This is a genomic window from Streptomyces sp. NPDC107538, from assembly GCF_055657445.1.
In genome coordinates this window covers 227,334-285,004 of sequence record NZ_JBVKAY010000009.1, presented here as the reverse complement: position 1 = coordinate 285,004, position 57,671 = coordinate 227,334, and the positions used below count along the sequence as shown (strand labels likewise).

General features: G+C 71.3%; 43 protein-coding genes and 1 pseudogene. 15 read left to right on the top strand and 29 right to left on the bottom strand.

Annotation, left to right across the window (positions count from 1 at the left end):
* The first annotated feature begins 3 nt into the window (after nucleotides 1-3).
* From mtrA to ACZ7MG_RS30305, 6 genes are all read left to right on the top strand, one after another.
* A complete protein-coding gene (mtrA, locus tag ACZ7MG_RS30330) occupies nucleotides 4-693 on the top strand; it encodes a two-component system response regulator MtrA (RefSeq protein ID WP_189823911.1) in 690 nt (229 codons plus the stop codon).
* A 1-nt stretch (nucleotide 694) separates the two neighbouring features.
* Entirely contained in the window at nucleotides 695-2,779 is a 2,085-nt protein-coding gene (mtrB, locus tag ACZ7MG_RS30325) for an MtrAB system histidine kinase MtrB (RefSeq protein WP_471392836.1), read from the top strand.
* Nucleotides 2,769-4,595: an LpqB family beta-propeller domain-containing protein gene (locus tag ACZ7MG_RS30320; protein ID WP_471392837.1), complete on the top strand. Its 1,827-nt coding sequence runs from the start codon at nucleotides 2,769-2,771 to the stop codon at nucleotides 4,593-4,595. The genes mtrB and ACZ7MG_RS30320 overlap by 11 nt, the downstream gene beginning before the upstream one ends.
* Nucleotides 4,596-4,793: 198 nt before the next feature.
* Nucleotides 4,794-5,585 (top strand): ComF family protein, encoded by a 792-nt coding sequence (locus tag ACZ7MG_RS30315; protein WP_471392840.1) that lies wholly within the window; start codon nucleotides 4,794-4,796, stop codon nucleotides 5,583-5,585.
* A 314-nt stretch (nucleotides 5,586-5,899) separates the two neighbouring features.
* On the top strand, nucleotides 5,900-6,592 hold the full coding sequence (hpf, locus tag ACZ7MG_RS30310; protein ID WP_404818913.1) for a ribosome hibernation-promoting factor, HPF/YfiA family: 693 nt from the start codon (nucleotides 5,900-5,902) through the stop codon (nucleotides 6,590-6,592).
* 204 nt (nucleotides 6,593-6,796) lie between these two features.
* Nucleotides 6,797-7,546: a response regulator gene (locus ACZ7MG_RS30305; protein ID WP_086762034.1), complete on the top strand. Its 750-nt coding sequence runs from the start codon at nucleotides 6,797-6,799 to the stop codon at nucleotides 7,544-7,546.
* Between the two features lie 23 nt (nucleotides 7,547-7,569).
* Here ACZ7MG_RS30305 and ACZ7MG_RS30300 read toward each other — a convergent pair whose 3' ends face one another.
* Both ACZ7MG_RS30300 and ACZ7MG_RS30295 read right to left on the bottom strand, forming a co-directional pair.
* Nucleotides 7,570-8,733, bottom strand: coding sequence for a winged helix-turn-helix domain-containing protein (locus ACZ7MG_RS30300; protein WP_471392843.1), 1,164 nt, complete (start codon nucleotides 8,731-8,733; stop codon nucleotides 7,570-7,572).
* Nucleotides 8,734-9,103: 370 nt separating this feature from the next.
* Nucleotides 9,104-9,676, bottom strand: coding sequence for a GNAT family N-acetyltransferase (locus tag ACZ7MG_RS30295; protein ID WP_471392846.1), 573 nt, complete (start codon nucleotides 9,674-9,676; stop codon nucleotides 9,104-9,106).
* Between the two features lie 299 nt (nucleotides 9,677-9,975).
* Here ACZ7MG_RS30295 and secA point away from each other — a divergent pair, with 299 nt between their 5' ends.
* A complete protein-coding gene (gene secA / locus ACZ7MG_RS30290) occupies nucleotides 9,976-12,822 on the top strand; it encodes a preprotein translocase subunit SecA (protein ID WP_471392849.1) in 2,847 nt (948 codons plus the stop codon).
* Nucleotides 12,823-12,910: 88 nt separating this feature from the next.
* Here secA and ACZ7MG_RS30285 read toward each other — a convergent pair whose 3' ends face one another.
* Nucleotides 12,911-13,435, bottom strand: a complete 525-nt coding sequence (locus ACZ7MG_RS30285) for an Rv3235 family protein (protein WP_471392852.1) — start codon at nucleotides 13,433-13,435, stop codon at nucleotides 12,911-12,913.
* Nucleotides 13,436-13,787: 352 nt separating this feature from the next.
* Between ACZ7MG_RS30285 and ACZ7MG_RS30280 the strand changes: the two genes are divergently transcribed.
* Both ACZ7MG_RS30280 and ACZ7MG_RS30275 read left to right on the top strand, forming a co-directional pair.
* Nucleotides 13,788-14,303 (top strand): DUF6912 family protein, encoded by a 516-nt coding sequence (locus ACZ7MG_RS30280; RefSeq protein ID WP_471392855.1) that lies wholly within the window; start codon nucleotides 13,788-13,790, stop codon nucleotides 14,301-14,303.
* 269 nt (nucleotides 14,304-14,572) lie between these two features.
* Complete coding sequence (locus ACZ7MG_RS30275) at nucleotides 14,573-15,244, top strand: HAD family hydrolase (RefSeq protein ID WP_471392858.1); 672 nt, start codon at nucleotides 14,573-14,575, stop codon at nucleotides 15,242-15,244.
* Nucleotides 15,245-15,272: 28 nt separating this feature from the next.
* Here the strand turns inward: ACZ7MG_RS30275 and ACZ7MG_RS30270 are convergent, their stop codons facing one another.
* A complete protein-coding gene (locus ACZ7MG_RS30270; protein WP_471392861.1) occupies nucleotides 15,273-15,839 on the bottom strand; it encodes a DJ-1/PfpI family protein in 567 nt (188 codons plus the stop codon).
* A 535-nt stretch (nucleotides 15,840-16,374) separates the two neighbouring features.
* On the opposite strand from ACZ7MG_RS30270, the gene ACZ7MG_RS30265 reads away from it, so the two are divergent.
* The gene (locus ACZ7MG_RS30265) at nucleotides 16,375-21,348 is read left to right on the top strand and encodes an NAD-glutamate dehydrogenase (protein ID WP_471392863.1); all 4,974 of its coding nucleotides are present in this window, start codon (nucleotides 16,375-16,377) and stop codon (nucleotides 21,346-21,348) included.
* 63 nt (nucleotides 21,349-21,411) lie between these two features.
* Here ACZ7MG_RS30265 and ACZ7MG_RS30260 read toward each other — a convergent pair whose 3' ends face one another.
* Together ACZ7MG_RS30260 and ACZ7MG_RS30255 are read right to left on the bottom strand one after the other, a co-directional pair.
* Complete coding sequence (locus ACZ7MG_RS30260; protein WP_471946237.1) at nucleotides 21,412-23,124, bottom strand: serine/threonine-protein kinase; 1,713 nt, start codon at nucleotides 23,122-23,124, stop codon at nucleotides 21,412-21,414.
* 380 nt (nucleotides 23,125-23,504) lie between these two features.
* The gene (locus ACZ7MG_RS30255) at nucleotides 23,505-24,527 is read right to left on the bottom strand and encodes a serine/threonine-protein kinase (RefSeq protein WP_471392869.1); all 1,023 of its coding nucleotides are present in this window, start codon (nucleotides 24,525-24,527) and stop codon (nucleotides 23,505-23,507) included.
* A gap of 203 nt (nucleotides 24,528-24,730) precedes the next feature.
* Here ACZ7MG_RS30255 and ACZ7MG_RS30250 point away from each other — a divergent pair, with 203 nt between their 5' ends.
* Together ACZ7MG_RS30250 and ACZ7MG_RS30245 are read left to right on the top strand one after the other, a co-directional pair.
* Nucleotides 24,731-27,598 carry a bifunctional glycosyltransferase/CDP-glycerol:glycerophosphate glycerophosphotransferase gene (locus tag ACZ7MG_RS30250; protein ID WP_471393368.1) on the top strand — a complete coding sequence of 956 codons (2,868 nt, stop codon included), beginning with the start codon at nucleotides 24,731-24,733 and terminating at the stop codon, nucleotides 27,596-27,598.
* Entirely contained in the window at nucleotides 27,595-28,689 is a 1,095-nt protein-coding gene (locus tag ACZ7MG_RS30245) for a glycosyltransferase (protein ID WP_471392872.1), read from the top strand. The genes ACZ7MG_RS30250 and ACZ7MG_RS30245 overlap by 4 nt, the downstream gene beginning before the upstream one ends.
* A gap of 93 nt (nucleotides 28,690-28,782) precedes the next feature.
* Here the strand turns inward: ACZ7MG_RS30245 and ACZ7MG_RS30240 are convergent, their stop codons facing one another.
* Together ACZ7MG_RS30240 and ACZ7MG_RS30235 are read right to left on the bottom strand one after the other, a co-directional pair.
* The gene (locus tag ACZ7MG_RS30240; RefSeq protein WP_471392874.1) at nucleotides 28,783-29,643 is read right to left on the bottom strand and encodes an ABC transporter ATP-binding protein; all 861 of its coding nucleotides are present in this window, start codon (nucleotides 29,641-29,643) and stop codon (nucleotides 28,783-28,785) included.
* Nucleotides 29,636-30,613 carry an ABC transporter permease gene (locus tag ACZ7MG_RS30235; protein WP_471392876.1) on the bottom strand — a complete coding sequence of 326 codons (978 nt, stop codon included), beginning with the start codon at nucleotides 30,611-30,613 and terminating at the stop codon, nucleotides 29,636-29,638. Before ACZ7MG_RS30235 ends, ACZ7MG_RS30240 begins: the two co-directional genes overlap by 8 nt.
* 195 nt (nucleotides 30,614-30,808) lie before the next feature.
* Here ACZ7MG_RS30235 and ACZ7MG_RS30230 point away from each other — a divergent pair, with 195 nt between their 5' ends.
* A complete protein-coding gene (locus ACZ7MG_RS30230) occupies nucleotides 30,809-31,435 on the top strand; it encodes a TetR/AcrR family transcriptional regulator (protein WP_471392879.1) in 627 nt (208 codons plus the stop codon).
* 12 nt (nucleotides 31,436-31,447) lie between these two features.
* On the opposite strand, the gene ACZ7MG_RS30225 is transcribed toward ACZ7MG_RS30230, so the two are convergent.
* Genes ACZ7MG_RS30225 through ACZ7MG_RS30205 form a run of 5 tightly spaced genes read right to left on the bottom strand, consistent with a single transcriptional unit; the run spans nucleotide 31,448 to nucleotide 33,999 of the window.
* Nucleotides 31,448-32,038 carry a TlpA family protein disulfide reductase gene (locus tag ACZ7MG_RS30225; protein WP_471392881.1) on the bottom strand — a complete coding sequence of 197 codons (591 nt, stop codon included), beginning with the start codon at nucleotides 32,036-32,038 and terminating at the stop codon, nucleotides 31,448-31,450.
* Nucleotides 32,035-32,556, bottom strand: a complete 522-nt coding sequence (locus tag ACZ7MG_RS30220; protein WP_471392884.1) for a DUF3515 family protein — start codon at nucleotides 32,554-32,556, stop codon at nucleotides 32,035-32,037. The genes ACZ7MG_RS30225 and ACZ7MG_RS30220 overlap by 4 nt, the downstream gene beginning before the upstream one ends.
* A 58-nt stretch (nucleotides 32,557-32,614) precedes the next feature.
* Nucleotides 32,615-33,550: an ADP-ribosylglycohydrolase family protein gene (locus ACZ7MG_RS30215; RefSeq protein WP_471392887.1), complete on the bottom strand. Its 936-nt coding sequence runs from the start codon at nucleotides 33,548-33,550 to the stop codon at nucleotides 32,615-32,617.
* The gene (locus tag ACZ7MG_RS30210) at nucleotides 33,537-33,743 is read right to left on the bottom strand and encodes a DUF397 domain-containing protein (RefSeq protein WP_471392890.1); all 207 of its coding nucleotides are present in this window, start codon (nucleotides 33,741-33,743) and stop codon (nucleotides 33,537-33,539) included. The genes ACZ7MG_RS30215 and ACZ7MG_RS30210 overlap by 14 nt, the downstream gene beginning before the upstream one ends.
* A gap of 10 nt (nucleotides 33,744-33,753) precedes the next feature.
* Complete coding sequence (locus ACZ7MG_RS30205) at nucleotides 33,754-33,999, bottom strand: Scr1 family TA system antitoxin-like transcriptional regulator (RefSeq protein ID WP_471392892.1); 246 nt, start codon at nucleotides 33,997-33,999, stop codon at nucleotides 33,754-33,756.
* A 128-nt stretch (nucleotides 34,000-34,127) separates the two neighbouring features.
* Here ACZ7MG_RS30205 and ACZ7MG_RS30200 point away from each other — a divergent pair, with 128 nt between their 5' ends.
* Entirely contained in the window at nucleotides 34,128-34,472 is a 345-nt protein-coding gene (locus tag ACZ7MG_RS30200) for an ATP-binding protein (RefSeq protein WP_471392895.1), read from the top strand.
* Between the two features lie 19 nt (nucleotides 34,473-34,491).
* Here ACZ7MG_RS30200 and ACZ7MG_RS30195 read toward each other — a convergent pair whose 3' ends face one another.
* The 8 genes from ACZ7MG_RS30195 to ACZ7MG_RS30160 form a co-directional block, all read right to left on the bottom strand.
* On the bottom strand, nucleotides 34,492-35,556 hold the full coding sequence (locus ACZ7MG_RS30195; RefSeq protein WP_471392897.1) for a hypothetical protein: 1,065 nt from the start codon (nucleotides 35,554-35,556) through the stop codon (nucleotides 34,492-34,494).
* 30 nt (nucleotides 35,557-35,586) lie between these two features.
* Nucleotides 35,587-35,886: a hypothetical protein gene (locus ACZ7MG_RS30190; RefSeq protein WP_471392898.1), complete on the bottom strand. Its 300-nt coding sequence runs from the start codon at nucleotides 35,884-35,886 to the stop codon at nucleotides 35,587-35,589.
* A gap of 48 nt (nucleotides 35,887-35,934) precedes the next feature.
* The gene (locus ACZ7MG_RS30185; RefSeq protein ID WP_471392900.1) at nucleotides 35,935-36,609 is read right to left on the bottom strand and encodes a pentapeptide repeat-containing protein; all 675 of its coding nucleotides are present in this window, start codon (nucleotides 36,607-36,609) and stop codon (nucleotides 35,935-35,937) included.
* A complete protein-coding gene (locus ACZ7MG_RS30180) occupies nucleotides 36,575-38,824 on the bottom strand; it encodes a hypothetical protein (protein WP_471392903.1) in 2,250 nt (749 codons plus the stop codon). The genes ACZ7MG_RS30185 and ACZ7MG_RS30180 overlap by 35 nt, the downstream gene beginning before the upstream one ends.
* Nucleotides 38,821-39,255 (bottom strand): DUF6507 family protein, encoded by a 435-nt coding sequence (locus ACZ7MG_RS30175; protein ID WP_351414619.1) that lies wholly within the window; start codon nucleotides 39,253-39,255, stop codon nucleotides 38,821-38,823. The genes ACZ7MG_RS30180 and ACZ7MG_RS30175 overlap by 4 nt, the downstream gene beginning before the upstream one ends.
* 205 nt (nucleotides 39,256-39,460) lie before the next feature.
* The gene (gene galE, locus ACZ7MG_RS30170) at nucleotides 39,461-40,423 is read right to left on the bottom strand and encodes a UDP-glucose 4-epimerase GalE (RefSeq protein WP_471392906.1); all 963 of its coding nucleotides are present in this window, start codon (nucleotides 40,421-40,423) and stop codon (nucleotides 39,461-39,463) included.
* A 73-nt stretch (nucleotides 40,424-40,496) separates the two neighbouring features.
* Nucleotides 40,497-42,089 (bottom strand): glycosyltransferase, encoded by a 1,593-nt coding sequence (locus ACZ7MG_RS30165; RefSeq protein ID WP_471392908.1) that lies wholly within the window; start codon nucleotides 42,087-42,089, stop codon nucleotides 40,497-40,499.
* 155 nt (nucleotides 42,090-42,244) lie between these two features.
* On the bottom strand, nucleotides 42,245-42,772 hold the full coding sequence (locus ACZ7MG_RS30160) for a MarR family winged helix-turn-helix transcriptional regulator (RefSeq protein ID WP_471392911.1): 528 nt from the start codon (nucleotides 42,770-42,772) through the stop codon (nucleotides 42,245-42,247).
* Between the two features lie 139 nt (nucleotides 42,773-42,911).
* On the opposite strand from ACZ7MG_RS30160, the gene ACZ7MG_RS30155 reads away from it, so the two are divergent.
* Nucleotides 42,912-43,325: an organic hydroperoxide resistance protein gene (locus tag ACZ7MG_RS30155; RefSeq protein ID WP_471392914.1), complete on the top strand. Its 414-nt coding sequence runs from the start codon at nucleotides 42,912-42,914 to the stop codon at nucleotides 43,323-43,325.
* Between the two features lie 45 nt (nucleotides 43,326-43,370).
* Here ACZ7MG_RS30155 and ACZ7MG_RS30150 read toward each other — a convergent pair whose 3' ends face one another.
* The 8 genes and pseudogenes from ACZ7MG_RS30150 to ACZ7MG_RS30115 all read right to left on the bottom strand — a co-directional run bounded on the left by ACZ7MG_RS30150 (nucleotide 43,371) and on the right by ACZ7MG_RS30115 (nucleotide 57,298).
* On the bottom strand, nucleotides 43,371-45,020 hold the full coding sequence (locus ACZ7MG_RS30150) for a hypothetical protein (protein ID WP_471392916.1): 1,650 nt from the start codon (nucleotides 45,018-45,020) through the stop codon (nucleotides 43,371-43,373).
* Between the two features lie 40 nt (nucleotides 45,021-45,060).
* Nucleotides 45,061-46,316, bottom strand: a pseudogene (locus ACZ7MG_RS30145) (hypothetical protein).
* 57 nt (nucleotides 46,317-46,373) lie between these two features.
* On the bottom strand, nucleotides 46,374-48,611 hold the full coding sequence (locus ACZ7MG_RS30140; RefSeq protein ID WP_471392919.1) for a bifunctional glycosyltransferase/CDP-glycerol:glycerophosphate glycerophosphotransferase: 2,238 nt from the start codon (nucleotides 48,609-48,611) through the stop codon (nucleotides 46,374-46,376).
* Nucleotides 48,612-48,616: 5 nt separating this feature from the next.
* Nucleotides 48,617-50,842: a CDP-glycerol:glycerophosphate glycerophosphotransferase gene (locus ACZ7MG_RS30135; protein ID WP_471392922.1), complete on the bottom strand. Its 2,226-nt coding sequence runs from the start codon at nucleotides 50,840-50,842 to the stop codon at nucleotides 48,617-48,619.
* Between the two features lie 171 nt (nucleotides 50,843-51,013).
* The gene (locus ACZ7MG_RS30130) at nucleotides 51,014-53,257 is read right to left on the bottom strand and encodes a bifunctional glycosyltransferase/CDP-glycerol:glycerophosphate glycerophosphotransferase (protein ID WP_471392924.1); all 2,244 of its coding nucleotides are present in this window, start codon (nucleotides 53,255-53,257) and stop codon (nucleotides 51,014-51,016) included.
* A 346-nt stretch (nucleotides 53,258-53,603) separates the two neighbouring features.
* Nucleotides 53,604-54,494 (bottom strand): carbohydrate ABC transporter permease, encoded by an 891-nt coding sequence (locus ACZ7MG_RS30125; protein WP_471393370.1) that lies wholly within the window; start codon nucleotides 54,492-54,494, stop codon nucleotides 53,604-53,606.
* A 20-nt stretch (nucleotides 54,495-54,514) separates the two neighbouring features.
* Nucleotides 54,515-55,876 (bottom strand): carbohydrate ABC transporter permease, encoded by a 1,362-nt coding sequence (locus tag ACZ7MG_RS30120; protein ID WP_471392927.1) that lies wholly within the window; start codon nucleotides 55,874-55,876, stop codon nucleotides 54,515-54,517.
* A gap of 9 nt (nucleotides 55,877-55,885) precedes the next feature.
* Nucleotides 55,886-57,298 carry an ABC transporter substrate-binding protein gene (locus ACZ7MG_RS30115; RefSeq protein ID WP_471392930.1) on the bottom strand — a complete coding sequence of 471 codons (1,413 nt, stop codon included), beginning with the start codon at nucleotides 57,296-57,298 and terminating at the stop codon, nucleotides 55,886-55,888.
* Nucleotides 57,299-57,671 lie beyond the last annotated feature (373 nt).

The following is a 57,671-nucleotide window of genomic DNA, read 5'->3' as shown; positions in this document are numbered from 1 at the left end:
GGGATGATGGCATTCATGAAGGGACGAGTCCTTGTCGTCGACGACGACACCGCACTGGCCGAGATGCTCGGCATTGTGTTGCGTGGTGAAGGTTTTGAGCCGTCTTTCGTAGCCGACGGCGACAAGGCGCTGGCCGCGTTCCGTGAGGCCAAACCGGATCTGGTGCTGCTGGATCTGATGCTGCCGGGCCGGGACGGGATCGAGGTGTGCCGTCTGATCAGGGCGGAGTCCGGGGTGCCGATCGTGATGCTCACGGCCAAGAGCGACACCGTCGATGTGGTGGTCGGCCTGGAGTCGGGCGCGGACGACTACATCGTGAAGCCGTTCAAGCCGAAGGAGCTGGTGGCCCGGATCCGGGCGCGGCTGCGGCGGTCGGAGGAGCCGGCGCCGGAGCAGCTCGCCATAGGTGACCTGGTCATCGATGTGGCCGGGCACTCGGTGAAGCGGGAGGGGCAGTCGATCGCGCTGACCCCGCTGGAGTTCGATCTGCTGGTCGCGCTGGCGCGCAAGCCGTGGCAGGTGTTCACTCGTGAGGTCCTGCTGGAGCAGGTCTGGGGGTATCGCCACGCGGCGGACACCCGTCTGGTGAACGTGCATGTGCAGCGGCTGCGTTCCAAGGTCGAGAAGGACCCGGAGCGGCCGGAGATCGTGGTGACCGTCCGTGGCGTCGGATACAAGGCAGGACCCAGCTGACATGTCCGGTGACAGTGCCGCTTCGGCGCCCGGCCAGCCGGGGACCCGCGCGGAGCGGCCTGTCGGCCGGAAGTCGTCGGGTTCCCGCTGGGGGCGTCTCCTCGAAGGCGGGTTGCTTCAGGGCGGAGTCCAGGGCAGCCCGGTCCTGAGGCTGTTCATGCGCTGGGTGCGCCGTCCGCTGCTGCCTGTGATGCGGCTGTGGCGGCGCAACATCCAGCTCAGGATCGTCGTGACGACCCTGCTGATGTCGCTCAGCGTCGTGCTGCTGCTGGGCTTCGTCGTCATCGGGCAGGTCCGCAACGGTCTGCTGGACGCCAAGGTCAAGGCTTCGCAGAGCCAGGCCACCGGCGGTTTCACGGCCGCCGAGCAGAAGGCGGACGACGAGGCGAGCGCGGCCGGGAACGACGCGGATCCGAACGGCGACCGGGTGCAGAACGTCGTCGAGTGGATGACGACCCTGGTGAACTCGCTGTCCAGCGGTGGCCAGGGCGCGTTCGACGTCGTGTCACTGAGCCCCGCCTCCGCCGACGGCGACACCGGGGGGCTCGGACCACGTGTCTCCGGGGGCGTGCAGTGGGACCTCAGCGTGCCCGTGGAGCTGCGTGAGCGCGTCGACGACGGCACCAGTGCCGTCCAGAGCTATACGCGTATCCACTACGACAACGGCCAGGAGTCCCAGCCGGGGCTGATCATCGGCAAGCAGGTCAACGACCCCAACAACAGGCCGTACCAGCTGTACTACCTCTTCCCGCTCACCCAGGAGGAGAAGTCGCTCAGCCTGGTCAAGGGGACGCTGGCGACGGCCGGGCTGTTCGTCGTCGTGCTGCTCGGGGCCATCGCCTGGCTGGTGGTGCGGCAGGTCGTCACGCCGGTGCGGATGGCGGCCGGGATCGCCGAGCGGCTGTCCGCCGGGCGGCTCCAGGAGCGGATGAAGGTCAGCGGCGAGGACGACATCGCGCGGCTCGGCGAGGCCTTCAACAAGATGGCGCAGAACCTGCAGCTGAAGATCCAGCAGCTGGAGGACCTGTCGCGGATGCAGCGACGGTTCGTCTCGGACGTGTCGCACGAGCTGCGGACGCCGCTGACGACCGTGCGGATGGCGGCGGACGTCATCCATGACGCGCGCGTGGACTTCGACCCGGTGACCGCGCGGTCGGCCGAGTTGCTCGCCGACCAGCTGGACCGGTTCGAGTCGCTGCTCGCGGATCTGCTGGAGATCAGCCGGTTCGACGCGGGCGCGGCGGCCCTGGAGGCCGAACCGATAGACCTGCGCGAGGTCGTGCGGAAGGTCGTCAGCGGGGCCGAGCCGCTCGCCGAGCGCAAGAGCACGCGGATACGGGTGGTGGGCGACCAGCAGCCCGTCGTGGCCGAGGCCGACGCCCGGCGGGTGGAGCGGGTGCTGCGCAACCTCGTGGTCAACGCCGTGGAGCACGGCGAGGGCAAGGACGTCGTGGTCAAGCTGGCGGCGGCGGGCGGCGCGGTCGCGGTCGCGGTGCGGGACTACGGGGTGGGACTCAAGCCGGGCGAGGCGACCCGTGTGTTCAGCCGCTTCTGGCGGGCCGACCCGGCACGCGCGCGTACGACCGGCGGTACGGGACTGGGGCTGTCCATCGCCCTGGAGGACGCCCGGCTGCATGGAGGCTGGCTGCAGGCGTGGGGGGAGCCGGGCGGCGGTTCGCAGTTCCGGCTCACTCTGCCGAGGACGGCGGACGAGCCGCTGCGGGGCTCCCCGATACCGCTGGAGCCGAAGGACTCGCGGCGCAACCGCGGACTCAACGACGCGGGACTGCCGCTCGGCGGCGGGGGCAAGCTCGCCACGGTGCCGGTGCAGGCCGGTGAGCACGGGGCCGCGCGGACGGCCATAGGGCCACGTCCGGGCGCCGGACCGGCTCCCACGGCCGATCCGACGGCGTTGCCGGGCAACGGCGCGCGTGTGGTGCCCCGGCCCGGTGTGCCGTCCGCGGCACCGCCCCAGGCTCCGCCGGCGCGGCGGTCCGACGAGAACGCGGGGCGGGCCGAGGAGCGGCCGGCCGACAGCGACGCGGAGCGGCAGCACGAGCAGGGGGAGGCATTCCGTGGGCGCTGACCGCGCGAAACGCGGCCGAGGGCGTCCGGTGCGGGCGACCGTGTACCTCGGCATCGGATCCGTCCTGCTGGCGGGGTGCGCCTCGATGCCGGACAGCGGGGACATGCGTGACGTCGAGTCCACGCCGAGGCAGGACGCGAAGGTGCGGGTCTTCGCGCTGCCGCCCGCGGAGGACGCCGAGCCGAAGGAGATCGTGCAGGGTTTCCTGGAGGCCCTGACCAGCGACGATCTGGACTACGAGACGGCGCGCAAGTACCTGACCGGCGACGCGCTCAAGACGTGGGAGCCGGGCGAGTCGACCACGGTCCTCGTGGCGTCGCCCATTCCCTACACCCATGTCACGGGGAAGCGGCCGGAGGCCGACGAGGCCCGGATCGAGCTGTCCGGTACCAAGGTCGCCCTGGTGGACGGGCAGCACGCGTACACGCCCGCCGGTGGGGAGTACAGCAAGACCGTGCACCTCACGCGCGTGAAGGACACCCAGCAGTGGCGTATCGACGCGCTGCCGCCGGGCGTGGTGCTCGGTCGGTCGGACTTCGAGCGCAACTACAAGTCCATCAACAAGTACTACTTCACCTCCGCCGCGCAGTCCGGGGAGCCGGGGACGGTCGCCGACCCGGTCTATGTGCGCAGCCAGGTCGACCCGGTGACCCAGGTGGTCCGGGACCTGCTGAAGGGCCCCACCAGCTGGCTCAACCCGGTCGCGAGGACGAGTTTCCCGTCGGGTACGGCCCTGTTGAAGGGCACCAAGGCGCTGACCCCCGACGACCAGAACAGGCTGGTCGTGCCGCTGAACAAGAAGGCCGACCGGGTCTCGGAGAGCCGGTGCAAGGAGATGGCCGCCCAACTCCTCTTCACGCTCCAGGACTACATGCCCACGGGTGTGGACACGGTGGAACTGCAGGGGTCGACCGGCACTCTGCTGTGCGAGGTCGGTGCGGGCGAGGCCAACCTCATCGCCTCGCACGGCTACGGCAAGAGCGCGGCGTACGAGTACTTCATCGACGGTGAGCACAGGCTCGTCCGGCTGCCCGAGGGGAAGTCGCTGACCACGCCGACGGCCGTTCCCGGTGCGCTCGGTGAGGGCGAGAAGCAGCTGCGGTCCGCCGCGGTGTCGCGGGACGAGGACCGGGCGGCCGGGGTGTCGGCCGACGGGAGCGAGCTGTACGTGTCGCCGCTGACGGCGGGGGGCGCGCTCGGCGAGCCGGTGCTGCGCAGCACCGGCGCCTCCGCGAAGGACCGGCTGACGACGCCCAGTTGGGACGGGCGGGGTGACCTGTGGGTGGCCGACCGGGACCCGAAGAAGCCCCGGCTGCTGGTTCTGGCGGACGGGATGGGGGAGCCGCTGGAGGTCAGGACGCCCAACCTCGACGGGCGGATCGAGGCGGTGCGGGTGGCCGCCGACGGGGTGCGGGTCGCGCTGATCCTGGAGCACGAGGGCAAGCGGGCGCTGTACATCGGGCGTATCGAGCGGGACGCCGACGCGGAGAGCACCACCGTCTCGATCGTCGAACTGCGGTCCGTGACACCGGATCTGGAGGACGTCACCGCCATGTCGTGGGCGGGCGACAGCCAACTGGTGGTCGTGGGCCGCGAATCCGGTGGTGTGCAGCAGGTGCGGTACGTCCGGGTCGACGGTTCCCCGATGCCGGACTCCGGGCCCTCCGCGCTCACGGGTGTGGAGGAGATCGCCGCGTCGGAGGACGAGAGCCAGCCGCTGGTCGCGCACTCGGCCGACGGGATCGTCCGGCTGTCGCCGGGCGAGCAGTGGCAGACGGTGGTCAAGGAAGGGTCGGCGCCGGTCTATCCGGGGTGAGGGCGGGGCGAGGCGGGGCCGTGTGTCCGGTGGCTGAATTCGGCGCCACCGGTTCGGTCATTTTGTGGTGGCACTCGGTCTTCTTCGGGCACCCGTCATTCGTGTGGGTGACAACGCCCTTGTGGTTGCGGTGAGTTGTCCACAGGCGGTTGTCCACAGGGGTGGCAGCGTCTCGCATGCGTTGGCACAGTGGTGGGCATGCGGGGGTGGTGGCAGGACCTCACGGATCTGGTGCTGCCGGCCGAGTGCGGAGGCTGTGGGAGGCCTCGCGCGGTGCTCTGCCCGGAGTGCCGCGCGGCTCTGACCGGGGCCGCACCGTGCCGGGTGCGACCGGTTCCGGAGCCGTCGGGGCTGCCTGTGGTGCACGCCGCGGCGCCGTACGAGGACGCGGTGCGGGCCACGCTCATCGCGCACAAGGAACGGGGTGCGCTGGCGCTCGCCGGACCGCTCGGCACGGCCTTGGCAGGGGCCGTACGGGTGGGTGGTGACGGGCCGGTGCTGCTGGTTCCGGTGCCGTCCGCGCGGCGGGCGGTGCGGGCGCGGGGGCACGACCCGGCTCGGCGGATCGCGCTCGCGGCGGCCGGGGAGCTGCGGCGTACCGGGACGCCGGCGCGGGTGGCCGGGGTGCTGCGGCAGCGACGGGCCGTGGCCGACCAGTCGGGGCTGGACTCCCGGCAGCGGCTGGACAACCTCGCGGGTGCGCTGGAGGTGGCCGCCGGGGGTACCCGGCTGCTGGGCGGTGGTGTGGTCGTGCTGGTGGACGACCTGATGACCACCGGTGCCTCGCTCGCCGAGGCGGCACGGGCGGTCCGGGCGGCCCGGGACGGGTGGGCGGCCGGGACTAGGGAGTTCGATCTGGAACGAAAGGCGGAGGACGGGGTGCGAACACGAGGGGTGACGGGAATGGCGGGTGCGGACGGAGCCGGAGACGGCATCAGAGCGGCGGTGGTCGCCGGGCCGCCCGACTCTTTCCAAATAAACCGGAACTGACAGAGATCTTGCATCGTTGCAGGTGGTAAGAGGGCCAATTCACCTGAACGGAGGTACGTCTCGGTAGAGGGTGACGACATCCGTCCGAGCGAGATATGTTCGGTTGTGAGGGAATGGCCCCGGCCGTTCACCACATATCCGAATGCTGTGCTGCGGGTTTTCCGAATCACCCCATGCAGGTGGGTGGAGATCTTGCCCACGGGGGAGGAGGAGGTGGAAGTCACCGAGTCCGCGGTTCCGGGAGTCACCGGAACCTGGTGCACAAGGGAGATGCTCCGCCAGTGGAGCGGAGCGATCCGGGAACGGAGTTCTGCGTGGACATCGTCGTCAAGGGCCGCAAGACCGAGGTGCCCGAGCGGTTCCGCAAGCACGTGGCCGAGAAGCTGAAGCTGGAGAAGATCCAGAAGCTCGACGGCAAGGTGATCAGCCTCGACGTCGAGGTGTCCAAGGAGCCCAACCCCCGACAGGCCGACCGCAGTGACCGGGTGGAGATCACGCTCCACTCCCGCGGACCGGTGATCCGGGCGGAGGCAGCGGCAAGCGATCCGTATGCGGCGCTCGACCTGGCGGCGGACAAGCTGGAAGCCCGGCTGCGTAAGCAGCACGACAAGCGCTACACGCGCCGAGGCGCGCGCAGGCTCACGGCCGCGGAGGTCGCCGACCACGTCCCGGGCGTGGCGACCCTCAACGGCAATGGATACGTCGCCGACGAGGAGCAGCCCGACGGCGTGCCCACCAAGCGGATCGGCTCGCTGGAGGTGAAGGGCGAAGGCCCCCTCATCGTCCGCGAGAAGACCCATGTGGCGTCCCCGATGACCCTCGACCAGGCTCTCTACGAGATGGAGCTGGTCGGGCACGACTTCTACCTTTTCGTCGACTCCGAGACCAAGGAACCCAGTGTCGTCTACCGGCGGCACGCCTACGACTACGGCGTGATCCACCTCAGTACGGACCCGATGGTCGCCCAGGCGCACGCGGACGCCGCGGGTGGCGCGCTCGGTGGCTGACCGCGCCGGGTGACAGCTGAGCCGGTGCCCCTGGAGCGTTCGTGCGCCCCCAGGGGCACCGGTGTGCGACCCCTTGCTGCCCGCTCTGTCACCGCAGGACGGGCCGGGCATGAAATCATGGCCGAACCGGCCCCAACCGGGGGGCCGTTGCCTTGGGTTGGCAATGGCACAGAAACACAGGCCACGGCCTCAGGGGGAGGAACGATGGCGGACAGCAGTTTCGGACCGATGCGTGACCAGGACGCCGACGACGGCGCCGGTGGCATGGGCTCCGCCGCGGGCTCCTCGCGAAAGGAGCCGATCCGGGTCCTTGTCGTCGACGACCACGCGCTCTTCCGCCGCGGTCTGGAGATCGTGCTCGCCGCCGAGGAGGACATCCAGGTCGTCGGCGAGGCCGGGGACGGGGCGGAGGCGGTCGACAAGGCCGCGGATCTGCTGCCGGACATCGTGCTGATGGACGTGCGGATGCCCAAGCGCGGTGGTATCGAGGCGTGCACCTCCATCAAGGAGGTGGCCCCCAGCGCGAAGATCATCATGCTGACGATCAGCGACGAGGAGGCCGACCTCTACGACGCGATCAAAGCGGGGGCGACGGGTTATCTCCTCAAGGAGATCTCCACGGACGAGGTGGCCACCGCCATTCGCGCGGTCGCCGACGGGCAGTCGCAGATCAGCCCCTCGATGGCGTCGAAATTGCTCACCGAGTTCAAGTCCATGATCCAGCGGACCGACGAACGGCGGCTCGTGCCGGCGCCGCGGCTGACGGACCGGGAACTGGAAGTGCTCAAGCTCGTGGCGACCGGGATGAACAACCGGGACATCGCCAAGGAACTGTTCATTTCCGAGAACACCGTGAAGAACCATGTGCGCAACATCCTGGAGAAGCTGCAGCTGCACTCCAGGATGGAGGCCGTGGTGTACGCGATGCGGGAGAAGATTCTCGAGATTCGCTAGATCCGTCGGATCCCTCAGATCCGTCAGGACAGGGCGCGCAGCAAGGGATCGCGTAGTTCCGGGGCGTCCGTCCGCTCCACGCGCACGTCCGTGCAGTCCACCCAGGTCGCCGCTTCCCGGAGGGCCTGTGCCACGGCCGGGACCGCCTTGGGGCCGTCGAGGGTGACCTGTTTGGCGACCAGGGTGCGGCCGTCGCGGGCGGGGTCGACACGGCCGACGAGTCGGCCGCCGGACAGGACCGGCATCGCGAAGTAGCCGTGCACGCGCTTCTGTTTGGGGACGTACGCCTCCAGGCGGTGGGTGAAGCCGAAGATCCGTTCTGTGCGGGCCCGTTCCCAGATCAGGGAGTCGAACGGGGACAGCAGCGTGGTGCGGTGGCGGCCGCGCGGCGGTGCGGCCAGGGCCGCCGGGTCGGCCCACGCGGGCTTCGCCCAGCCCTCCACCGTCACCGGGACCAGGCCCGAGTCGGCCACCACCGCGTCGAACTGCTCGCCTCTGAGACGGTGGTAGTCGGCGATGTCCGCGCGGGTCCCGACGCCGAGGGCCTCGCCGGCCAGGCGGACCAGGCGGCGTACGCACTCCGTGTCGTCCAGCTCGTCATGGAGGAGGTCCGCGGGGATCGCGCGCTCGGCGAGGTCGTACACGCGCTTCCAGCCGCGGCGTTCCACGCAGACCACCTCGCCGTACATCAGGGCGCGTTCCACGGCGACCTTCTCGCCGGACCAGTCCCACCACTCGCTGGTGCGCTTGGCTCCGCCCAGTTCCGTGGCCGTGAGGGGGCCCTCGGTGCGGAGCTGTTTGACGACGCGGTCGTAGGCGCCGTCCGGGAGTTGGTGGCCCCACTGGGGGCGGGCGCGGTAGGCGCGGCGGCGGAAGGCGAAGTGGGGCCACTCCTCGATGGGGAGGATGCAGGCGGCGTGGGACCAGTACTCGAAGGCGTGCGTGTCCGTCCAGTAGGCCTTGTCGACCGTGGTGCGGCCGACCGCGCCGAGGCGGGCGTACGGGATGAGTTCGTGGGAGCGGGCGAGGACCGAGATGGTGTCGAGCTGGACCGCGCCCAGGTGTCGCAGGACGCCGCGGACGCCGGATCTGCGGTCCGGGGCGCCGAGGAAGCCCTGCGCCCGTAGGGCGATGCGGCGGGCCTCGTCTGCGGTGAGTTCTGTGGTGGGGCGCGGGAGGGAGGTCATGCTCCGCAGGGTAGGGGAGGGGACTGACAGTGTGGGGGTGAGCTGCGGGGATGGGGGTGGGGGTGGGTGGGTGCAGGGGGTTGGGTCGGTGCGGGTGCCGAGTTTTTCGCCCCCGCCGCCCCTACCCGTCCCATCACCAGGGGCGCTGCCCCTTCGACCCCGGTCGCCCCTGGGGGCTGCGCCCCCAGACCCCCCTGTCGGCCTTCGGCCTCGTCCTCAAACGCCGGACGGGCTGGGTGGGATACGGGCTGGTCCTCGTCCGCCAGCGTCGGGTGGGGTGGGTGGGGCGTGGGCTTGTCCTCGGTCGTGAGGGGCGGGTGGGGTGGGTGGGTGGTGTGGGGTGGGTGGTGTGGGGTTTGGATTTGTTCGGTTACTTGGGGTGGGACGGTAGGTAGGGGGTGGGGGAGGGGAGGGAGAGGTCTGAGGGGAGTAGGGAGGCGAGCCAGCAGTCGCGGCGGGTGCCGTTGCTGGGGAGGGCGGATCTGAGGGTGCCTTCGAGGGTGAAGCCGGTGTGTTCGGCGACGGCGCGGGAGGCGGTGTTGCCCACCTCGGCCCGCCATTCGAGGCGGTCGAGGCCGAGGGTGGTGAAGGACCAGCGGGCGGCGGCGCGGGTGGCCTCGGCGATGTAGCCGTTGCGGCGGTGTTCCTTCGTGGCCCAGAAGCCGATCTCGCCGGTGCCCACGGAACGCATGGTGATGCCGAGCATGCCCGCCAGCTCGCCGCCGGGGAGGAAGAGGCCGAAGGTGAACATGGAGGCGTTGGCCCAGCCTTCGGGGACGGCGTGCTCGACGAAACTCTCCGCGTGCTCGCGCGAGTACGGTGAGGGGATCGTGGTCCAGCGCTGGATGTCCGGGTCCTGGGCGGCCGCGTACACCGTCTCGGTGTCGCGCCGGTCCACGGCGCGCAGCAGCAGGCGCTCGGTGGTCAGGGTGACGGGTTCCATCGGGCGATTCTGCTCGGTGGGGCCGGAGGGCGCCATCGTGTTTGAGGCCGTTCCGCGACCGGCGCGAGGACGACGGGCGAGCGGTGGGTGAGCGGGCGGTCACAATTCGCGCATTTCGTGGGCGGAACGCGGCACCATCCGCAACGCACACCCGTTGTCCTGGTAGCTGTCACTGCCAGACCTCCCGGCACGGCGGGGTCCTCGCTTACGATGGCCGTTGCTCAAGCTGTGATTTAAAACTGCCAAGTGTCATTTGAAACCGACCGTCCCAGGCCCGACCGGCAAGGAGACAAACCCCCGTGTCCGTCCTCTCGAAGATCATGCGTGCAGGCGAAGGCAAGATCCTGCGCAAACTGCACCGCATCGCGGACCAGGTCAACTCCATCGAAGAGGACTTCGTCGACCTCTCCGACGCCGAGCTGCGCGCCCTGACCGAGGAGTACAAGCAGCGGTACGCCGACGGTGAGACCCTCGACGACCTGCTCCCCGAGGCGTTCGCCACCGTCCGCGAGGGCGCCAAGCGCGCCCTCGGCCAGCGTCATTACGACGTGCAGATGATGGGCGGCGCCGCCCTGCACCTCGGCTATGTCGCCGAGATGAAGACCGGTGAGGGCAAGACCCTCGTCGGCACCCTGCCCGCGTATCTGAACGCGCTGTCCGGCAAGGGCGTCCACCTGATCACGGTCAACGACTACCTGGCCGAGCGCGACTCCGAGATGATGGGCCGCGTCCACAAGTTCCTGGGCCTGAGCGTCGGCTGCATCCTCGCCAACATGACGCCGGCCCAGCGCCGCGAGCAGTACGCGTGCGACATCACGTACGGCACGAACAACGAGTTCGGCTTCGACTACCTCCGCGACAACATGGCGTGGTCCAAGGACGAACTGGTCCAGCGCGGCCACAACTTCGCGATCGTCGACGAGGTCGACTCCATCCTCGTCGACGAGGCCCGTACGCCGCTGATCATCTCCGGCCCGGCCGACCAGGCCACCAAGTGGTACGGCGACTTCGCCAAGCTGGTCACGCGCCTGAAGAAGGGCGAGCCCGGCAACCAGCTCAAGGGCATCGAGGAGACCGGCGACTACGAGGTCGACGAGAAGAAGCGCACGGTCGCCATCCACGAGTCCGGTGTCGGCAAGGTCGAGGACTGGCTGGGCATCGACAACCTCTACGAGTCGGTCAACACCCCTCTGGTGGGCTACCTGAACAACGCCATCAAGGCGAAGGAGCTCTTCAAGAAGGACAAGGACTACGTCGTCATGGACGGCGAAGTCATGATCGTCGACGAGCACACCGGCCGTATCCTCGCCGGCCGCCGCTACAACGAGGGCATGCACCAGGCGATCGAGGCGAAGGAAGGGGTGGACATCAAGGACGAGAACCAGACGCTCGCCACGATCACCCTGCAGAACTTCTTCCGCCTCTACAAGCGCCACGACCACAACGGCAAGGAACAGCCCGGTCTGTCCGGCATGACCGGTACGGCGATGACCGAGGCCGCCGAGTTCCACCAGATCTACAAGCTCGGTGTCGTCCCGATCCCGACCAACCGGCCGATGGTCCGCAAGGACCAGTCCGACCTGATCTACCGCACCGAGGTCGCGAAGTTCGAGGCGGTCGTCGACGACATCGTCGAGAAGCACGAGAAGGGCCAGCCGATCCTCGTCGGTACGACGTCGGTCGAGAAGTCCGAGTACCTGTCGCAGCAGCTGAGCAAGCGCGGTGTCCAGCACGAGGTGCTCAACGCCAAGCAGCACGACCGGGAGGCGACGATCGTCGCCCAGGCCGGCCGCAGAGGCGCCGTGACCGTCGCGACGAACATGGCCGGCCGCGGTACGGACATCAAGCTCGGCGGCAACCCCGACGACCTCGCCGAGGCGGAGCTGCGGCAGCGCGGCCTCGACCCCGAGGAGCACATCGAGGAGTGGGCGCACGCCCTGCCCGAGGCGCTCGCGAAGGCCGAGGAGGCCGTCAAGGCGGAGTTCGAGGAGGTCAAGGACCTCGGCGGGCTGTACGTCCTCGGCACCGAGCGGCACGAGTCCCGCCGGATCGACAACCAGCTGCGCGGTCGTTCCGGCCGTCAGGGCGACCCGGGCGAGTCCCGCTTCTACCTGTCGCTGGGCGACGACCTGATGCGGCTCTTCAAGGCCCAGATGGTCGAGCGCGTGATGTCCATGGCGAACGTGCCGGACGACGTCCCGATCGAGAACAAGATGGTCACTCGCGCGATCGCCTCCGCCCAGTCGCAGGTCGAGCAGCAGAACTTCGAGACCCGGAAGAACGTCCTCAAGTACGACGAGGTCCTCAACCGGCAGCGCGAGGTCATCTACGGCGAGCGCCGGCGCGTCCTGGAGGGCGAGGACCTGCAGGAGCAGATCCAGCACTTCATGGACGACACCATCAACGCGTACATCACCGCCGAGACCGCCGAGGGCTTCGCCGAGGAGTGGGACCTCGACCGGCTGTGGGGCGCCTTCAAGCAGCTCTACCCGGTGAAGGTCACCGTCGAGGAGCTGGAGGAGGCCGCCGGGGACCGGGCCGGGCTGACCGCCGAGTTCATCGCCGAGTCCATCAAGGACGACATCACCGAGCAGTACGAGGCGCGTGAGGCGCAGCTCGGCCCCGAGATCATGCGGGAGCTGGAGCGGCGGGTCGTGCTGTCGGTGCTGGACCGCAAGTGGCGTGAGCACCTCTACGAGATGGACTACCTCCAGGAGGGCATCGGCCTGCGCGCGATGGCCCAGAAGGACCCGCTGGTCGAGTACCAGCGCGAGGGCTTCGACATGTTCACCGCCATGATGGAGGGCATCAAGGAGGAGTCCGTCGGCTATCTGTTCAACCTGGAGGTCCAGGTCGAGCAGCAGGTCGAGGAGGTTCCGGTCGAGGACAAGAAGCCGTCTCTGGAGAAGACCGACGCGGTGCCGGCCCAGGCGGGTGCGTCCCGGCCGGAGATCCGGGCGAAGGGTCTTGAGGCGCCGCAGCGTCGGGACCGTCTCCACTTCTCCGCGCCGACCGTCGACGGCGAGGGTGGCATCGTCGAGGGCGACCTGCCCGAGGACGAGCCCGTCCGCTCCGAGGCGGACGGCCTCACGCGGGCGGAGCGCCGCAAGCAGCAGGGGAAGACCAGCCGTCGCCGTAAGAAGTGAGCGGTAGGCCGTGAGGCTTTGAAGGGCTTTGAAGGGCCGGGCATCTTCGGGTGTCCGGCCCTTCGTCTGTCCGGCCCTTCGTGTGTGTTCAGTCGTCGGTCGGGTGGGGTGGCCTCGGGCCGCCGAGTTCGACGGCTGTGCAGCGCCAGCGGTGGTCGGGGCCGTGTTCCAGGCGGAAGGCCATGGCGCGGAGGCGGTCGCCGGCGCCGATGCGGGCGAACACCTCCAGGGCGCCGGGGGCGGCGACGTAGTAGCCGATGTCGCGGATGACGGGGTGGGCGCCGTACGGGGTGCTCAGGGGGCCTGCCTCGGCCAGGCGGGCCAGTTCGTCGTAGGCCCGTCCCGCGGTGTGGCGCAGCATGCTGTGGACCGGGCGGCGGCCGCTCAGTACGGCGAGGAGGAGGTCGGCGAAGCGGTCGGTGGGGCGGTCGGTGGGGCGGGGGTGGGAACTGGCGCCGGGCGGGGTGGGGGCTGGGGAGTGGGAGTGGGTCGGGGAGGGGCGGTTGGCTGCCGGGGTCGGGCGGGACGGGGTGCGGCCGGGGCGGCGGGGGTCGTGGCGGACGGGCGGGCGGGTGCCGGGGTGGCGCTTGGTCCTGGTCATGACCTTGTTCATCGGAGATCCCCGTTCGTCGGGTGTCGGTGAGGCCGCCGGGTACCGGTAAGTAACTTGGCGTTGGGGATCTTGTACGAGGCCGGAGGGGGACGTCGCAAGGGGCGGGCGGGGGCCGGCCGGGGGCGGGGGAAGTTCACCTATCAGGGGGATGGGGAGGGGGGTCGGGCCCGGTGGGGCGGGGGTGTGCCGGGTGAGCCGGCGGGCCTGGGGTGGACGCGTACGGAGGGGTGGGCGGGGGCTCGAAAGGGGACGTCCGCACGTATCCTGAAGGCGCTTCGGAGGCGTCGTGGGGCCGTCGGAATGCGCTCCGCTCCGAGGTGTTCCGAGATCACGACTACGAAAGCGGCCTGCCATGCGCGTCTACGTCCCCCTGACCCTTCCCGGGCTCGCCGAGGCGTACAAGACGGGGGAGCTGGGGGAGGGGGCGTTCGTCGCGTACGCCGTCACGCCGGCTCTGCGGGAGTGGTATCTGTCCGACGACATCGAGGAGTTGGAGTACGCGGCGTTGAATCGGGCGGCGCTCGCGTCGTTGCGGCTGGTGGCCGTGGATCCTGGGGCGGCTCGGCGGAGGGTGGTCGTGGCCGTGGATGTGGCGGACCGGGACGCGGTGGCCGATCCCGACCGGGGGCTTGATCCGGTGGCGCTCGGGGAGGTGCGGGTGGCTGGGCCGGTGTCGTTGGCGAAGGCGGCGGCTGTGCATGTCGATTCGCTGGAGGCGGAGGGGGAGGTGGGGGAGGCCGCGGATGCGTTGGGGGCGGCGGATCAGGGGGATGACGATGCGCAGTTCATCGTGGACGGGGCGGATGATCATGAGCTGCTCTGGTATGCGACGCAGGAGATTCCGAACCTTGTGGGGCTGGGGGGCTGAGCGGGGTTTTGGGGCCGGGGCGTGGCTGGGCGGGGGTGGTGTGCGGCGCCCCTCCCCGCGGGGGCTGGGCCGGGGCTGGTGTGCGGCGCCCTCTGCTGGGGCTGAGCCGGGGCGGGGTTTCGCTTGCCGGCGCTTGCCGGGTGCCGCTGCGCCCACCCGTGCCGCCCCTAGCGGCACGATTGCCCGCCACTGAGTGGGCCTGTGCCCGCCGCTAGGTGGGGCGGGGTGCTGGGGAATGCGTTGTCGGTGGTGGGGGGTACGTTTTGGGCATGGGGATGAATGGCGTCGGGGCGCATATCGTCTGGGACTGGAACGGGACCTTGTTGAATGACAACGAGGCGATCATCGGGGCGACGAACGCGGCGTTCGCGGAGCTGGGGATCGAGTCGATCACGCTGGAGCGGTACCGGGAGCTGTACTGCGTGCCGGTGCCGAAGTTCTATGAGCGGCTGATCGGGCGGCTGCCCACGGACGAGGAGTGGGAGGCCATGGACGTGGTCTTTCACCGGTACTACGCCGAGCACCGGGTCGCCTGTGGGCTGACCGAGGGGGTGCCCGGCCTCCTCGCCGGCTGGCTGTCCGGTGGGCGCAGTCAGTCGATTCTGAGCATGTATGTGCACGAGGAGCTGGTTCCGCTGGTGCGCGGGTTCGGGATCGAGCCGCACTTCGTCCGGGTCGACGGGCGCACCGGGCCCTCCGGCGGCAGCAAGACCGAGCACATGGTGCGGCATCTGCGGCGGCTCGTGGGTGTGGAGCCGAGACGGACCGTGGTGATCGGGGACGCCGCCGACGACGCCGTCGCCGCCCGGCACGTGGGCGCGCAGGCCGTGCTCTACACCGGCGGTTCCCACAGCCGGGCCAGCCTGGAAGTGGTGGAAGGGGTGCCCGTCGTGGACACCCTGGAGGAGGCCGTCGAGGAGGCCGAGCGGCTCGCCGCCTGACCCCCGCCCTCCGCCCCGTCGCTCTACGTCACGTCACCGGCGCCTTCGCCCGCAGCACCGTGAGGAATTCCCGCATCCAGCCGGGGTGGTCCGGCCAGGCGCGGGCGGAGACCAGGGTGCCGTCGACGACGGTCTCGGCGTCCTGGAAGGTCGCGCCGGCGGCCTGCATGTCGAGTTCGAGCGCGGGGTAGGCGGTGACCCGGCGGCCCGACAGCGCGTCCACGGCGGCCGTGAGCAGCGGGCCGTGGCAGATCTGGGCGACCGGCTTGTCGGTGTCGAAGAAGGACTTGAGGATCTTGCGCAGCTCGGGGTCGTTGCGGAGGTACTCCGGGGCCCGGCCGCCGGGGACGACGACGGCGACGTACTGACCGGGGTCGACCTCGGAGAAGGCCAGGTCGGCGGGCCAGGAGTAGCCGGGTTTCTCGGTGTAGGTGTCGTAGCCCGGTTCGAAGTCGTGGACCACGAAGCGGAGCTGTTTGCGGCTGGGGGCGGCGATATGGACCTCGTACCCCTCCTCGCGGAGGCGCTGGTAGGGGTAGAGGACCTCCAGCGACTCCGCCGCGTCGCCGGTCACGATCAGGATCTTGGCCGTCATGGTGGGCTCCCCTCGCTGCGGCAGGGCTCTTCTCGTCAGGCTATGGCTTCCCCGGAGGCGCGTATAGGCTCGGTTGCGCGGAGGTAAGCTCAAAAGTGCGCGAGGGGCACTGTGCAGAACGTCAAAGTTCGGGCCTGTGTTTTGTACACATACGGCTCATGACGTGCCCCCCGTCCGGAGGGATAGCCTTGTGGCGTGATCAGCGCGATAGCTCGCGGGGACGCGTTCGTCCCTGCCCTGCGCCCGGTGAACACGGACGACATCCGTGTCCGGGCGGCGGTCGCTGGTCCTCGCGGGCGGGAGGGAGCCACCAGGGCTCCCGGGACGCCGGGCACCCCCACCGGTCGGACGCCGCGGAGAGCAGCGTCACATCCCTGCCGGGTGCCGAGAATGGCTGATTACCCCCCGCTCGTCCCACCCCCCGGCATAGCGTCGAATCAGACCGGACACCCCGTGTCGTGGCGGCGCGTCGGAGGGGACGAGTTCGTACTTCCTTCTACGTCACGCAACGGCGCGCGACAGGAGCCAGAGGACAATGCAGACCAAGCTGGACGAAGCCAAGGCCGAGCTGCTCGAACGGGCCGCCCGGGTAGCTGAGAACAGCCCGGTCGGGGGGTATCTACCGACTGGGACGACGAGCGAGACCACGTCCGACATCCCGGACCACGACACCGTGCTCGCGTTCCTCCAGCGCTACTACCTGCACACCGCCCCGGAGGACCTGAGCGGCCGCGACCCGGTCGACGTCTTCGGAGCCGCCCACTCCCACTACCGACTGGCCGAGAACCGCCCCCAGGGCACGGCCAACGTACGGGTCCACACCCCGACCGTCGAGGAGAACGGCTGGACCTGCAGCCACTCCGTCGTCGAGGTCGTCACCGACGACATGCCCTTCCTCGTCGACTCCGTGACCAACGAGCTGTCACGGCAGGGGCGCGGCATCCATGTGGTCATCCACCCGCAGGTCGTCGTCCGCCGGGACGTCACCGGCAGACTCGTCGAGCTGATCAGCGAACCGGCCGCCGTCGCCGCGGCGTCCGCCGCCGTGGCCGCCGGTGGGACGCTGCCGCACGACGCGCACATCGAGTCCTGGATCCACGTCGAGATCGACCGCGAGACCGACCGCGCCGACCTCAAGCAGATCAACAACGACCTGCTGCGCGTCCTGTCCGACGTCCGCGAGGCCGTCGAGGACTGGGAGAAGATGCGGGAGGCGGCCGTCCGGATCGCCGACGGGCTGCCCGCCGAGCACACCGCCGACGACCTGCGCGGGGAGGAGGTCGAGGAGGCCCGCGAGCTGCTGCGCTGGCTCGCCGACGACCACTTCACCTTCCTGGGGTTCCGGGAGTACGAGCTGCGCGAGGACGACTCGCTCTCCGCCGTCGCCGGTACCGGCCTCGGCATCCTGCGCTCCGACCCGCACCACTCCGGGCCCGACCAGCACCCCGTCAGCTCCTCCTTCGAACGGCTGCCCGCCGACGCTCGCGCCAAGGCCCGGGAGCACAAGCTCCTCGTCCTGACGAAGGCCAACAGCCGGGCCACCGTCCACCGGCCGTCCTACCTCGACTACGTCGGCGTGAAGAAGTTCGACGCCGAGGGGAACGTGGTCGGTGAGCGGCGCTTCCTCGGACTGTTCTCCTCCGCCGCCTACACCGAGTCCGTGCGCCGGGTGCCCGTCGTCCGCCGCAAGGTCGACGAGGTGCTCATCGGCGCCGGGTTCTCGCCCAACAGCCACGACGGACGCGACTTGCTCCAGATCCTGGAGACCTACCCGCGCGACGAGCTGTTCCAGACCCCGGCCGACGAACTGCGGTCCATCGTCACCTCCGTGCTCTACCTCCAGGAGCGCCGCCGGCTGCGGCTCTACCTGCGCCAGGACGAGTACGGGCGCTACTACTCCGCGCTGGTCTACCTCCCGCGCGACCGCTATACCACCGGCGTACGCCTCAGGATCATCGACATCCTGAAGGAGGAACTGGGCGGCATCAGCGTCGACTTCACCGCCTGGAACACCGAATCGATCCTCTCCCGGCTGCACTTCGTGGTCCGTGTCCAGCCCGGCACCGAACTGCCGCACCTCAGCGACGCCGACAAGGACCGTCTGGAGGCCAAGCTCGTCGAGGCCGCCCGGTCCTGGTCGGACGGGTTCGCCGAGGCGCTCAACGCCGAGGTCGGCGAGGAGCGCGCCGCCGAACTGCTGCGCCGGTACGCGAACGCCATCCCCGAGGGGTACAAGGCCGACCACAACCCCCGCTCGGCCGTCGCGGACCTGGTCCGCCTCGAAGCGCTCGACCAGGACGAGGACTTCGAGCTGAGCCTGTACGAGCCGGTGGGCGCCGCGCCGGACGAGCGCCGCTTCAAGATCTACCGCCGGGGCGGCTCGGTCTCGCTCTCCGCGGTGCTGCCCGTCCTCAACCGTATCGGCGTCGAGGTCATCGACGAACGGCCGTACGAGCTGCGCTGTGCGGACCGGACGACCGCGTGGATCTACGACTTCGGGCTGCGGATGCCCAGGCCGCAGGCGGGCAGCGTGGACTACGCCGGGGACGACGCCCGGGAGCGGGTGCAGGAGGCCTTCGCCGCCACCTGGACCGGGCAGGCCGAGAACGACGGGTTCAACGCGCTGGTGCTGAGCGCCGGGCTCACCTGGCGGCAGGCCATGGTGCTGCGCGCGTACGCCAAGTACCTGCGGCAGGCCGGGTCGACCTTCAGCCAGGACTACATGGAGGACACCCTCCGCAACAACGTCCACACCACCCGGTTGCTCGTGTCGCTGTTCGAGGCGCGGATGTCGCCGGACCGGCAGCGGGCGGGCCGGGAGATCGTCGACGCGCTCCTCGAAGAGGTCGACGCGGCACTCGACCAGGTGGCTTCGCTCGACGAGGACCGGATTCTGCGGTCCTTCCTCACCGTCATCAAGGCGACGCTGCGGACGAACTTCTTCCAGGAGGCGGCCGGCGGCAAGCCGCACGACTACGTCTCCATGAAGTTCGACCCGCAGGCGATTCCCGATCTCCCGGCGCCGCGACCGGCGTTCGAGATCTGGGTGTACTCGCCGCGCGTCGAGGGTGTGCACCTGCGGTTCGGGAAGGTCGCCCGAGGCGGTCTGCGCTGGTCCGACCGGCGCGAGGACTTCCGGACCGAGATCCTGGGCCTGGTCAAGGCGCAGATGGTGAAGAACACCGTCATCGTGCCGGTCGGCGCCAAGGGCGGCTTCGTCGCCAAGCAGCTCCCCGACCCGTCGGTCGACCGGGACGCGTGGCTGGCCGAGGGCATCCGCAGCTACAAGACCTTCATCTCCGCGCTGCTCGACATCACCGACAACATGGTCGCGGGCGAGGTCGTCCCGCCGTCGGACGTGGTCCGGCACGACGAGGACGACACCTATCTCGTCGTCGCCGCCGACAAGGGCACCGCGACCTTCTCCGACATCGCCAACCAGGTCGCCGAGAGCTACAACTTCTGGCTCGGGGACGCCTTCGCCTCCGGCGGCTCGGCCGGCTACGACCACAAGGGCATGGGCATCACCGCCCGCGGCGCCTGGGAGTCCGTGAAGCGGCACTTCCGGGAGCTGGGCGTCGACACCCAGACCGAGGACTTCACAGTCGTCGGCATCGGTGACATGTCCGGTGACGTGTTCGGCAACGGCATGCTGCTCAGCGAGCACATCCGCCTGGTCGCCGCCTTCGACCACCGGCACATCTTCATCGACCCCAGCCCCGACGCGGCCACCTCGTACGCCGAGCGCCGCCGGGTCTTCGAACTGCCCCGCTCCAGCTGGGCCGACTACGACACCGATCTGATCTCCACCGGCGGCGGAATCTTCCCGCGCACCGCCAAGGCGATCCCGATCAACGCCCACATCCGGGACGTCCTCGGCATCGAGGACAAGGTCGCCAAGATGACCCCGGCCGACCTGATGAAGGCGATCCTCCAGGCGCCCGTCGACCTGCTGTGGAACGGCGGCATCGGCACGTACGTGAAGGCGTCGACCGAGTCGCACACCGACGTCGGCGACAAGGCCAACGACGCCATCCGCGTCGACGGACGGGACCTGCGGGTCCAGGTCGTCGGCGAGGGCGGCAACCTCGGACTGACCCAGCTGGGCCGGATCGAGTTCGCGCAGACCGGCGGACGCGTCAACACCGACGCCATCGACAACAGCGCGGGCGTGGACACCTCCGACCACGAGGTGAACATCAAGATCCTGCTCAACGGCCTGGTCACCGAAGGCGACATGACCGTCAAGCAGCGCAACAAGCTGCTCGCCGAGATGACCGACGAGGTCGGCCGGCTCGTCCTGCGCAACAACTACGCGCAGAACACGGCCATCGCCAACGCCCTCGCCCAGTCCAAGGACATGCTCCACGCCCAGCAGCGCTTCATGCGCCACCTGGTGCGCGAGGGCCACCTCGACCGGGCGCTCGAATTCCTGCCCACCGACCGGCAGATCCGCGAACGCCTCAACACCGGGCACGGCCTCACCGGCCCCGAGACGGCCGTCCTCCTCGCCTACACCAAGATCACCGTCGCCGAGGAGCTGCTGCACACCTCCCTCCCGGACGATCCCTACCTGCGCAAGCTGCTGCACGAGTACTTCCCGACCGCGCTGCGCGAGCAGTTCGCCGAGCATGTCGACAGCCACCCGCTGAGCCGGGAGATCGTCACGACCCTGCTGGTCAACGACACGGTCAACACCGGTGGTACGAGCTTCCTGCACCGGCTGCGCGAGGAGACCGGGGCCTCGCTTGAGGAGATCGTCCGGGCGCAGACCGCGTCCCGCGCGATCTTCGGGTCGGGCACGGTGTGGGACGCGGTCGAGGGCCTGGACAACACGGTCGACGCGGACGTCCAGACCCGTATCCGGCTGCACTCCCGCCGCCTCGTCGAGCGCGGTACGCGCTGGCTGCTCAACAACCGGCCGCAGCCGCTGCAGCTCGCCGAGACCATCGCGTTCTTCTCCGAGGGCGTGCACCTGGTCTGGAGCGAGCTGCCCAAGCTGCTGCGCGGCGCGGACCTGGAGTGGTACCAGAAGATCCACGACGAGCTGACGGGCGCCGGGGTACCGGAGGAGCTGGCCACGCGGGTCGCGGGCTTCTCCTCGGCCTTCCCGACGCTCGACATCGTCGCGGTCGGCGACCGGGTCGGCCGTCCGCCGATGGAGGTCGCCGAGGTGTACTACGACCTCGCCGACCGGCTGCGCATCACCCAGCTCATGGACCGCATCATCGATCTGCCGCGCGCGGACCGCTGGCAGTCCATGGCCCGCGCGGCGATCCGCGAGGACCTGTACGCGGCCCACGCCTCCCTCACCGCCGAGGTGCTGTCGGCGGGCAACGGCTCCTCCACGCCGGAGCAGCGGTTCAAGGTGTGGGAGCAGAAGAACGCGGCGCTGCTCGGGCGGGCGCGGACGACCCTGGAGGAGATCCAGGGCTCCGACGCGTTCGACCTCGCCAACCTGTCGGTGGCGATGCGGACGATGCGGACGCTGCTGCGCAGCCACTCGTAGGGGTACGCGGGAGGGGGCGCCCCACAGCCGTGGGGCGCCCCCTCCCGTATGCGTGCGCCGGGGTTACTCGGTGATCTTCCAGAGCGTCAGCTTGCCCTGCGCGGACGGTACTTCCCAGCTGTACTCGCCCGGGGTCAGCGTGGTGATCTCGTACATGGCGAGGTTGCCGTCCTTGGTGATCGTGCAGAGGCGGGTGCCCTCGGCGATGGCCGCGTCCTCGCCGAAGTAGTCGGTGTCCACATAGGCGGGCAGGACGTCGGTCTCCGCGCCCGTGCGGCACTGCTGGGGTGTGGTGCCCTCGCTCTTGCCCATCGTGGTCTCGAAGTTCCACCGGCTGTTCTCGACCGACATGTCCCGTCTCTTGTCGGCCATCTCGGCCTTGGTGTCGATGCTCGGCTCGTCCAGGTCGATGTAGGTGTAGTTCTCGTTGGGGGTGCGCAGGACGAAGGACTGGCCCTCGAAGAGCACGCTGTACTCGGCGTTGGCGGGGACCGAGGCGGACTCGGTCGGATTCGCCACGTCGTCCTCCCCGTTGCCCTGGCCGCCGGAGCCGGAGCCGGAGCCGGACTTGGCGGGCGTCGGCGTCGCCTTGTCCCCGCCCTTGTCGCTTGCCTTGGTGTCGTCGCTCGCCGAGTTGGTGCCGTCGTTCTTCTCGCCCAGCACATACACCGCGGCCGCCGCGCCCGAGCCGGCCACGAGGACGAGGGCCAGGGCGACGAGGGCCGCCTTGAGGCCGCGGCGGCTCTTCTTGGGCGGCACCGGCGGCGGGGCGGAGGCGGGGGCGGGGGCGGAGGGCTGCGGGGTGAGGTTGTAGGTGTCGGTGGCGGGGGGTGGGTAGCCGTAGCCGGGGGTCTGGGGAGGCGCCGGGGCCGTTGTCGGGGGCGCGGGCGAGGGCGTCGTGGGCATCTGGGGCGGGGTCGGCTGGGGCGGGGTCCGGGCGGAGTGTTCGCGGCGGGTGATCTCGGCGGTGAGGGGGGCCGGGAGCCAGTCGGTGAAGTCGCCGAGGCCCCGGTCCGTCGACTCCTGGCAGAGCGCGGCCAGTTCCTCGGTGCCGACGCGGTCGGCCGGGTCGGCGGTCAGGCAGCGCTCCAGCAGGGGGCGCAGCCGGTCGTCGTAGCCGTCGAGCCTCGGCGGGCGCTGGGCGGTGTTGGCGATCTGCGCGGCGATGGTGATGGCACCGCCGTCGCCGTACGGATGGCGTCCGGTGGCCGCGACCGCCGCGATCAGGCCGAGCGAGAAGACGTCGGTGGCCGGGGTGACCTGCTCGCCGAGGGCGTGCTCGGGCGACATGTACTGCGGGGTGCCGATGAGGCCGCCGGACTGGGTGAGGTGGGTGGCGTCGGCGGCGCGGGCGATACCGAAGTCGATGACGTACGGGCCCTGCGAGCCGAGGAGGATGTTGCTCGGCTTGAGGTCGCGGTGGATGACTCCGGCCGCGTGGATGGAGGTGAGGGCACGGGCCGCGCAGCCGACCAGCTGGAACACGGCGTGCAGGGGGAGGGCGCCGAAGGCGACCAGGGCGTCGTGCAGGGGGATGCCCGGGATGAACGTCGAGGCCAGCCAGGGGAGTTCGCCGGTGGTGTCGTGGTCGACGACCGGGACGATGTGGTAGCCCTGCACGCGGCGGGCCGCCTGGACCTCCTGCTCGAAGCGGCGGCGGAAGTCGGGGTCCTGGCCGTACTCGCGGCGGATGACCTTCAGGGCGACGGGCTGGCCGCCGCGGGTGTGCGACAGGTAGACCGTGCCCATGCCGCCCTCGCCGATGCGGGCGTGCAGGTGGTAGCCGGCGGTCTCCCGTGGGTCCTGCGGTCCCAGCGGGCTCAGGATGTCGCCAGTGCTGCTGCTGATGTCAGCCTCCCCCTTGCGGTGCCGAACTCCTGGGCCGGTGTGGGCGTTTGGAGCGGTCAGAAGCTTATACGGCACTTATGACACTGGGGGGTGGTGTTGTGGTTCCGGGTGCGGGTGGGGCGCCTAATGGGTTGGGTGTTCGGGTGCGTTGGCGGGTGCGGGTTCGGTGGGGCTTCTCGCGCAGTTCCCCGCGCCCCTGAAAAAGCGGGGCTGCGCCCCTGCTTTTTCGGCCCGAAAGGGCCGGAGGCCCTTCAGGGGCGCGGGGAACTGCGCGGCCCGCCCCCACCCACCCGCACCCCGCGACGTCGCTACGGATCCCTTCGGACCCGGCGCCGCCACTCCTCGTCCCGCACCGTGATCGGGGCCGTCGGTCGGAGTGGGGGCGGGACGCGGCGTGTCGTCGGGGCCTCTGACAGGGAGAGCGTGTGGAAGGCCGTTTCGATGAGGGTCACCGACGTGGTGACCGGGGCCGGCAGCCACGCGGTGAAGTCGCGGACGTCCCGGCGGGCCGCCCCCGCGCAGTGTTCGGCGACGGCGGCGGCGGAGGGCCGGGCGGCCGGGTCGGCGGTGAGGCAGCGGCGGACGACGTCGACGAGGGGGCGGCCGATGCCGTCCAGCGTCGGCGGGGCGACGTCGGTCGCGGCGATACGCGTCGCGATGGCCAGGGGGTTGCCGCGGCCGTACGGGTGTTCCCCCGTCGCGGCGACCGCGGCCGTCAGGCCCAGCGCGAAGATGTCGGACGCGGAGGTCACCCGGCGGCCGAGGGCGTGCTCGGGGGACATGTAGCGCGGGGTGCCGATCAGGCGTCCGGCGGTGGTGAGGGTGGCCGCGCCCGCCGCCCGGGCGATGCCGAAGTCGAGCAGCCAGGGCCCGTCCGCCGCCAGCAGCAGGTTGGCGGGCTTGACGTCGCGGTGGATCACCCCGGCGGTGTGCACGGCGTCCAGCGCGTACGCGGCGCAGGCCAGCAGCTGCAGGACGGTGGCGGCGGGCAGCGGGCCGTGGGTCTCCAGGGACTGGTCGAGGGGGACGCCCGGGACGTAGTGCGTGGCCAGCCAGGGGCGTACCGCGTCGGCGTCATGGTCGACGATCGGCACCAGGTGGTAGCCGGAGACCCGGCGCCCGGCGGCCACCTCGCGGGCGAACCGCTCACGGAAGGCGGGGCTGTCGGCGTACTCCGGGCGGACCAGTTTCAGCGCGACCGGCTGGCCGCCCCGGCTGCGGGAGAGATAGACCGTGCCCATGCCGCCCTCGCCGATGCGGGCGTACAGCGGATACCCGGCGATCTCCCGCGGATCGTCCGTCCGCAGCGGCTCAGGCACCACCCCGCGCATCGACCAGCCCCCTCCGCTCACCCCTGTGCGCGGAGCGTATCGCGGGCGCGGAACCTGTACTCACCCATTGACATCTACCCGGGTGGCCCGAACACGCGCGACCGCGTAGAGAGGGCAGAAGCAGTGATGACAGGTATGACAGGCATGACAGGGATGAACGGAACCCATTGGGGGTGAATGCCGGCGTGGACCAGCGACCCGCCATGTCCGTCGTCGTGATCGTCTACAACGACGAGGCCCGGCTGCCCACGGCCGTCCGCTCGGTGCTGGAGCAGACGCTGCGCAGCGTCGAGGTCGTGATCGTCGACGACCACAGCACGGACGGCTCGTACGAGGTGGCCGCACGGCTCGCCGCCGAGCACCCGGGCCGCGTCCGCGCGTACCGGCTCCCCGAGAACAGCGGCGGCTGCGGCGCGCCCCGCAACCACGGCATCGGCGAGAGCCGCGGCGAGTACGTGATGTTCCTGGACAGCGACGACGTCCTGGAGCGCAACGCCTGCCGGAACCTGCTGGAGGCCGCCGAGAGCACCGGCGCCGACCTCGTCTCCGGCCTCTGCGTCCGCGTCCACGTGGACACGCGCACCCGGAAGGAGGTCAAGTGGTACCCGTGGCTGTACGCCCGCACCCGTACCCTCGACTCGGTCCGTGAGCTGCCCGACCTGCTGGTCTACGACACCCTGTCCACCAACAAGTGCTACCGGCGGGACTTCCTCGTCGAGGGCGGCCTGCTGTTCCCCGTCGGCATCCACTACGAGGACCTCTTCTTCTCCGCCCAGGCGTACACGGCCGCCCGCCGGATCACCCTCGTCCCCAACCGGGTCTACGACTGGAACGTCGTCCAGGACAACGGGAAGGCCGAGTCCAGGTCGATCAGCAACCGGCGGGCCGAGATCGCCAACTTCGCGCACCGCATGGAGATCCACCGCCGGGTGGACCGGCTCCTCGCCGACCGGGGGATGGCGGAGCTGAAGTTCCACAAGGACGTCAAGTTCCTCAAGCACGACCTCGTGCTGCATCTGCGGGACCTGCCCTTCCGGGACGCGGCCTACCGGCGGGAGTTCGCGGAGCTGGCCCGCGCCTATCTGGCGTCGATCGACCCGGCCGCGTACGACGAGGTCGAGCCCATCCACGCCATCTGCGCGTATCTGCTGCGGGAGAGCGACTGGGACAACCTGCTGCCCGCCGTGGACACCCTCACCAACCGCGACAAGGTCTCCGCGCCCCTCGTCGAGCGCGACGGACGGATCTACTGGTGTGCCGAGCACATCGAGGACGATCCCTTCGCCCGCCGGATCCTCGACGTCACCGAACTCGGCTACCACGCCCGGCCGCTCGGCAAGCTGTTCCTGCGCAACGAGCTGACGGAGTACGAGCAGGAAGGGGAGGGGCGCGGCGGCCGTGTGCGTCTCGGCGGGCGGGTCACCAACCCCCTCGGGGTCGTCCCGGCAGGCGCCCGGCTCACCGCCTCGCTGGAGTTCTACGCCCGGCGCCCCGGCGTGCGCTTCCGGACGTCCCGGGTGCCGGTGGCGACCGTACGGCACGAGGGCGCGTACATCGCCTGGCAGACCGGTGTCGACATCTCGAGGACCATCCGTCCGCTGGGGATCGTGGACGCCGTCTGGGACGTACGACTCCATCTGGACGTCGATGGCGAGCGCACGACGAGCCGGCTGACCGCCGCCGAACCGGGGCTGGCCACCGGGGAGTCGCCGGTCCGGCCGCGGCTGACACGGCTGGTCGCCGACCGGGTCGAGCCGCAGATCTCCGCCCGTGGGCACCTCGCGTTCCGCCTGGTCCCCGACAAGAAGGCGGCCGTCGTCGTCACCCGGAGCCTCCAGGGCCCGCCCGGCAGGGTCGCCAAGTCCGGCTACCGCAAGGCGAAGGCGCTGCGGAAGAAGGCCACCTCCGGGGAGGCCAAGATCCGCCTCTACCACGAGGTCTTCCTGCGGATGCCGCGGCGGCGGCGCCTGGTGGTGTTCGAGAGCCACCTCGGCCGGCAGTACAGCGACAGCCCCCGGGCGATCTACGAGGAGATGCGCCGCCAGGGTCTCGACTTCGAGGCGGTGTGGTCGTACACGGGGTCCGGCGCGGGCGGCCGTCCGAAGGGGTTCCCCGCCGACGCCACCCTCGTACGGCGCTGGTCGCTTCCGTATCTGCGGGCGCTGGCCCGTGCCGAGTTCTGGGTCGACAACCAGAGCTTCCCGCTGCGGCTGACCAAGCGCCCCGGCACGACCTATCTCCAGACCTGGCACGGCTCCGCGCTCAAGCGGATGGGCTTCGACGAGCCCGGCTGGAAGCTCAAGTCCCGTGCCGAGCAGGCCGAACAGCAGCGCACCCTCGACCGTTTCGACCACTTCCTGATCCGCTCCGAGCACGACGTCCGCACGCTGGCGAAGGCCTTCCGGCTGCGGGAGAAGGTGCTGCTGCGGGTGGGGTATCCGCGCAACGACGCGCTCGTACGGGCGCGCGGCGCGGTGGCGGCGACCGAACGGCCGCCGCTGGCCGCCGAGTTGGGCATCCCGGCGGACAGGAAGGTACTGCTCTACGCGCCCACCTTCCGTCACCAGGGGCAGCGCCGCTTCGCCCTCCCCTTCGACGTGGAGCGTTTCGCGGACACCTTCGGCGACGAGTACGTCCTCCTCGTCCGCGCCCACTACCTCAACCACGTCGTGCTCCCGCCGTCCGTCAGGGGCCGGGTCATCGACGTGTCCGGTCACCACGACGTGACCCCCGTCCTCGCCCTCGCGGACGCGCTGATCACGGACTACTCGTCGGTGATGTTCGACTACGCGCTCCTCGACCGCCCCATGCTCTTCTTCGCGTACGACTACGAGGAGTACGTGCACCAGGGCCGGGGCACCTACTTCGACCTCCTCGAACGGGCGCCGGGCCCGGTCGTGCGCACGGAGGACGAACTGCACACCGTCCTGCGGTCGATGCCGCTGGAGGAGCAGACGCTCAAGTACGCCGCCGCGCGGGAGCGGTTCACCGCCGACTTCGGTGAGTACGACAAGGGGACGGCGGCCCGGAGCGTCGTCGACCAGTTCTTCGCCGAGTGGAGGCGCACGTGACCGGATCGCGGGACATCTTCCTGGTGTCCAACAGCGTGGACGAGACGGGCGGCGTGACCAGTTGGACCCACCACCTGGCCCGGCTCCTCACCGAGCGCGGCCACCGTCTCCACGTCATCGGCATCACCACCCCCGACGATCCGCACGACCTCGGCGAACTCCCGTACCCCACCACGCGGTTGTACGACGGTCAGCCGCCGGCCCCGGGCCGGGCGCGGGACGCGAGCATGCGGGAGCGGGCGGCCGTACTGAGCGGGCTCTTCCGGGCGGCGCGGCCCGGTGGGGTCGTCATCGTGACCCAGGTGTGGGCGATGGAGTGGGTGGGGCTCGCCGACACCGCCGGGCTGACCGTCATCGGGATGAGCCACGAGTCGTTCGAGACCTCGCGCCGCTCCTCCCGCTTCCGGCGGGTGCTGAAGCACTACCGGGACGTCGACCGGATGCTGGTCCTCACCCGCGAGGACGCCGACCTGTGGATCGGCGAGGGCCTCGACAACGCCTCGTATCTGCCCAACGCCGTGCCCTGGCTGCCGGAGGAGCCGTCGCCGCGCACCGGGAAGGCCGTGCTCAGCATCGGCCGGCTCAGCGACGAGAAGGGCGTCGACATGCTGCTCGACACCTGGGCCGAGGTGGCACCCCGGCACCCCGACTGGGCGCTGCTCGTCTACGGCTCCGGCGAGGACGAGGAACTGCTGAAGAAGCAGTGCACCGCCCTGGGCCTCGACGACTCGGTCTCCTGGATGGGCCGTACGCACGACGTCCCGGGCGCCCTGCGCGGCGGTTCCGTCTTCGCCCTCTCCTCCCGGGGCGAGGGCTTCCCCCTCGCCCTCATGGAGGCCATGGCGATGGGCGTCCCGTGCGTCGCCTTCGACTGCGCGCCCGGCGTCCACGAGATCGTCCGCGACGGCGAGGACGGCCTGCTGGCCACCCCCGGCAACACGGGCGAACTGGCCCGCCGACTCGATGAGTTGATGACCGACAAGGCCCTGCGCGACCGCATGGGCGACAGGGCGCGGGAGAACATCCGCCGGTACGGCACGGAGGAGATCGTGGACAGATGGGAGGCGCTGTTCAGCTTCCTGGAGAGGTAGAGCGTCGTCTTTTGGGGGCGCGGGGAACTGCGCGAACAACCACGACGCACCCGCGCCCGCCGAACCACAGCTCCACCCCGAGCTCTCAGGCGCCTATTTCTTCCCGCCGGTGAACCTCTCGTACTCCTTCAGCACCTCGTCCGTCGGCCCGTCCAAGCGGAGCTCCCCCCGCTCCAGCCACAGCACCCGATCGCACGTGTCCCGGATCGACTTGTTGTTGTGGCTGACGAGGAACACCGTGCCCGCGTGCTTGCGCAGCTCACGGATCCGAGCCTCGGAGCGCTTCTGGAAGGAGCGATCCCCGGTGGCGAGGGCCTCGTCGATCAGCAGGACGTCGTGGTCCTTGGCTGCGGCGATGGAGAACCGCAGCCGGGCCGCCATCCCGGAGGAGTACGTGCGCATGGGGAGCGTGATGAAGTCCCCCTTCTCGTTGATGCCCGAGAAGTCGACGATCTCCTCGTACCGCTCCTTGACCTGCTCCCGGGACATGCCCATGGCGAGCCCGCCGAGGTGGACGTTCCGCTCACCGGTGAGGTCGTTCATCAGGGCCGCGTTGACGCCGAGCAGGGAGGGCTGGCCGTCGGTGTAGATGCGGCCGTTCTCGACGGGGAGGAGCCCGGCGACGGCCTTGAGGAGGGTCGACTTCCCGGAGCCGTTCGTCCCGATCAGCCCGATGGCCTCGCCCCGGTACGCGGTGAAGGACACGTTCCGTACGGCGTGCACCTTGCGCACACCGGCCGCCTTCTCGGACTTCTTGCGCCGCAGGATGCGGTTGAGCGCGGCGGTGGCGGTGCCGCGCCCGGCGCCGGTGCCGTTGACGCGGTAGACGATGTCGACGCCGTCGACGACGACGGTGGGGACGAGTTCGGTGGTGGTCGCCCGGCCCGCTGCCTCTCGGGCGCCGGGGACGGTGGGGGTTGGGGTCGGGGTGGGGGTGATGGTGGTGTCAGCCACGGCCGTACGTCTCCTCAGCCTTCCAGAAGTAGATGAACCCGCCGACGCCCGCGAGGAGCGCCCAGCCCGCCGCGATCGCCCAGACGTGCGGCGGCAGCTGGCTCGCGTGGAAGCTGTCGATCAGGGCGAACCGCATCAGGTCGATGTAGACGGCCGCGGGGTTGCACTCCAGCAGCAGGTGCACGACGGCCGGGATGTTCCGGTCGGCGAGCATGTGGTCGATGCTGAACATCACGCCGGAGGTGTACATCCACGTACGCAGCACGAACGGCATCAGCTGCGAGATGTCGGGCGTCTTGGCGCCGATCCGCGCCATCACCATCGCGACGCCCGCGTTGAACACGAACTGGAGTGCCAGCGCGGGCACGATCAGCAGCCAGGACAGGGCGACCGGCACACCGAAGGCCAGCAGGATCACGACCAGCGCGGCCATGGAGAACAGCAGCTGCTGGAGCTGTTGCAGGCAGAACGACAGGGGCAGCGAGGCCCGGGGGAAGTGCAGGGCGCGGACGAGGCCGAGGCTGCCCGATATGGCGCGGGTGCCCGCCATGATCGAGCTCTGGGTGAAGGTCCACACGAACACACCGGTCACCAGGAACGGGACGTAGTCCGGGACGCCCTTCTTGGTGCCCATCAGCAGGCCGAAGATCAGGTAGTAGACCGCCGCGTTGAGCAGCGGGTTCGCGACCTGCCAGACCTGGCCCAGCTTGGCCTGGCTGTACTGCGCGGTCAGCTTGGCCGTGGCGAAGGCGGTGATGAAGTGCCGTCTGGCCCACAGCTGCCGTACGTACGCGCCGAGCGGGGGCCGGGCCCCGCTGACGCTGAGGCCGTACCGCTCGGCCAGCTGCGCCGGGGTCTCGGCGGCGCGGGGGGCCTGGGCGGCGTGGGCGGCCTGGGCGGCGTGGGCGGCCTGGGCGTCTTGTGCGGCGTCCGCCGGGGTCGGGGGCGGTGTGTGGAGGACCTGGCTCACATCCGCTGCTTTCGCTAGTGGGGGGCGTCCCGCGTACTCGGCGGTGGCTGTTAGGCCGCTGGGCGTCTCATGGTTCTTACGCCGTCCTTGCCCTGCTCTTACGTCGGGACGGGACCGTATCGTCGCAACGCGAGAGTAAGCCGATAAGACGTCGGAACGCAACCGTTTCGTCGTCACGCCCCTATGCTGTGAGCCATGACGACGAACGCCGACCCGGACCGGACCCCACCGCGTCGCCGGGCCCCCGCCGGGGCGGCCGTGCTCCGCGAGGACGTGACCGAGGCGATCCGGGCGGCGGTCTTCGAGGAACTCGCGGCGGTCGGCTACGCCCGGATGTCCATCGAGGGGATCGCACGCCGCGCGGGCGTCGGCAAGACGGCGGTGTACCGGCGCTGGCGCTCCAAGCTGCACCTGGTGCTGGATCTCGTCTCGGCGGTGGCGGTGCAGGGCCTGCCGATGCCGGACACGGGGTCGCTGGAGGGCGACCTCCGGCTGCTCTACGAGGTCACGTCCCGCGCCCTGCGCCACCCTGTCGCCGGCCAGATCATCCCCGACCTCCAGGCCGAGGCCGCCCGCAACCCGGAGATCGCCGAGGCCATGCAGAAGGCGCTGCGGGAGGGGCAGCAGAGTGTGGCCGTGGGGATCGTCGCGGCGGCGGTCGCGCGCGGCGAGGTCCGCGCGGGCGTGGACGAGGACCTGGCCCTGGACGTGATCTCCGGGCCGCTGTACTGGCGGTCGGTGGTCGTCCGGGCGCCGAAGCTGCCGAAGGGGTATCTGGAGAGCCTGACCCGGGCTACGGCGGGGGCGTTGCGGGCGTTGTAGAGGTGCGGGCGGTCATTTCTCCCGCAGCAGCGGGGTGAGAATGTCCCGCAATTCCTTCTCGTCCAAGGGGGTCTGGACGGCCTCGGCGATCCTGCCCCGCCGGTCGACGAACAGGGTGAAGGGGAGCAGCCGCGGGTTCACCAGGCCGGCGGGCAGGTCGAGGAACTGCTTGCCGGACGGGTCGTGCAGGCTCGGATAGGTGAGGCCGAACTCCCGCTGGAACGTGAGGGCGTTCTTCCGCGTGACGTCGGTGCTGACGCCGAGCACCTGCACACCCCGGTCCTTGAACTCGCGGTATATACGGTCCAGTTCGGGTGCCTCCGCGCGACAGGGGCCGCACCAGGTGGCCCAGGCGTTCACGACGACGACCTTGCCCCGGTGGTCGGAGAGGCGGACCGGATCGCCGGCGACGGTGTTGCCGGAGAGGTCGGGAGCGTCCTTCCGCTCGGCCGCGGGGATGCGCTCGAACGGCCGGGCCCCGTCCGCCTCCCCCGTGCCCGAGTCGAGGACCAGGGACTCGCTCTTCGAACAGCCGGACAGGGACAGCAGCACGAGACCGGCCGCGAGGGCGTACGCGGTCGCGCGGGAGTACGCCGCCCTCATGCCGGGCTCGGCGGTGCCGGGACGTCCGAGCGGGAGAGGCACTCGGATTGCTGGGTGAGGGATCGCACGACGGGGGAGAGGCCGATCAGGACGGAGTCGGGGGCCGCCTCGCCGACCGTCAGCTGCACCTCGACGGACGGTTCGCGGCCGTAGGTGACCAGCACTTCCCGTCCGTCATCGTCCGTGCTCGTGCGCCATGCCCAGTCGACGCCGTCGACCCGGGCACACGCGTCGGCGGTGGCTTCCAGCCGGGGGAAGCCGCAGCGGGCGACGATCGCTCCGTCGCCCCACACCGCCGCGCTCTCGGTACCGGTGTCCGCCCGCTCCAGCCCGGCCAGCCGGTCGGGGAACCGCTCGCTGATCCGGTCGCAGGCGGGGTCGCCGGCCAGGGGCGCGGCGGCGAAGCGGTAGGAGGGCTCGCCCAGCGTACGCACCGCCACCACCACGGCGGCGGCGGTGGTGACGGCGAGGGCGACGGCACCGATGGTCAGGCCGGCGATTCGGGTGCGGCGGGACATGAGGGGATCGTACGGCGTGGGCGCGGGCCTCCTCGGAGGGGCCCGGCGGAGGCCGGCGTCAGCGCAGCAACCGCCGGGTGAGGTCGGTGAGTTCGGGGGCGCGGAGGACCCGGTCCGCGCACCCCGGCAGCGGTACGTGCAGCGGGTCCAGCCAGCGCCGCGGGATCGCGGCGGCGCCATACACCGCCCCCGCGAGCCCTCCGGTCACCGCGGCGACCGTGTCCGTGTCGCCGCCGAGGTCGACGGCCGCGCGTACGGCGCCCTCGTAGTCGTCGGTCGTGCGTACGGCCCAGACGGCGGAGCCGAGGCAGGGCCAGACGGCGCCGTTGAACTCCGTGGCGTCGTCCGGGTGCCAGTCGGGGGCGAGAACGGCCTCGTAACGGGGGCGGTGGTCGGGGTGGAGTGCGGCCAGGGTCTCGGGCAGCGCGGCGAGCGGGTCGCCTCCGGCCAGCGCGACCCGGAGCAGTTCGTGGAAGGCGGCGGTGCCTTCCCAGGCCGCTGGGTCGCCGTGGGTGAGCGCGGACAGCCGCCGGGCCGCGTCCATGGTCGCGGTGCGGCCGTGCCCCGCGAAGTACACGGCGGAGGTGGCCGCCCGCATCAACGCGCCGTTGCCCGCGGCCCGTAGGTTCACCTGGAAGTGCAGGGCGGCGGCGAGGTCCCAGGGGTCGCCGCTGGTGAGGACGTCCTCGGTCTGGATGCCGATGTCCTTGGGACCGGAGGCGGCCCAGCGCTGGAACCGTGCGAACACGTCGGGCGGTTCGAGCCCACCGCGCTCGACGAGCGACTCCCCGACGAGCACGGCCATCTGCGTGTCGTCGGTCGCCTCACCCGGGTCCCACCCGCCGCCCCCGCACATCTCCCCACCGTGCCCGGCCTTCGGGAACCGCGCGGAGAACGCCCCCTCGGCCCCGAACTCGAACGGCGCGCCCAGCGCGTCCCCCACGGCGGAGCCGAGGATCGCGCCAAGGGCGCGCTGCGGGTCAACGCTCGTCAAGGGTGCCTGCTTTGAGGGTGGTGAGGAGGGCGAGGAGGGGGGCGGGGGTGGTGGTGAGGTGGGTGGCGGGGTGGTCGCTTTCGCGGAGGCGTATGAGGCGTATGGAGGTGGGGGTGGGGGCGAGTTCGACGCAGTTCTCGCTCTCGTCCCCGCCCGAGAAAGAGGACTTCTGCCAATCGTGAGGGCTGGACACGGGGCGCCTTTCACAGTTCCTGGAGCAGTCGGATGATGAGGTCCTGGGATTCCGCCGGGGCCAGGGCGGAGCCGGCCACGAGGCCGTAGCGCTTGCTGCGCTGTTTGAGCAGCGGTTCGGTGTCGAGGAAGGCGCTCCCGTGGCCCGTATCGATCTGCAGAGTGTCCAGTTGGGGCGTGGGCCCGTGCAGATAGAGCATCGAGAGTCCGGCTCCGGCGAAGTCCTCGGCGGCGAACGGCAGGACGCGCACAGTCACATGGGGCAGCTCCGAGAGCTCCAGGATGCATATAGGTCGCAGTGTACTTTCGGTGACGTGCCCGGCACGGTGGGTGCAACTCGCCCCCCCTGCCTCAACTCGCCCCTGCCCCAAGCACGTTGGAGTTGATGAGCCATGCCCGAATACGCCCTCAACTGCCCTCCGTACTCCGGGCCCTCCGGCTCGACGTGCTCGTGGACGACGCGATGCTGTGCACCTCGGAGCTGGTCACCAACTCCTGTCGGCACGCCAAGAGTTCCGGCGCCCATTTACTGCTGATCGCCGACCCGGCGGGCCCCGTCCGGGTGACGGTCTACGACGACGACCGCACGCCCCCGTCCCTCCTCCAGGGATACGACGGCGAATCGGGCCGGGGCCTGTGGATCGTGGACGCCGTCACGGAGGGCCGCTGGGGGACGGAGGCGCTCGGGGCTTCGGGGAAGGGGGTGTGGTTCGAGGTGGGGAAGGGGTAGGTCGCACCACCGTGACGGCTCAGTCGCCGTGGATGGCGAGTTCGCGCAGGTCGGCGAGCGGGAGGGAGCGGGGCTCGGTGGCCGGGGGGACGTGGCCGGCGACCGGGTCGGTGGGGGTGCGGGCGCAGGCGGTGAGTGCCTCGGTCGGGGTCAGGCCGTGCTCGTACGACTCGTGCAGGCGGTCGAGCCAGACGAGGCCCGCCTTGTAGCCGTCCTCGCCGGCGCCGTCGCGGGGCTCGAAGCTCGCGGCGGCATCGGCATCGGCGTCGGAGGCCCAGAGGTAGCCGAGGACACCGCCGTGGCCGGCGACGACCGGGACGTACCGGACCTGCCCGGCCCCGGACCGCTTGTAGCCCACGGAGTCGAAGGCGGGGCCGTGCCGGAAGACCTCCGTACGCCTCGGGATCTCGAAACGGGACCACACGTCGGAGGGCGAGCCGTCCGGCTCGAAGAAGTTGTCGACGCCCGTCTCGGTCGGCCTGCCGAAGTACGTCGGGTCGTCCGGGTCGATCTCCGCGTCCAGCGCCTCGGACAGCTCGCGCAGCGCCGCGGCCAGCCGTGGGTGGTTCGCGGCGTGCACGTCGGCCTGGGGGCGCCCCTCCAGGTCGTACGGCATCCAGGCGTCCGAGAAGGTCCGGAGATCGGTGGTGACGTAGTCCTGGTACGAGGCCGTGCCCAGCAGGAACAGTTCCTCCCGGATGACTTCGGTCCGCTTCTCCGTACCTGTCCCCGCGTGCTCTTCCCTTCCGTCGCCGTCGAACATTACGCCGGTGCAGACGATGTCCGCCTTCACCGAACCGATCTCCCCGGGACGCAGGGCCGCCCGCACCTCGTCGGCGAGCCGCGCGGCGGCCTCCTCCGGAGCGAGCCCTGTTCCTGGCAGCAGTTCGCCCTCGAACAAGAGGGTCTTGGGGTTCCCCGACTCGGGCACCTTGAGGCGAACCTTCGGCACCGCGACCGCGAGACGATGCGAAGCCAGCACCGTGTACGCGGCCAGCGCGTCGCGCAGGCACGGAGTGAGCCGGTCGGCGGCGTCGTCGTCACGGCCCCATGTCCACCGGGCGACCGGCGTGGCGGCGATCACCGCTCTCCCTTCTCTCCAGGCTGACCAACGTCAGAGGCGGTCCGTCAGGCCCGGCCCCCGGCCGTCGATCACGTCCGGGGGCTTGATGCCGTGGCCCTCCGCGCTGCCGAAGTACGTCGGATCGCCCGGCTCGGAGGGGATGTCCAGGAGGGTGCCGAGGGAGCGGAGGGCGGTGGCCGGTTCCGCCCAGATCTCGGGTGCGTCGGGGGCCACCGTCAGCTCGACCAGCCGGTGTTCCCCGTGCTTCTCGCCCGTCGCGTCGCTCCAGGTCCCGGAGCCCACGACGAGGAAGCTCCCCACTGACGCGTCGGGGAGGCCGACGGGGCCCATGCCACCGCCTCTCGCTCCACCGTCACTCAGTACCGTCCCGACAGGTGATCACATGTCGTGCTTTTTGCCGGGGACGGGAAGTACCTGGACGGAGCCGCCGCGTTCGCGTACCCACTGCTCCAGCTCTGGTCCCCCGATCTCGCGGCTCGCGCCCTGGTCGTCGATTACCTGGACGGGGCCGAAGACGGTTCCCGAAAGGCCCTCTACCTTTGTGAGGTGATTGACGGTCACTTTGAAGGAATTCTCCTGCAGAACGGCATGGGAGAGGTCCGCTCCGCGGAAATCCACGTCGAGCAGCGAGGCACCCAGAATGCGTGCGCCGCGCAGGGACGCGTTCGTGGCGTCCACGTCGTAGAGCGAGGCCTTGACCAGATCCGCGCTGTCCAGGACCGCGCCCCGGAGAACGGCGTCGTCGAGGTTGACACGGACCAGTGAGGCCCGCGTCAGATCGGCTCCCGTGAAGTCGGCCCTTTCCGCGTCGGAACGGTAGAGGTCCGCCCCCACCAGCCTGGCCCCGACCAGCCTCGCGTCGGTCAGCCAGGACTCCTGAAGGTTCGCGTCGGAGAGGTCCGCGTCGCTCAGGTCGAGCCCGATGACGTCGAGCGCGCCCTCGCCCCCCGCGCTCAGCCACTCCTCCAGGCGGGCTTTCACCTGCGGGTCCGTCGGGAACACGCGGGGCGCCCAGTTCTTACGGGTACCAGATGACATCGTCTTCCCAGCCATTCTTCTCGACGATGGACTTGATGTCGTCGATCGCCGCCTGATTCGCATTGCGCATGTCCAGGATAACGACGCGCTGCTTCTCGACGATCTGCTCCGCCAGCTTCTTGACCCAGCGGTCGTTCTTGGCCGGGTCATAAGCTCCCTTGAAGGGCAGGGACTTGTCTCGCACATTGTTGAAGGGAGGCCAGTCGGAATGGACGCCCTTGATGTCGTAGTAGCGTCCCGTGCTCGGTGAATAGAACTCTCCGCGGTCCGCCTCCGTGGGGCGCTGGATGTCGTCGGGGAGACGTCCCTGTTCACTGAGGTCCAGGCCGACCCGGGCCTCGTCCTTGGACGGCTCGGAGATGCCACCGTTCTTGTCGGGGTCTCGCTGCAGCTGGTCGAACTCATCAGGGCTCCGGGACTCGACCTCGTCGAGGTGGTCCCAGTGGTCCGCCTTCTGCTGCGGGGTGAGCTCCGGCGGCGGTTCGTTGGCGCGCTCGGGGGTCGTCGTTCCGTCCGACGGCTCGTGCGGGGTGCCTGTACCGTCGTCGCCCGGGGTGCCGCCGTGTCCGCCGGCGGGGGGCTCGGTGTGGCCGCCGCCGGGTGTCCCGCCGTGGCCGCCGCCCGAGGAACTGTCGGTGTGGCCGTTGCCCGAGGTCTCTGTGTGACCGCCGCCCGCCGTTTCGGTGTGGCCGCCCCCGGTGGTCCCGGTCCGACTGTCGCCGCCGTGCGATCCTCCGGTGCCGCCCGGTGTCTCATGGGTCGCGGACGGAAGACCGTCGTCCCCGACCCGCCCCACAGCCCCCGTACCGCCGTCCCCCACCTTCGCCCCCGCGCCCACCAGCTCGGTCTCGGGGCGGGAGACGTCGACTGCGCGCTCGGCCGCCGTCCCCTCGTGCTTGATGGTGTCGAGGGACTCGCGGACCGTGCCGTCGGCGTTGTGGACGACGAGGGTCTTGGTGTCGAGGTAGACGATCTCGCCCTTGGGCGTCTCCATGCGGACGCTGTTCTCGGGGGTGAGGCCCGCCGGGAGGTCGTCCGTGATGTTGGGGGCGTCGGCGATCTGATACGTGCCCTCGCCGAGCTTGATGTGGGTGCCGTCGGTGATGCCGCGCAGGCTCGCCATGACGTCGCTGATCTTGACCGCCGTGGCGCCCACACCCTTGGTGATGTACGTCATCGGGTCGACGATCTTGCCGGCCTTGCCCGCGAAGGAGATCGCCTTCGCGATGGCGCCCGCCTTGCCCGCGCCGGAGACCGCGCCGCCCGCGCCGCCGGTGAAGATGGTGGTGAGGACGTTGAAGGTGACCGCTCCGGCGGCGCGGGAGGGGTTCTTGCCCCACTCGTCGTACGCGATGAGTGCCTTGCCGGTTTCCACGACCGCCGTGCGGGAGTCGCGCAGCCAGGAAGGGAGTTTGTCGTCGGGGGCCAGCCAGTACGCGGCGCCCACCACAGGGACCGCCGTGATGAGGATGCCCGTCGCGAGCTTGCCGAGGCCCACCCAGGCCTGGCCCGCCGCGTCCCAGCCGTTGAAGCCCACCAGCGTGCCGAGGCCCTTGATCGTGCCCCACACGCCGTCGACGACGAAGCCGACCGTGAAGTCCCAGACGTGCTCGTGGATGTAGTACCAGGGGTTGGACTCCTCGACCGGGTCACCCCACGGCAGACCACCGGCGTTGTTGAGGTCCTCGCCCCGGTAGCCGTACATGTTCTCTTTGTTCGAACCGTCGTTGACGACGAGCGCCTCGCCGCCGACCAGCGCGACGATCTTGTTGTAGCAGTCGCGTTCGGCGGCCTGGAACGCGGCGTACGTGGCGTTGATGTCCGAGCGGCGGTTGTTGTTCTCCTCGACCAGGTCGCCGTCGGCCCGCCACTCGTCGTCGCCCTCGATCTTCGCGCGGAAGGCGATCGCGTCCCGGCGGAGCTGCTCGAACTTCTGCTTCAGCGGGCCCACGGCCGATGCGTACGTGTCCAGCGCCGACGCCACGGTCCCCAGCTCCGTGGCGAACTCGTCCCCCTTGGCCGCCACCGGCGCCGTCGTCGCGAACAGGGCCTCCGCCTCGGGTGCCTTGTAGTACGCGGAGAGGCCGCCGAAGCGGGTGTGGATCGCCGAGCCCGAGTCCTTCAGGGATGTGCCGGCCGAGCGGACGCCCGCGATGCCCAGGTCCAGTTGCTCCAGATTGCCGGTGAACTCGGGGACTTCCTCCGGGATGACGGGGATGTCGTCGCTCACTTCGGCCCCTGCCCGCCGTTGCCGTCGACACCCGGCGGGGGCGGGACGACCGTCGCCTTCAGCGCGTTGGCCTGCTGCTCGGCCGCCATGTCGAGGTCGCCCGTGACATAGGCGTTGGTGGCCTTGGCCGCGCCCTGCACGGAGTCGATGGTCCGCTGCGCCATGTACGCCAGCTTCTGCTGCCGCTCCTGGAGGTACTGGCTCAGCGCCGCCGCGACCGGGCCGACCGGCACGCGTGGGGTGCCGGCGGCCACCGGCCCGATCATCGGTCCGTTGAACTGCCCGCCCGGCACGGCCGTTCCGGCCGACTCGGCCGCGCTCGCCATGTTCGACACCAGCGAGTTGGCGGCCTTCTCCAGGCCGCCCGCCGCCTCACCGGTGGAGTTCAGCGTGGTCTGCACGTTGATCGGATCGATGTCCCAAGCCGGCATCGTCGCTACCCCCGTAACGCCCTGTCGGACACGTCGTACGTACGCGTGGTTCTGCTCGTTCGTTCGCTTCCCCTAGTACACACGAGCAAACGGCACCGAACAGTTCCCGCTTCGCGTCGATTCCGTCACAGGAGCTACGGCCGTCGCCGCCGTTGCCGCACCGCTACCGCCACATCGCCACCGCCGCACCGCTACCGCCGCGCCTCTACCGACGCTTCGTCCAGCCCGCCCACGCCGACGTGATCATGTCGTCGACGCCGTACCGCGCCTTCCAGCCCAGCTCGGCGGCGATCCGGTCCGCCGAGGCGACCACGCGCGCGGGGTCGCCGGGGCGCCGGTCGACGACCACGGGCGGCAGGGCGTGCCCGGTGAGCGCGTTGATCCGGTCGATCATCTCGCGCACCGAGACGCCGTCCCCGCGCCCGATGTTGAGGGTGAGATCCGTGCCGGGCGCCTCGCGCAGCCGCCGCGCGGTCGCCACATGGGCCTCCGCGAGGTCGACGACATGGATGTAGTCCCGGACGCAGGTCCCGTCGGGCGTCGGGTAGTCGGCGCCGAAGATCCGGGGCGGGGCGCCCTCGGAGAGCTTCTCGAAGACCATGGGGACGAGGTTGAAGACGCCGGTGTCGGACAGGTCGGGGGTCGCGGCGCCCGCCACGTTGAAGTAGCGCAGGGAGGCCGTGGACAGGCCCGTCGCCCGGCCCGTGGCCCGGACCAGCCACTCGCCGACGAGCTTGGTCTCGCCGTACGGGCTCATCGGCAGACACGGGGTGTCCTCGGAGACGAGGTCCACATCGGGCATGCCGTACACGGCGGCGGAGGACGAGAAGACGAAGGACGCGACACCGGCGTCCGTGACCGCCGACAGCAGGGTGCGCAGGCCCTCGACGTTCTCCCGGTAGTAGTGCAGCGGCAGTTCGACGGACTCGCCGACCTGCTTCTTCGCCGCGAGATGGACGACGCCGGTGACGCCCCGGTCCCGGATCACCCGGGCCAGCCGCTCCCCGTCGAGGGTGGAGCCGATCTCCAACGGCACGCCCTCGGGCACCCGTTCGGCGACCCCAGTGGAGAGATCGTCGTAGACGACGGCCTCCTCGCCCGCGTCGAGCATCGCGCGCACCACATGCGCCCCGATGTATCCGGCGCCACCGGTGATCAGCCAGGTCATGGACGACCGTCCCCTCAAGTCAGTGCAGTCATGCGCAGTCATGGTGAAGATGCGGATGCAACCAGGTCGGCTCTCAGTGAAGCAGGCGTTTGAGGCGACGGCGTACGACTTCGGTCAATCCTCGCCAACCGGGCGCGAGCCGGACCGCGAGCGCCCCCGCGTGGGTCGCGTACGGCTGCACCAGCAGCACTCCGTGGCGCGTGCTCGGCAGCGCGCTCCGGCGCAGCAGCCCGGCGCCCGCGACGGCGTGCGCGGTGGTCTCGCGCCGGCTGCCGTCCGCGAACCGCAGCCGCAGCCGGAGGTCCCAGGTGCCGCTGCCCAACGCGGCCAGGTCCAGCGGGACTTCGGCCGTCCAGCAGCCGAACTCGGGCTCGGCCGCGAGAAGGGCCGTACCGGCGAACCCCACGCGCCCGTCCGCCCGCTCGACGAACTCCGCCCGTACGCTCTCCGGCCCCGCCTCCGCCATCCGCCCGTACAGCTCGTGCAGGCGCAGCCGGAGCACCGTCCCCCGCGCGCGTGGCCGCAGTTCCGCGTCGACGGCGGCGGGCAGCAGCTGCACGGGACGGACGAGGAGATGCTCCAGCTCCACCTGGGGCAGGTCGGCGGACCAGACGGGGGAGTCGTCGCCCGCGCGCGCGTAGGGCGGGGGCAGCCGGGCCGGGCGGGCCGCGAGCGCCTTGAGGCGGGCCAGGTCGCGCGGCTGCTCGGCGGCGAGGATCACCCGGGCGACGACCCGGCCGGGCGCGGGCGCCGGCGCGAAGTCGCCCTCGTCGAAGGAGGCCAGGTACGCGCGCGTCAGGGTCCACCACTCGCGCCGGTACTCCGCGTCGCGCAGGTCCAGCTCGCGCGCGTACATCCGCAGCGAGTGGTCGAGGAAGCGGGCGCGGGTGGCGCGCGCCAGCTCCTTCTCGGCCGCACCCAGCAGGATGTCGTGGGACTGTCGGTCGGCGTCGATGCGGGCCCGCCAGTTGGCGATGCCGGAGCGGTCCAGGGAGATGGACAGCCGGGCCGCCGAGCGGCGTACGTGCCAGACGTACACGGGGTCGGGGACGAGCGCGATACGCGGCGCGGCGGCCAGCACGCGCGCGCCGAACACGAAGTCCTCGTACGGGAAGTGCCCCTCGGGGAAGCGGATCGTGTTGTCGCGCAGAAAGGTGGTGCGGTAGAGCTTGTTGACGCAGAGGGTGTCGTGCACCAGGCGCACGCGCTGGGACGGGTGCTCCACCAGCGTGCGCCGGGCGTACAGCTCGGGCTGCCACGGGGTCTCCCGGCGGGACGGCAGCTCCCTGCGGACGCACAACCCCGACGCGACCGGCGCGTCGTGCTCCAGGGCCGCCCCCAGCAGCGCGTCCACGGCACCGGGCGGCAACAGGTCGTCGCTGTCCAGGAACATCACGTACGGCGAGGCCGCCACGTCCAGCCCGGTATTGCGCGGGGTGCCGCAGCCGCCGCTGTTGGACGGGCGCCGGACGACCCGCAGCCGGGGCTCGTCCGCGGCCAGCCGCTCCAGCAGCTCCGCGCTGCCGTCCGTCGAGCAGTCGTCGACGGCGATCACCTCACCGACGGCCGGCCCCTGCGCTAGCGCCGAGCGCACGGCGTCCGCCACATGGGCGGCGTCGTCGTACCCGATGACGACGACGGAGACCTGCGCCTGCTGAAGAGCCATTGGTTGCCCCGCACCTGTGAGAGGTATGTGTGCAAATCTTCCCTTAAGGGCGGCTTCGCGGCCCGATGGGGAAGATGGCACACGGGAGGCTGGGGTTCCGCGTGACGTTGTCGGATTCTGTCGAGGTACCGGCGGTTACCCGGACGCGTCGGCGCTCACCCGGACATCCCGGCGGCCGGTTCCGCGAGGGCCGCCTCGTCCAGTGCGGTCGTCAGCCGGTCCAGGCGGTCGCGCAGCTCGCGGATCTCGTCGATCTCAAAGGTGGTCGCGGAGACGATCCGGCGCGGCACGGCCAGCGCGCGCTGCCGCAGGGCCGCGCCCTCCTCGGTCGGCCGCACCACCACCGAGCGCTCGTCGCGCGCGCTGCGCTCCCGGCGCACGAGACCGGCCGCCTCCAGTCGCTTGAGCAGCGGCGACAGGGTTCCGGAGTCGAGCCGTAGATGCTCGCCGAGCTTCTTCACGGGCAGCTCGCCCTCCTCCCACAGCACCAGCATCACCAGGTACTGCGGATAGGTGATCCCCAGGTCCTTGAGGACCACGCGGTAGACGCTGTTGAAGGCGCGCGAGGCGGCGTGCAGGGAGAAGCAGATCTGCCGGTCGAGACGGAGGAAGTCCTCCTCGCGGATCTGCCCGGAGACCTCTTCGGAGGCCCCCTCGGGCGTGGGGACGGGGCTCGTGGTCATGACTCCAGCGTACCCCGTGCCCGTCATTTAGTTGTGGGCAATTGAATTGTGTGCTCTACTGGAGTCCGTGAACGGCGGCCGGCCCGGGCCGCCGGACGCGATACGACCTGACTTGACCTGTGAAAGGGATGGTTCTCCCATGGACGCGCTCTACACCGCTGTCGCCACCGCCACCCACGGCCGTGACGGTCGCGCCGTCTCCTCGGACGGCAAGATCGACCTTCAGCTGGCCCCTCCGGTGGAGCTGGGCGGCAACGGCCAGGGCACCAACCCCGAGCAGCTCTTCGCCGCCGGTTACGCGGCCTGCTTCGGCAGCGCGCTCGGCCTCGTGGGCCGCCAGGCCAAGGTCGACGTCAGCGACGCCGCCGTGACCGCCGAGGTCGGCATAGGCAAGGAGGGCGAGGGCTTCGCCCTCAAGGTCACCCTCCGCGTCGAACTCCCCGACACCGTGGACGAGGCCACCGGCCGCAAGCTCGTCGAGACCGCCCACCAGGTCTGCCCCTACTCCAACGCCACCCGCGGCAACGTCCCGGTCGAGCTGGTCATCGAGTAGGCAGGCCCAGGGGGAGGACGGTGCGTCCAGGGTTGAAGGGTGTCCTTACGGGGCGATCCGCGCCAGGACCTCGCCGGTCCCAGGACTCCAGTCCACGACCACCGCCTCCTCCGGCACCTCCCGCCACCGGCTGAGCAGCAGCCACCTCACCCCGTACCGCCGCGCCACACCCTCCCGCAGGGCCCGCGTCGACGCGGGGTCGAGGTATGCCCGGACATCGGCGAGCCGCCGCCCCCGTTCCCCCTCCTCCACCGCCGGATCGGGCCACGGGGGCGCCACCAGGTTCACCCCGTACCCCGCGATCGCCCGCCCCGCGTAGGGCCCGTCGGCGATCAGTACATCCCCCGTCCGCAGATGCCGCGCCGCCCACGCGTACGACGGCCACCGCGCCGGCCGCTCGAAGCCGACGGGGTCGAGCGCGGCCGGTACGACGGCGCCCGCCTGCACCATGAGCAACCCCGCGCACGCCCCCACCGCCGCCGCACCCCCCAGCGCCCGCCGCGCCCACCCCCACGGCCGGGGCGCCGCCAGCTCCACCGCCAGGGCGACCAGCGCGAGCACGGCCGCGAGCCCCGCGAGCCGGTCGTACGCCCGGTGCGCGCCGAGCCCCGCGCACGCCACCACCAGGCACTCCGCCGCGAACATCAGCACCAGCGGATCCCGCGCGGACCGGCGCCCCCGCGCCCACAGCGCCGGCAGCCCGAGCAGCGCCGGCCACAGATGTCCTGCCAGGTCGGCGTAGAGACGCGGGTCGACTTCGGCGCTTCCCACCGGGAGCAGGACGTCGTAGGGGAGGGCGGCATAGGACAGCGCGGCATAAGACAGCGCGGCATAGGACAGTACGTCGTAGTACGGCCACGAGGCGGCGACCAGCAGCGCGCCCGCTCCCGTCAGCGCCCAGCGGCCCACCAGCGGCCACCGCCACCCGCGCTGGCAGGCCACCACCATTCCCAGGGACCCGGCCGCCGCGCCCACCGCCGTGACCGGGTGCACCAGCAGGATCAGCCCGTACAGCACGCCGAGGCCGACGTACGCCCAGCCGCCGCCGAGGCCGCTCGGCCCGACGTACCGCACCCGCCGCCCCGGAGAACCGCCGCCACGCGCGCGTGCCGCCGTCCACGCCCAGGCCCAGAACGTCAGGGCGACCGCGAGCACCGACGGGTGGCCGAGGTCCGTCGTCATCGGCATCAGCCCGAGACCGCCGCTCCACGGGGCCCGCCCGCTGCCCCACAGCAGGGTCATGAACAGCAGGGCCAGAACCGGTGCCCACGGCCGGGGTGTCAGCGCGCGGACGAAGCGGCCGGTCCCGGTGAGCAGCACCAGCAGGTTCACCGGCCCGGCGAGCTTCAGCAGCGACCAGCCGCTCAGCCCGGTCAGACGCGCGAGGACGCCCTGCGCGACGGCGTACGGGGTGAAGACCGGGCTGCCCGCGCCCGGCAGGGCGACGGTCGGGTGGGCCGGATCCAGGAGGTCCCAGCGCAGCCGTTCGACGGCCGCCGCGTGCTGACCGGCGTCGCAGCACAGCGGCACCCGCCAGTACGCCAGGGTCATCACCAGCCAGAACAGGGCGCCCACGACGAGATACGGGGTCGGCCGCCGGGTCAGCCAGGTACGGCCGCCGCGCAGGGCGGTGGCCCCGGAGCCGGTCGTCGGGCGACGGCCGGAGGCGGGACCTGTCTGGACCGTTCGAGGCATTTGCCGTGTATTCCCGGTATCCGGGCCGGGGGGTGACGGCTCAGCTCGCGGTCACCACATCGAGTGAGCCACGGGCGGCGGTGATCCGCTCCAGCAGCAACGGCAGCCCCAGCACCGGCAGCAGCCAGGCCACCACGATGAGCCGGTCGCCCCAGATGGTGATGTCCGGGTGGCCCGCCTGGTTGAGGACGCCGGTGCACGCGCCCGCCAGCACGAACCAGCCGAACACCGGGCGCTGCCGCAGTGCGCCCCACGCGCCCGCCACCAGCGCCGCCAGGAACAGCGGCTGGGTCAGCTGTCGGCGCCCCCACTCCGCCCAGAACTCGGTCTGCAGACGCAGGAACTCGGGCCAGAGCCGGGCCGGGTCCCGGTCGGGGAGGGTGAAGTGGTCGGTGAGCAGGTCCTGAAGGCTCTCCGTGGCCGCCGGGTAGTGCAGCAGCGCGGCGAGCGCGGGCGTGCACACCGCCGCGCCCGCCGACACCGCGCCGAGCGCCCGCACCCACGGCTCACGCCACCCCGAGGGCACCCACGGCTCGCACGGCGCGCATGGCTCGACCGTCTGGCGCCGGAGTGCGACCACCGTGCGCGCCCCCGTCAGACATACGCCCAGGAACAGCGCCTGCGAGTGCTTCACCGTGAACAGCGCGAGCAGGCAGCCGCCGACCAGCGGCACCCCCGCCCGCACCCGCCCCGCCATCGCCAGTGCGCACCCCCACAGCGCCGCCAGCGTCAGGGCCAGCAGCACCCCTCCGTCATGGGCCGCATGGCGGTCGCGCCGTAGAGCGCCTGGCCGGTGAGGGCGACGGGGACGGGGGCGCGCACGGCGCGCAGGACGAGGAAGGCCAGGACGCCCCCGGCCGCCGCGATCAGCACACTCGCCGGCCACACGCCCCAGGTGACGCCGAACGCGGCCACGAACGGGGCCAGCAGCAGCGGGTATCCGGGCCGCGCCTCGAAGATCCGCAGGAACCGCTCCGAGGTGAAGGGCGCGATCGGGCCGTCCGACCGCCCGGCCGTCAGCCGCCCGTCCACTTCGTGCCACAGCTGTCGGCGGCACTCCGCGGCGACCCGCGCGGCCGGGCTGGGCTCGCGGAACCGCACCACGTCCACGCGTCGCTTCCGCTCGGCCGTCGCCGCCCGGCTCCCGCAGTAGTGGTCGACGGCCCCGGCCGCCGACTCCCGCACGCTCGCGCCGCCCAGCGTGAGGGCGTACGACACGTAGTTCTTGGTGTCGGGGGTGGCGCGCCCGGTGACACCGGCGAACTGGAGCAGCGCGAAACCGGCGGCGAACAGCAGTACCCACGCCCGCGCGCGGCGCGAACCCGCGCGCTCGCACGCCGGTCGTGGGCGCCCTCATGACAACACGAAACCCGTGTTCGTCACCGCGTCGGCCGGCCTCGGTGCGGGGACCGCAGGCACCCCGGCCCACCGGTCCCGCTCGCCCAGCATCAGGGTCCGTACGACGCGCTCGGCCGCCCGCCCGTCGTCGAACTCGCAGTACCGCTCCCGGAATCCGGCCCGCAGCCGTGCCGACTCGCTGTCCCGCCACTGCCCGGAGTCGAACAGCCAGGCGAGTTCACGGTAGGAGCGGGACACATGGCCGGGCGGGTCGGCGGTGATGTCCAGGTACATGCCCCGGCTCACCGCGAACGCGTCGAGGTCGTCGGCGTGGACGACGATCGGCCGGTCCAGGTTGGCGTAGTCGAACATCAGGGCCGAGTAGTCCGTGACCAGGACGTCGGAGGCGAGCATCACCTCCTCGACGTGCGGCTCGTCCGTCGCGTCCACGACGACCCCGCGCCGGTGCAGTTCGCCGAGCCCGAACCCGCGCGCCGGGCCGTCCGCGAGCGACGGGTGCAGCCGTACGACGAGGGTGTGGGCCTCGCCCAGGCTGCGCCGCAGATCGGCGGCGAACCGGCCGAGGTCGAAGCGTTCGACGTGGCCGCCCCGCCGGTAGTCGCGGGGCGTGGGCGCGTACAGCACGACCGTGTGCCCGGCCGGGATGCCGAGCCGCTCCCGGACCGCCGCGCCGCTGTCCGGACCGGCGTGCACGAGGACGTCGTTGCGCGGGCTGCCGGTCCGCAGCGAGCGGAAACCGCACGGGTACGCCCTGCTCCACACCAGCTCGGAGTGGCGGTTGGCGACGAGGCTGTGGTCCCAGCGGTCGGCCCGCCGCAGCATGCCCGGCACGTCCACGCCGAGCCGGGCGCCCGGCTTGTGCAGCAGGTCGGCGCCCATGAACTTCAGCGGCGTCCCCTGGTGGGTGTGGATGTGCACACTGCCCGGCCGCTTGGCGAGGGCGCCGGGCCAGCCGGCGTTGCCGACGAAGTACGTCGCCCGCGCCGCCAACCGCAGATGGTCGGCCGAGTCCGGCGTGACGTACGCGACGCCCGGCGGCAGTGCCGCCACCCGCTCCGGGCGCACCACCCACACGCCCCGGATGTGCGGCGCGAACTCGCGGGCGGCCTGGTAGACGGCCGCCGGGTCCCCGAGCACGCCCTGGTGCGAGAACGCCGAGTACAGCGCCAGGTTCGGGTCCAGCGGCAGCCGCTCCTGGGCCAGCGACCAGCCCCGCCGGATCAGTTCGGCACCGGCCGCGCGGACGCGCCCCGCGTGCGCGCCGAGCGCGTCACCGACCCGGGTGGCCCGGTGCCGGGCGCGGTACGCGGCCCAGCCGCCCTCCAGCACCCGGTGCCCGGGGGCCACGGGGTCGTCGTCCGACCGGTGCTTCCGGTACAGCGCCGCCGTCCGGCGGAAGAACTCGGCCCTGTCGCCCGGCGGTACGAGGTCCGGCTCGGCGAGCATCTCCAGACAGTGCGCCGCCATCCGGTTCCGCAGTGCCGGCCGCCGGTCGGCCGTCTCCGGCCGGGAGGCCAGGAAGCCGAAGACCCGCTCGTACTGGTCGTGCACGTCGAAGTGGGCACGGCCGGCGGCCGACCGGCCGGTGCCCCGGCGCCGCTGCCGGTGCACGACACAGATCCGGTCCAGCGCGGCGATCCGCCCGGCGCCGAACAGCACCGGGTACGTCCAGGGCGTGTCCTCGTAGCGGCCCGGCGGGAACCGGAGGCCGTGCGCCTCGACGAACTCCCGCCGGTACGCCTTGTTCCACACCGCCGTCGGCAGTTCGAGGATCTCCGGGCGCTCGGCGACCGTGAAGGTGCCCGAGCCGGCCGCGGCCAGGAGGCCCGCGCGCGCGTCCCGGCGGATCTCGCCCCACCCGTACGCGCGGACGTGGTCGAAGAGCAGCACATCGGGGTCGCCGGCCTCGTCCAGCCGGTCCGCCAGCGCGCGCAGGGCGCCCGGCACGAGCGTGTCGTCGCCGTCGAGGAAGAGGACGAAGTCCCCGGTGGCGTACGGCAGTCCGGCGTTGCGGGCCCGCCCGGGACCCACGTTCGCGGGTAGGTGCAGCACCCGTACGCGCGGGTCGCGGGCGGCGTACGCGTCGAGGATCGCGCCGCCGCCGTCCGGGGTGCAGTCGTCCACGGCGATCACCTCCACGTCCCGGTACGACTGCTCCAGGACCGAGTCGAGGCACGCGCGCAGAAAGCCCCGGACCTCGAAGGCGGGCACGATGACACTGAAACGGGGCATGTCCGTCAGCTCCTCACGAGGGTCGCGGCGGCGGGTGCGGAAGCGTGCGCGGAGGCGTGCGCGAGGGGCGCGGCGTCGGGGGCGGGCGCCGGGGTCCGCTCCGCGAGCGGCACGACGGGCGGCAGTGCCTCCGGCCGCTCACCGAGGAACACCCGGCGGACGACGCGCTCGGCCGCCCGCCCGTCGTCGAACTGGCAGAACCGCTCCCGGAAGACGGCCCGCAGAGCGCCGGCCGCCGGGTCCGCGAACGAGCCGTCGCGGAAAAGGTCCGCCAACTCCCGCTCGGTGCGCGCCACATGACCGGGCGGCTCGGCCGGCAGGTCGAAGCAGACACCCCGGGTCTCCCGGTGGACGTCCCAGTCCTCCGCGTGGATCACGATCGGCCGGTCGAGGCCGGCGTAGTCGAACATCAGGGAGGAGTGATCGGTGATCAGCGCGTCGGCGGCGAGACAGACGTCGGCGGCGGAGGGGTGCGCGGTGACGTCGATGATCCGGCCACCGCTCCTGCGGGCCGTGCCGCCGGGGTCGTGGAGACGGCGGGCCCGCAGCAGCACCACGAACTCCTCGCCGACCGCCTCGCAGAACGCCTCCAGATCGAGCCGGGCGGCGTCCTCGGTGTCCGGGCCGGGGGCGTGATCGGGCTCGGCGGGGGCGTACAGAAGGGCCTTCCTGCCCTCGGGCACACCCAGTTCACGCCGGGCGCGCGCCACGTCCTCCGCCGTCGCCGTCCAGTAGACGTCGTTGCGCGGCGAGCCGTACTCCACCTGCTCGTACCCGCCCGGCAGCGCCCGCTCCCAGGTCTCGGTGGAGTGCCGGTTGGCACTGAGGCCGAAGTCCCAGCGGTCCACGCGCCGGAAGAGCGCGGTGAAACCGCCGGGCGTGGCGGCCACCACCGGGTACGGGGAGCGGTCCACGCCCGTCGCCGTCAACGGGGTGCCGTGCTGGGTCCGCAGATGGACGCTGCGGCGGCGCTTGACGATCCCGTCCGGGACCTGGGCGTCGAGGCCGGCGTCGTCGACGACGTACTTGGCGCGGGCGAGCACCCGCCAGTGCTTCCGGCTGCCGAGGACGGCGTGCTCGACGTCCCCGGGGAGCCGGTCCACCGCCTCGGGTTCGACGAGGAACACCGAGCGCAGCCGCGGGGCGAGTTCACGGGCCTTGGCGTGGAGGGCGGCGGGGTCGCGGGTGACGCCGCCCCCGCGATACGCGCGGTACACGACGAGGTTCCCGTCCAGCGGCAGGAGGCGCTGGACGGCGTACAGGGCGCGGGCCAGGGGCGCGCGGGGCCGGGGGAGCGCGGCCAGGGAGCCGGTCGCCGCCCGGCCGGCGGCGCACAGGACCCGGAAACCGGCGTACGAGCCGGACGCGAGCAACCGGTGCTGTACGCCGAGGGTGCCGCCCGGCGGCCGGAAACCGGCCGGGCAGTGCTGGCGGTAGAGGTGCGTGGCCCGGTGGAAGAAGGCCCGGCGCCGGTGGGCGGGCAGCCGCTCCGGGTGTGCGGCGCTCCGCAGCACGACCGCGAAGAGCTGCTCGAACAGCGCCTCCGACACGCCCTGTTCGGCGGTGGCCCGGGCGAGCACCAGCTCCACCTGGTCGAGCAGTTCGAGCTGGTGCTCGCCGGGCGCGTGCAGTCGGCTGCCCTGCCGGCGCAGCAGATGCCGTACGCAGACCGTGCCCCGCAGCTCGGCCGTACGGTCGGCGGCGAGCGCGACCAGGCCGCTCCAGCCGAGGTCGGTGAAGTGGCCGATGGGGAAGGTGAGTTGACGTTCGGTGAGGAAGTCCCGGCGGTAGGCCGCGCTCCACGCCGGGGCCTGGGGGCCGGTGGGGCGCACGACGGTCGTACCGCCCTCCCACCAGTGCGCGCGCTCGTGCGCGAAGTACAGGACATCGGGGTCGCCGGCCTCGCGCAGCCGGTCCGTGATCGCCTGCAGCGCGCCCGGCGCGAGGGTGTCGTCCCCGTCCAGGAACAGGACGTACGTCCCGTGCGCCGCGGCCAGTCCCGCGTTGCGGGCGGCGCTCAGGCCTCCGGCGGGCGGGGACGCGACGGGGGCGACGCGGGTGTCCCTGACGGCGTACGCGGCGCTGACGGCTCCCGCCGGTGAGTCCTCGGCCGCCTCATGCACCGGGATCAGCTCGAAGTCACCGAACGGCTGACCGAGAACCGACTCCAGAGCGAGGGGTAGCCGCCCTTCGACCCCGTAGGTGGGGACGATGATGCTGAAGCGGGGCATTCTTTCCTTTCGGGGGATCGATTGGGGGCGCGCTGTCGGGTGCGGGTCCGGTGGGGGCTGGTCGCGCAGTTCCCCGCGCCCCTTGGGTAACCCGGGCGCACCCCGTGCTTTTAAGGGGCGCGGGGAACTGCGCGAGAACCCCCACCGGACCCGCACCCGAAGACGAAACCGCTACGTACCCAGCACGTCGTCCGCTCCGCCCGGACGGGCCTCCGCGGCGGAGGGGACGGGGTGGCGGTCGGCGAGGGGGACGAAGTCGACCGGGGAGGTGTCGCCCAGGACCACCCGCCGGACCACCCGTTCCGCCGCCCGCCCGTCGTCGTACTGGCAGAACCGGTCCCGGAACGCCGCCCGCAGCTGCGCCGACCGCGACCCGCGCCAGTGCCCGGTCGCGAAGATGTCGATCAGCTCGTCCTCGCTGCGCGCGACCGCGCCCGGCGGGAAGGACCGCAGATCGAAGTACGTCCCGCGCGCCGCCTCGTACGCCTCCCAGTCCTCCGCGTGGATCACGATCGGCCGGTCGAGGTTGGCGTAGTCGAACATCAGGGAGGAGTAGTCGGTGACCAGCGCGTCGGAGGCGAGACAGAGGGCCTCCACACTCGGGTGGTCGGTCACGTCCAGCAGCCGGCCGTGCGCCAGGTCCGAGAGCCGGGAGCCGTACGCGTGGTGCGCGCGGGCCAGGATCACGAAGCGCGGCCCGAGCTTGCGCAGCACCCGCTCCAGATCGAGGTGGGCGCGCTGCGAGTGCCGGTAGTCACGGTGGGTCGGCGCGTACAGGACGGCGACCGCGCCGTCGGGGATGCCGAGGTTCTCGCGGATTCGGGCCACGTCCGTCGAATTCGCCCGCAGGAACACGTCGTTGCGCGGGGAGCCGTGTTCGAGGGTCGTGTACGGGGACGGGAAGACGCGCTCCCAGACGAGCGTGGAGTGCCGGTTGCCCGACAGTACGAAGTCCCACTGGTCGCTGCCACGCAGCGCCGCCGCGAAGTCGGTGTCGCGGGCCGCCGCCGGCCGGTCCCGGAGGTCGAGGCCCATGCGCTTGAGCGGGGTGCCGTGCTGGGTCTGCAGCAGGACCTGACCGGCCCGCTTGACCAGGCGCCGGTCGAAGTCCGTGTTGTTCACCAGGTACTTGGAGCGGGCGAGCGCCGTCCAGTACGCCATCGAGCCGGGCAGCACCCGCCGGGTCGCCACCGGGAGCGTGTGGTGGTGTTCGGGGCGCGCGACCCATGCCGTACGCATCTTGGGGACGTGGGTGCGGAACGCGTTCTCCAGCGCGGCCGGGCTGCACACATAGCCCCGGCCGTCGTACGCGGCGAACACCGCCCGGTCGGCCCGCAGCGGCAGAAGGCGCTGCACGCGGTAGTGCGCGCGGAGACCGCCGGCGCGCAGCAGCCGGGCCAGGCCCCGCGTCAGGCGCCCGGCGCCGCGGCCCAGCCGGGCCAGGGCCCACAGCGCCCGGTAGGTGCGCTGGCTGCCGAGACGCAGGAGCGCGTGCCGGAGCCGGGCGCGGGCGTGCAGGGGCGCGCCCGGGGTGCGGTAGCGGGCGCAGTGCGCGCGGACCGTACGCAGGAACTCGGCGCGCGCCTCGCGCGGCAGCCGGTGGCGCCGGGAGAACACGGAGGTGAGATGGTCGAGCATGCGCCGGAACAGCACCGGGCGCCACTGCGCCAGCTCCGGCCGCTCGTCGATGTACGCGAACACCCGGTCGTACTGCTCGAACACGTCGAAGTGACCGCGCGTGGTCGCCCCGAGCAGGCTGCCGTGGCGGCGCCGGCGCTGGTGGACACAGACCCGGTCGAGCGTGGCGACGGACTCGGCGGTCATCAGGACGGGGTACGTCCAGGCCGTGTCCTCGTAGATGCCGGACGGGAACCGGAAGTCGTGGTCCTCGACGAACTCCCGTTTGTAGGCCTTGTTCCACACCACCGGGCGGACGTTCAGCAGGCCCGGACGGTCGTCGAGGCGGAACGGGGCCGGGCCCTGTTCGGTGAGCCGGCGGTCGGGTTCGGTGCGGGCCGGCTCGCCCGACCAGGAGGTGAGGGCGAAGTCGTGGACGAGGACGTCCGGTTCGCCGGTTTCCTTGACGCGGTCGGCGATCGCCTGGAGTGCGCCCGGCGTGAACGTGTCGTCGCCGTCGAGGAAGAGGAGGTAGTCGCCCCGGGCGTACTCCATCCCCTTGTTACGGGCGGCACCCGGGCCGGTGTTCTCCCGCAGGCGCACGGTGCGGCGTACGCGCGGGTCGCGCGCGGCGGTCTCGTCGGCGATCGCTCCGCAGTTGTCGGGGGAGGCGTCGTCGACGACGATCAGTTCGAGGTCGGTGAAGGACTGGGACAGCACGGAATCCAGGCATTCGTGCAGGTACGCCTGAACCTTGTACGCGGGAACGATGACACTGAACCTGGGCAAGGAGGACATCCATGGGTCGGCGCGGGCATACTGCCCGGAAACGGCCGATGGGATGATTTGGTTACGGTGCGTGTTCCATACGGGGGATTTCTGGGGGAGTTGGGGGCGTACGGGGGCGAATTCGGGGGCGGGGTGCGCCTATTGGGCCGGGGGTGCGGGTTCGTTGGCGGGTGCGGGTCCGGTGGGGCTTCTCGCGCAGTTCCCCGCGCCCCTGAAAAGCAGGGGCTGCGCCCCATGCTTTTCAGGGGCGCAGGGCCTGGGCTTTTAAGGGGCGCGGGGAACTGCGCGACCAGCCCCCACGCACCCGCACCCGCCATCGAACCCCCAACTCCCGAGTTGTCAGGCGCCCTTGTCCCTACTTCACCGCCCCCGCCATCACCCCCGACACGAACTGCCGCTGGAACGCGAAGAACACGGCCAGTGGGATCACCATCGAGATGAACGCGCCCGGGGCCAGGATCTCGATGTTGCTGCCGAACTGCCGTACCTGCTGCTGGAGTGCGACCGTCAGCGGCTGGGAGTCGGAGCTGGAGAAGACCAGGGCGACCAGCATGTCGTTCCACACCCAGAGGAACTGGAAGATCCCGAGCGATGCCAACGCCGGTGCGGCGAGCGGGAGTACGACGGTCGCGAACAGCCGCACCTCGCCCGCCCCGTCCAGCCGCGCCGCCTCCAGCAGCTCCCGGGGGATCTCCGCGAAGAAGTTGCGCAACAGGAAGATCGCGAACGGCAGTCCGAAGCCGACGTGGAAGAGGACGACACCGATGATGTCGCCGAAGATCCCGAGGTCCCGGAAGAGCCCCGACAGCGGGATCAGCGCCACCTGCACCGGCACCACCAGCAGCCCCACCACGACCATGAACCACCAGTCACGGCCCTTGAAGTCCAGCCAGGCGAAGGCGTATCCGGCCATCGCGCCGATCAGGACGACCAGCAGGGTCGCCGGCACCGTGATCCAGATCGTGTTGAAGAGGGCGCTCGTGATGTCGTCGTTCTCCAGGAGCGACGAGTAGCTCTTGGTCGTGAGTTGGGCCGGAGCCGAGAACACCTTCCACCACCCGGAGGTGGCGATGTCGGTCGGATCGCGGAACGACGAGACCAGCAGCCCGAAGGTCGGCACCAGCCAGAACAGCGCCACCAGAAGCAGGAACACACGGAGTGCGCCCCCCGCCGCGCCGCTCGCGAGCCGGGCAGCGACGGAGCGTTTCGCGACGGTCCCGGCGGGCCCGGAGGACCCGGCGGCCATGGGGCGTTCCTCGACGGTCGTCACCGCTGACGCTCCTTCCTGAGCCGCCGGATGTTGACCCACATCACCGGCAGCACGAGCAGCAGCAGGACCACACCGATCGCGCTGCCGAGACCGAAGTCGCCCCCACCGCCGTACGACACCAGATACAGCTGCAGGGCGAGGACGTTGGCCTCGTCCTGGGTGGGCTGGGGGGCGATGATGTAGACGAGGTCGAACACCTTCATCACATTGATCATCAGCGTGACGAGGACGACGACCAGGACCGGTGCCAGCAGCGGCACGGTGACCTTGCGGAACACCTGCCACTCGTTCGCCCCGTCCACCCGGGCCGCTTCCAGCAGATTGCGGTCGACACCGGCGAGCCCCGCCGCGATCAGCACCATCGCGAAGCCCGCCCACATCCAGATGTACGAGCCGATCACGGCCGGGGTGACCAGGGTCGGGCCGAGCCAGTCGATGCCGTTGTACGGCGCCGCGAAGTTCGAGCCGGGCAGCTTGAGTTGGGCCCCGTCGGCCGACGCCGGCAGGCTGAACGTGCCGTCGGCGCCGCTGCTCGTGGAGGCGACGACCTTGCCGTCCTTGACCGCCTCGACCTTGACGCCCTCAAGACCCTTCTCGCCCGGGTCGACGGCCCCCTTCTCCCCACCGCCGCCGAGCCGGAAGTCCAGCCAGACGGTCCCGGTGACCTCGTCACCCTCGGTGGTGGCGGCCTTCGCGTCCCGGGCGTCGCCGGGCAGGCTGTTGGGCGCGATCCCGACGAGGGGCAGGAGCGCCGGGGTGCCCGCCCGCACCGTCCCCTCCGTGGTGAACGACCCGCCGCCGGACGCCTTCAGATCGCTCACCTGGGCATTGGGCCGGGCCTTCGGATACACCGACTCGTCCACGAACACGTCGTGCACCGACGTCACGACCGCGTTGGCGACGCCCTGGTCCGGATCCTGCTCGTACACGAGCCGGAAGATGATGCCCGCGGCCAGCATCGAGATCGCCATCGGCATGAAGACGATCAGCTTGAACGCCGTTCCCCAGCGCACCCGTTCGGTGAGCACCGCGAAGATCAGCCCGAGCGCGGTGACGAGCGCCGGGGCCACCGCGACCCAGATCGCGGTGTTGCGTACGGCGACGAGGGTGGAGTCGTCGGTGAAGATCTCCGCGTAGTTGTCGAGGCCGACGAAGCCCGAGCCGTCCGCGTCGAACAGGCTCCGCCAGACCGAGTACCCGATCGGGTAGACCACGAGCGCGCCGAGCAGCACCAGCGCGGGCAGCAGAAACAGCACCGCCACCCACAGCCGGGTACCCGTCACGCTCTTGCGCGATGCGGCGGGGGGCACCGGAGCCGCTCCGGAGCCCCCCGCCGGCTTCGTCACGGCGGACGACATGGGTCGCCGTCAGCCGTTCCCGTAGGCCTTCGCCGCGTCGGCCTCCAGCTGTTTCTGGGCACCGGCCACGTCGTCGGGGTTCTTCAGGAAGTCCTGGAGGTCCTTCCACTCGCCGACGCCCTGGGTGCCGCCGAACGCCGCCGGGGCCTGGTCGGACATGTCGAAGCGGAAGTCGTCGCCCGCCGCGAGCAACGCCTTGGCGATCTCCCGGGTGACGTCGTCCTTGTAACTGCCCTGGTCCATCTCCTTGTTGGGGGAGAGATAGCCGCCCTGCGCCGCCCAGATCTCGGCCGCGTCGGTCGAGGCGAGGAAGGTCAGCAGCGCCTGCGCTCCCTCACCGTCCTTCAGTGCCACGGCCGCGTCGCCGCCGGTGACCACGGGGGAGTCGTCGCCGACCGCCGGGAACGGGAACACCTTGGCGTCCGTGCCGATCTTGGCGTCGGTGTCGCCGTTGATGGTGACGGCCACGAAGTCGCCCTCGAACACCATGCCGGCCGGGGTGTCCCCGCCGAAGGTGTTGGTGATCGACTTGATGTAGTCGGTCTGCAGCGCGCCGGACGCGCCGCCCGCGAGCAGGTCGTCCTTGCCCCACAGTCCGGCGAGCGTGGTCAGGGCGTCCTTGACCGAGGGGTCCGTCCACTTGATCTCGTGCTTGGCGAGCTGGTCGTACTTCTCCGGACCGGCCTGCGAGAGATAGACGTTCTCGAACCAGTCGGTGAGCGTCCAGCCGTCCGCGCCGCCGACGGACACGGCGGGTGAACCGGCGTCCGAGAGTGTCTGCGCGGTCTGGAGGAACTCGTCCCAGGTCTTGGGTTCCTCGGTGATCCCGGCCGCCTCGAAGGCCCCGGTGTTGTACCAGACCAGCGACTTGTTGGCGGCCTTCGCGTAGACGCCGTACTGCTTGCCCTCGTACGCGCCGAGGTCCTTCCAGCCGGCCGAGAAGTTCTTGTCCAGCTGGGCCTGGGCGTCGGCCCCGAGCGGTTTCACCCAGCCCTTCTCGGCGAACTGGTGCAACACGCCGACCTGCGGCAGGAACGCGACGTCCGGCGGCTTGCCGCCCTCGATCTTCGTCCCTAGGAACGTGGACGTGTTGTTGCCGGTCGGTACGAACGTCACCGAGGCGCCGGTGCGCTTCTCGAACTCGTCCAGCACCTTCTGGAAGTTGGCCAGTTCCGGGCCGGTGAAGACCGCCGCGACCTCCAGCTTCTGGCCGTCCAGCTTGGGGAGCTGGACGGTGGCCTCGTTGCCGCCGGTGCCGGTGTCGCTCTCGTCCCCGCTGTCGTCGTCGCCTCCGCCGCCGCATGCGGTGAGGGAGAGGGCGAGGGCGCCCGCGGCGAGGGCCGCGAGGGCTTTGCGTTTGGGGGGAGAGGTGGTGGGGTGGGTGGGGGGATCGGTCTGGGGTGTGCCGTATGTGCCTAGCATGCGAAGAGTGTGACGAATGCGGTGGTTTTTGCGCATCACTGACCCCGTTCTCCGTGCGTCGTCGAACGTAGAGCGCTGTCCCGTGCGCTCTGGTCTACGCCGGGTGGGAGGGGGCGGCAAGGGCGCCTGCCGGGTGTATGTCTTGATCGTGACCGCGTCGTGACCATGGGGGGCGGTGGGCTCTGCCGGTGGGCTCCGCCTAGGGGCTGGGTGCCTATTCGCCGTGGGGGTGCCTCGTCGTCGGCGGGTGACCGGTTCGTCGTGGACGGTCGCGCAGTTCCCCGCGCCCCTGAAGGGGCCTGCGGCCCCATCCCCCCGCTTTGGCTGCGGGCAGTCGTGCCGCTGGGGCGGCACAGGTGGGCGCAGGCGGCAC

Coding starts and splice junctions, on each gene's coding strand:
- mtrA (WP_189823911.1), top strand. CDS start 4: ATGATGGCATTCATGAAGGGACGAGTCCTTGTCGTCGACGACGACACC.
- mtrB (WP_471392836.1), top strand. CDS start 695: ATGTCCGGTGACAGTGCCGCTTCGGCGCCCGGCCAGCCGGGGACCCGC.
- ACZ7MG_RS30315 (WP_471392840.1), top strand. CDS start 4,794: ATGCGGGGGTGGTGGCAGGACCTCACGGATCTGGTGCTGCCGGCCGAG.
- ACZ7MG_RS30305 (WP_086762034.1), top strand. CDS start 6,797: ATGGCGGACAGCAGTTTCGGACCGATGCGTGACCAGGACGCCGACGAC.
- ACZ7MG_RS30300 (WP_471392843.1), bottom strand. CDS start 8,733: ATGACCTCCCTCCCGCGCCCCACCACAGAACTCACCGCAGACGAGGCC.
- ACZ7MG_RS30295 (WP_471392846.1), bottom strand. CDS start 9,676: ATGGAACCCGTCACCCTGACCACCGAGCGCCTGCTGCTGCGCGCCGTG.
- ACZ7MG_RS30285 (WP_471392852.1), bottom strand. CDS start 13,435: ATGAACAAGGTCATGACCAGGACCAAGCGCCACCCCGGCACCCGCCCG.
- ACZ7MG_RS30280 (WP_471392855.1), top strand. CDS start 13,788: ATGCGCGTCTACGTCCCCCTGACCCTTCCCGGGCTCGCCGAGGCGTAC.
- ACZ7MG_RS30275 (WP_471392858.1), top strand. CDS start 14,573: ATGGGGATGAATGGCGTCGGGGCGCATATCGTCTGGGACTGGAACGGG.
- ACZ7MG_RS30270 (WP_471392861.1), bottom strand. CDS start 15,839: ATGACGGCCAAGATCCTGATCGTGACCGGCGACGCGGCGGAGTCGCTG.
- ACZ7MG_RS30265 (WP_471392863.1), top strand. CDS start 16,375: ATGCAGACCAAGCTGGACGAAGCCAAGGCCGAGCTGCTCGAACGGGCC.
- ACZ7MG_RS30255 (WP_471392869.1), bottom strand. CDS start 24,527: ATGCGCGGGGTGGTGCCTGAGCCGCTGCGGACGGACGATCCGCGGGAG.
- ACZ7MG_RS30250 (WP_471393368.1), top strand. CDS start 24,731: ATGTCCGTCGTCGTGATCGTCTACAACGACGAGGCCCGGCTGCCCACG.
- ACZ7MG_RS30230 (WP_471392879.1), top strand. CDS start 30,809: ATGACGACGAACGCCGACCCGGACCGGACCCCACCGCGTCGCCGGGCC.
- ACZ7MG_RS30225 (WP_471392881.1), bottom strand. CDS start 32,038: ATGAGGGCGGCGTACTCCCGCGCGACCGCGTACGCCCTCGCGGCCGGT.
- ACZ7MG_RS30220 (WP_471392884.1), bottom strand. CDS start 32,556: ATGTCCCGCCGCACCCGAATCGCCGGCCTGACCATCGGTGCCGTCGCC.
- ACZ7MG_RS30200 (WP_471392895.1), top strand. CDS start 34,128: ATGAGCCATGCCCGAATACGCCCTCAACTGCCCTCCGTACTCCGGGCC.
- ACZ7MG_RS30190 (WP_471392898.1), bottom strand. CDS start 35,886: ATGGGCCCCGTCGGCCTCCCCGACGCGTCAGTGGGGAGCTTCCTCGTC.
- ACZ7MG_RS30185 (WP_471392900.1), bottom strand. CDS start 36,609: ATGGCTGGGAAGACGATGTCATCTGGTACCCGTAAGAACTGGGCGCCC.
- ACZ7MG_RS30175 (WP_351414619.1), bottom strand. CDS start 39,255: ATGCCGGCTTGGGACATCGATCCGATCAACGTGCAGACCACGCTGAAC.
- galE (WP_471392906.1), bottom strand. CDS start 40,423: ATGACCTGGCTGATCACCGGTGGCGCCGGATACATCGGGGCGCATGTG.
- ACZ7MG_RS30165 (WP_471392908.1), bottom strand. CDS start 42,089: ATGGCTCTTCAGCAGGCGCAGGTCTCCGTCGTCGTCATCGGGTACGAC.
- ACZ7MG_RS30160 (WP_471392911.1), bottom strand. CDS start 42,772: ATGACCACGAGCCCCGTCCCCACGCCCGAGGGGGCCTCCGAAGAGGTC.
- ACZ7MG_RS30155 (WP_471392914.1), top strand. CDS start 42,912: ATGGACGCGCTCTACACCGCTGTCGCCACCGCCACCCACGGCCGTGAC.
- ACZ7MG_RS30150 (WP_471392916.1), bottom strand. CDS start 45,020: ATGCCTCGAACGGTCCAGACAGGTCCCGCCTCCGGCCGTCGCCCGACG.
- ACZ7MG_RS30140 (WP_471392919.1), bottom strand. CDS start 48,611: ATGCCCCGTTTCAGTGTCATCGTGCCCGCCTTCGAGGTCCGGGGCTTT.
- ACZ7MG_RS30135 (WP_471392922.1), bottom strand. CDS start 50,842: ATGCCCCGCTTCAGCATCATCGTCCCCACCTACGGGGTCGAAGGGCGG.
- ACZ7MG_RS30130 (WP_471392924.1), bottom strand. CDS start 53,257: ATGTCCTCCTTGCCCAGGTTCAGTGTCATCGTTCCCGCGTACAAGGTT.
- ACZ7MG_RS30125 (WP_471393370.1), bottom strand. CDS start 54,494: ATGGCCGCCGGGTCCTCCGGGCCCGCCGGGACCGTCGCGAAACGCTCC.
- ACZ7MG_RS30120 (WP_471392927.1), bottom strand. CDS start 55,876: ATGTCGTCCGCCGTGACGAAGCCGGCGGGGGGCTCCGGAGCGGCTCCG.
- ACZ7MG_RS30115 (WP_471392930.1), bottom strand. CDS start 57,298: ATGCTAGGCACATACGGCACACCCCAGACCGATCCCCCCACCCACCCC.